This is a genomic window from Nocardia sp. NPDC051030, from assembly GCF_040683015.1.
GTDB lineage: Bacteria > Actinomycetota > Actinomycetes > Mycobacteriales > Mycobacteriaceae > Nocardia.
Genome location: NZ_JBFBCD010000009.1, coordinates 457578 through 500419, shown reverse-complemented (window position 1 = coordinate 500419; position 42842 = coordinate 457578). Strand labels below are relative to the sequence as shown.

General features: G+C 67.6%; 34 protein-coding genes (1 of these 34 only partly in view). 20 read left to right on the top strand and 14 right to left on the bottom strand.

The genetic code is table 11. The annotated features are described in order from the left end of the window. Nucleotides 1–80 precede the first annotated feature (80 nt). Nucleotides 81–2159, bottom strand: coding sequence for a neutral/alkaline ceramidase (locus tag AB0N05_RS30285; RefSeq protein ID WP_364700137.1), 2079 nt, complete (start codon nt 2157–2159; stop codon nt 81–83). 128 nt (nt 2160–2287) lie between these two features. On the opposite strand from AB0N05_RS30285, the gene AB0N05_RS30280 reads away from it, so the two are divergent. Beyond that, nucleotides 2288–2902 (top strand): TetR/AcrR family transcriptional regulator, encoded by a 615-nt coding sequence (locus AB0N05_RS30280; RefSeq protein ID WP_364700056.1) that lies wholly within the window; start codon nt 2288–2290, stop codon nt 2900–2902. A 193-nt stretch (nt 2903–3095) separates the two neighbouring features. Here AB0N05_RS30280 and AB0N05_RS30275 read toward each other — a convergent pair whose 3' ends face one another. Further along, entirely contained in the window at nt 3096–6113 is a 3018-nt protein-coding gene (locus AB0N05_RS30275) for an ATP-binding protein (protein ID WP_364700054.1), read from the bottom strand. 557 nt (nt 6114–6670) lie between these two features. Continuing rightward, nucleotides 6671–7774 (bottom strand): DUF3027 domain-containing protein, encoded by a 1104-nt coding sequence (locus AB0N05_RS30270; RefSeq protein WP_364700052.1) that lies wholly within the window; start codon nt 7772–7774, stop codon nt 6671–6673. 17 nt (nt 7775–7791) lie between these two features. On the opposite strand from AB0N05_RS30270, the gene AB0N05_RS30265 reads away from it, so the two are divergent. The 3 genes from AB0N05_RS30265 to AB0N05_RS30255 all read left to right on the top strand — a co-directional run bounded on the left by AB0N05_RS30265 (nt 7792) and on the right by AB0N05_RS30255 (nt 11346). Then, the gene (locus AB0N05_RS30265) at nt 7792–8586 is read left to right on the top strand and encodes a glutaminyl-peptide cyclotransferase (RefSeq protein ID WP_364700050.1); all 795 of its coding nucleotides are present in this window, start codon (nt 7792–7794) and stop codon (nt 8584–8586) included. 175 nt (nt 8587–8761) lie between these two features. Beyond that, complete coding sequence (locus AB0N05_RS30260; RefSeq protein WP_364700048.1) at nt 8762–10798, top strand: MFS transporter; 2037 nt, start codon at nt 8762–8764, stop codon at nt 10796–10798. 17 nt (nt 10799–10815) lie between these two features. Further along, on the top strand, nt 10816–11346 hold the full coding sequence (locus AB0N05_RS30255; RefSeq protein ID WP_364700045.1) for a DUF2771 domain-containing protein: 531 nt from the start codon (nt 10816–10818) through the stop codon (nt 11344–11346). A gap of 146 nt (nt 11347–11492) precedes the next feature. Here the strand turns inward: AB0N05_RS30255 and AB0N05_RS30250 are convergent, their stop codons facing one another. Then, the gene (locus AB0N05_RS30250) at nt 11493–11939 is read right to left on the bottom strand and encodes a cold-shock protein (RefSeq protein ID WP_364700135.1); all 447 of its coding nucleotides are present in this window, start codon (nt 11937–11939) and stop codon (nt 11493–11495) included. A gap of 184 nt (nt 11940–12123) precedes the next feature. On the opposite strand from AB0N05_RS30250, the gene AB0N05_RS30245 reads away from it, so the two are divergent. From AB0N05_RS30245 to AB0N05_RS30230, 4 genes are all read left to right on the top strand, one after another. Further along, on the top strand, nt 12124–12354 hold the full coding sequence (locus AB0N05_RS30245; RefSeq protein WP_364700043.1) for a hypothetical protein: 231 nt from the start codon (nt 12124–12126) through the stop codon (nt 12352–12354). A gap of 409 nt (nt 12355–12763) precedes the next feature. Continuing rightward, complete coding sequence (locus AB0N05_RS30240; RefSeq protein ID WP_364700041.1) at nt 12764–13387, top strand: resuscitation-promoting factor Rpf1 domain-containing protein; 624 nt, start codon at nt 12764–12766, stop codon at nt 13385–13387. Between the two features lie 136 nt (nt 13388–13523). Next, the gene (locus AB0N05_RS30235) at nt 13524–13712 is read left to right on the top strand and encodes a hypothetical protein (RefSeq protein WP_364700133.1); all 189 of its coding nucleotides are present in this window, start codon (nt 13524–13526) and stop codon (nt 13710–13712) included. 51 nt (nt 13713–13763) lie between these two features. Further along, nucleotides 13764–16106, top strand: a complete 2343-nt coding sequence (locus tag AB0N05_RS30230; RefSeq protein ID WP_364700039.1) for a helicase-associated domain-containing protein — start codon at nt 13764–13766, stop codon at nt 16104–16106. Between the two features lie 6 nt (nt 16107–16112). On the opposite strand, the gene AB0N05_RS30225 is transcribed toward AB0N05_RS30230, so the two are convergent. Further along, the gene (locus AB0N05_RS30225; protein ID WP_364700037.1) at nt 16113–16640 is read right to left on the bottom strand and encodes a hypothetical protein; all 528 of its coding nucleotides are present in this window, start codon (nt 16638–16640) and stop codon (nt 16113–16115) included. Nucleotides 16641–16932: 292 nt separating this feature from the next. Beyond that, nucleotides 16933–18447 carry a cellulase family glycosylhydrolase gene (locus AB0N05_RS30220; RefSeq protein WP_364700035.1) on the bottom strand — a complete coding sequence of 505 codons (1515 nt, stop codon included), beginning with the start codon at nt 18445–18447 and terminating at the stop codon, nt 16933–16935. A 281-nt stretch (nt 18448–18728) separates the two neighbouring features. On the opposite strand from AB0N05_RS30220, the gene AB0N05_RS30215 reads away from it, so the two are divergent. The 4 genes from AB0N05_RS30215 to AB0N05_RS30200 all read left to right on the top strand — a co-directional run bounded on the left by AB0N05_RS30215 (nt 18729) and on the right by AB0N05_RS30200 (nt 23294). Continuing rightward, nucleotides 18729–20387 carry a DNA repair helicase XPB gene (locus tag AB0N05_RS30215; protein WP_364700032.1) on the top strand — a complete coding sequence of 553 codons (1659 nt, stop codon included), beginning with the start codon at nt 18729–18731 and terminating at the stop codon, nt 20385–20387. Nucleotides 20388–20452: 65 nt separating this feature from the next. Continuing rightward, nucleotides 20453–21127: a DUF3239 domain-containing protein gene (locus AB0N05_RS30210; RefSeq protein WP_364700030.1), complete on the top strand. Its 675-nt coding sequence runs from the start codon at nt 20453–20455 to the stop codon at nt 21125–21127. Between the two features lie 60 nt (nt 21128–21187). Further along, nucleotides 21188–21826, top strand: coding sequence for a LysE family translocator (locus AB0N05_RS30205; protein WP_364700028.1), 639 nt, complete (start codon nt 21188–21190; stop codon nt 21824–21826). 61 nt (nt 21827–21887) lie between these two features. Further along, nucleotides 21888–23294 carry a M1 family metallopeptidase gene (locus AB0N05_RS30200; protein WP_364700026.1) on the top strand — a complete coding sequence of 469 codons (1407 nt, stop codon included), beginning with the start codon at nt 21888–21890 and terminating at the stop codon, nt 23292–23294. Nucleotides 23295–23296: 2 nt separating this feature from the next. On the opposite strand, the gene AB0N05_RS30195 is transcribed toward AB0N05_RS30200, so the two are convergent. Both AB0N05_RS30195 and AB0N05_RS30190 read right to left on the bottom strand, forming a co-directional pair. Continuing rightward, on the bottom strand, nt 23297–23941 hold the full coding sequence (locus AB0N05_RS30195) for a LysE family translocator (RefSeq protein ID WP_364700024.1): 645 nt from the start codon (nt 23939–23941) through the stop codon (nt 23297–23299). Between the two features lie 92 nt (nt 23942–24033). Beyond that, on the bottom strand, nt 24034–25215 hold the full coding sequence (locus tag AB0N05_RS30190; RefSeq protein ID WP_364700022.1) for a pyridoxal phosphate-dependent aminotransferase: 1182 nt from the start codon (nt 25213–25215) through the stop codon (nt 24034–24036). 190 nt (nt 25216–25405) lie between these two features. On the opposite strand from AB0N05_RS30190, the gene AB0N05_RS30185 reads away from it, so the two are divergent. After that, the gene (locus AB0N05_RS30185; RefSeq protein ID WP_364700020.1) at nt 25406–25654 is read left to right on the top strand and encodes a hypothetical protein; all 249 of its coding nucleotides are present in this window, start codon (nt 25406–25408) and stop codon (nt 25652–25654) included. A gap of 73 nt (nt 25655–25727) precedes the next feature. On the opposite strand, the gene sigJ is transcribed toward AB0N05_RS30185, so the two are convergent. Continuing rightward, the gene (gene sigJ / locus AB0N05_RS30180) at nt 25728–26651 is read right to left on the bottom strand and encodes an RNA polymerase sigma factor SigJ (RefSeq protein ID WP_364700018.1); all 924 of its coding nucleotides are present in this window, start codon (nt 26649–26651) and stop codon (nt 25728–25730) included. A 91-nt stretch (nt 26652–26742) separates the two neighbouring features. On the opposite strand from sigJ, the gene AB0N05_RS30175 reads away from it, so the two are divergent. After that, a complete protein-coding gene (locus AB0N05_RS30175; RefSeq protein WP_364700016.1) occupies nt 26743–27327 on the top strand; it encodes a GNAT family N-acetyltransferase in 585 nt (194 codons plus the stop codon). Between the two features lie 60 nt (nt 27328–27387). Here AB0N05_RS30175 and AB0N05_RS30170 read toward each other — a convergent pair whose 3' ends face one another. From AB0N05_RS30170 to AB0N05_RS30160, 3 genes are all read right to left on the bottom strand, one after another. Next, on the bottom strand, nt 27388–28473 hold the full coding sequence (locus tag AB0N05_RS30170) for a 3-deoxy-7-phosphoheptulonate synthase (RefSeq protein ID WP_364700014.1): 1086 nt from the start codon (nt 28471–28473) through the stop codon (nt 27388–27390). Nucleotides 28474–28715: 242 nt separating this feature from the next. Further along, nucleotides 28716–29078, bottom strand: a complete 363-nt coding sequence (locus AB0N05_RS30165) for a PH domain-containing protein (RefSeq protein WP_364700012.1) — start codon at nt 29076–29078, stop codon at nt 28716–28718. Nucleotides 29079–29100: 22 nt separating this feature from the next. Beyond that, nucleotides 29101–29982: an oxidoreductase gene (locus AB0N05_RS30160; protein WP_364700010.1), complete on the bottom strand. Its 882-nt coding sequence runs from the start codon at nt 29980–29982 to the stop codon at nt 29101–29103. A gap of 159 nt (nt 29983–30141) precedes the next feature. Here AB0N05_RS30160 and AB0N05_RS30155 point away from each other — a divergent pair, with 159 nt between their 5' ends. Both AB0N05_RS30155 and AB0N05_RS30150 read left to right on the top strand, forming a co-directional pair. Next, nucleotides 30142–30306, top strand: coding sequence for a DUF5993 family protein (locus tag AB0N05_RS30155; RefSeq protein WP_364700008.1), 165 nt, complete (start codon nt 30142–30144; stop codon nt 30304–30306). Further along, entirely contained in the window at nt 30300–30965 is a 666-nt protein-coding gene (locus tag AB0N05_RS30150) for a disulfide bond formation protein B (RefSeq protein WP_364700006.1), read from the top strand. The genes AB0N05_RS30155 and AB0N05_RS30150 overlap by 7 nt, the downstream gene beginning before the upstream one ends. A 61-nt stretch (nt 30966–31026) precedes the next feature. Here the strand turns inward: AB0N05_RS30150 and AB0N05_RS30145 are convergent, their stop codons facing one another. Further along, nucleotides 31027–34854, bottom strand: coding sequence for an amino acid adenylation domain-containing protein (locus AB0N05_RS30145; RefSeq protein WP_364700004.1), 3828 nt, complete (start codon nt 34852–34854; stop codon nt 31027–31029). Nucleotides 34855–34996: 142 nt separating this feature from the next. Between AB0N05_RS30145 and AB0N05_RS30140 the strand changes: the two genes are divergently transcribed. Both AB0N05_RS30140 and AB0N05_RS30135 read left to right on the top strand, forming a co-directional pair. Further along, a complete protein-coding gene (locus tag AB0N05_RS30140) occupies nt 34997–36625 on the top strand; it encodes an AMP-binding protein (protein ID WP_364700002.1) in 1629 nt (542 codons plus the stop codon). 223 nt (nt 36626–36848) lie between these two features. Then, nucleotides 36849–37727, top strand: coding sequence for an oxidoreductase (locus AB0N05_RS30135; protein WP_364700000.1), 879 nt, complete (start codon nt 36849–36851; stop codon nt 37725–37727). A gap of 31 nt (nt 37728–37758) precedes the next feature. Here AB0N05_RS30135 and AB0N05_RS30130 read toward each other — a convergent pair whose 3' ends face one another. Further along, entirely contained in the window at nt 37759–39093 is a 1335-nt protein-coding gene (locus tag AB0N05_RS30130) for a salicylate synthase (protein ID WP_364699998.1), read from the bottom strand. A 226-nt stretch (nt 39094–39319) separates the two neighbouring features. Between AB0N05_RS30130 and AB0N05_RS30125 the strand changes: the two genes are divergently transcribed. Both AB0N05_RS30125 and AB0N05_RS30120 read left to right on the top strand, forming a co-directional pair. Further along, entirely contained in the window at nt 39320–41728 is a 2409-nt protein-coding gene (locus AB0N05_RS30125) for a glycerol-3-phosphate 1-O-acyltransferase (RefSeq protein WP_364699996.1), read from the top strand. Further along, nucleotides 41725–42842 carry the 5' portion of an HAD-IB family hydrolase gene (locus AB0N05_RS30120; protein ID WP_364699994.1) on the top strand. 394 nt of this gene lie beyond the right edge of the window, so only the first 1118 of its 1512 coding nucleotides appear in the window; its start codon is at nt 41725–41727; its stop codon lies beyond the right edge, outside the window. The genes AB0N05_RS30125 and AB0N05_RS30120 overlap by 4 nt, the downstream gene beginning before the upstream one ends.

The following is a 42842-nucleotide window of genomic DNA, read 5'->3' as shown; positions in this document are numbered from 1 at the left end:
AGCGGGGGGGTCCCGGGGGGTGGCCCCCCCCCCACACCCCCCCCCCCCCCCACAGCTCCCTCACCGTTTATGAGACCTGTTTAGTGCACGTCGAATTCGTTGCTGAGGCCCGTGAAGGGGTGGAGTGAGCCGTCGGCGGCGAGTTGGTCGGCGAAGTGCTGGAAGCGGTAGCGGCCGGGGGTGGCGTCGGCGGGGATATCCCAGGTGAAGCGGGCAGCGGAGACGTCGGTGCCGCGGCGGCTCCAGAAGAATTTGACCGCCCACTCCCCCTCATTGGCGACCCGGGTCCAGCCGGAAGCGGTGACGCGCTGCACTTCCAGGAAGGTGCCATTGCGGCGGTTGTTGTGTTTGGGGTGGGCGGAGACGAATTCGACGGAGGCCTGATCGCCGCGCGCGTAGGAGGGGGCGGGCTGGGTCAGGACGTCACCGAAGCCGAGGCCGGGCGGGGTGGCGTCGGGGCCGGGGGCGGCCACGAAGTTGGGTTGCAGATTGGAGACGTCGCGCGGGGCGGGGCCGCGGCCGACCTGCTGCTGGGCCGCGAAAGCCGTTGCGAGACGGTCGAATTCCTGGAGGTAGGCGGGCAGGGTGTAGCGGCCGTACAGGGTGGAGCCGCCCTCGTACTGCTGGGCGTCGTATTCCTCGGGGGTGGCGACGTATTCGTGATAGCAGTTGGCGTAGCCCTGCATGAGCACCTGCTCCACCGGCACGCCCAGCGCGGCGGCCACGGTGCGGCGGATGCGCAGGCCGGACACGATGGTGAATTCCGCTCCGCCGCAGGCGAGGTAGAGCTCGCCGATGCGGACGATCTGGATCGGCACCACGCTCGGCACCCACGCCACCGGCGGCATGATGCCGAGCGGGGCGACAATCGCCTTAGGGGCCTGGGCATCCGCGAGCCAGTCGGGAATGGCGGGCATATCGCCGCCGATGAGGGCGTCGACGAACGGGTTCCGCACACCTTCGGGAATGGGGATGCCGGGCAGGCCGGGTCCATCCTCGGTGCTGCCCGCGATGAGCGAGACACCGGCGGCGGCCGTCGTGGTGTGGCGCGGCTGGCCGTTCGGGGTCCAGCGGCCATCCACGGCAATGTCGGAAATGTCGATATAACAGAGCATCGAGCCGATCGGCCCGCTGATCGCGCTCGCGGCGGCGAGAGCGGCCTTGCCCGCGCGATATTGGCGATCGCCGATAATTCGGGTGTTGTCGAATTCGTTCTTGGTGGGGCCGTCGGTGGGTTGCAGGTTCAGGTTCGGCGACATGTCACCGGAGTTGGTCTGCGGGAAGGCCGCCACGAAATCGCAGCCGTCCAGGTAGCGCACGCCATGCTCATCGTGTTCGAAGCTGTAGGACGCGTAACCCTTGTTGTCGGCGCTGATCAGCCGGTTCGTATTGCTCATCGACGTGTTGTGGGTGGCGAACCAGGTGATCGCGCCGACCTGGCGGCCGCCCTTGGTCAGCGACAGCACGGTGACGGTGGGGTCGATGGCATTCGGAAAGTGCTGTTTGTCGGCATCGGGATTGCGCTCGAACGCGATTCGCGAGCGATTCACGCTGGCGTCGTGCAGTTCGCCGCGGCCCAGCGACAGGCCGCCCGGGCCCAGATCGGCGTCCGCGGCGGCGATCGCCTCCACGATGCCGTTCACCTCGGCGTCGTACACCTGCTGCTGGAAACCGAAGATGGACAGGTTGTAGGCGTAGTCATTGGAGGACCCGCCACAGGTGGCATGCGAATGCGTCGAGGTGAGCAGAACGTTCTGTTCGGTGTAGCGGTCGCCGAAACGCCGGGCCAGTTCCTGCATGACACCCCGGTGCACGCTTTGGAAGATCATGCCGTTGTCGGCGACCACGTAGACCAGGCGTTGTTCACCGCTGCCGAGGATGAAGGCGCGGGCGCGGGGACGCAGGTGAATACCGGCGGTGGTTTGCTCGAACTGCGAGTAACCCATCATGCCGCATTCGGCCGCTGGGCCGGTTATGTCGGAAATGCCCACGCCGATGAGGTAATTGCCGGAATCAGCTCGCGCTTCGCTCTCGGGTAGCGCGAAAGTCGCCGACACGGCCAGTGCGGCCGACCCCGCGGTCGCTCCCGCCAGAACGGTTCTGCGCGAAACCTTCGCGGACCATTCCTGCTGGTCCGTTCCGTTGTCCGACACCGCCATTCGCGCCTCCTGTTTGTCTCGCATGGGAGTGAACCACGCAACTGGACGTTCGTCCAGGCGAGATTTTCCGAGCGTGCGAATTGACTGCACGCGTCGCGGACGCTTAACTCCCTGGAGTGTCCTCCCGATTGAGCGTCGAAGAACGACGGGCCCACCTTATCGAGGCGGCCATCGGCCTTGCCGAAAAAAAGGGCGTGGCAGGAGTTACCACGCGCGATGTTGCCCAGGCAGCCGGTGTTTCGCTCGGTGTGGTGCATTACTGTTTCGAAAACAAGGACCAACTCATGACCGAGCTGGTCAAGGCCCTCTCGATGGAATTGCGAGATTCCGTCGATGCCAACGAAGCAGTATGGCAAGACGTCGGAACCGGAAAAGAAGCGCTTCAGAAATTGGTGCGCGTTGCTCTGGAACTCATGTGGCTGAACGTCGAAGCAACTCCGGAACGCCAACTACTCACCTACGAAACAACCACCTACGCACTCCGCGAAGGTGAATCGACTCCGGCAAAACTCGCAATTGCCCGGGAGCAGTACACGTTCAACGACTCCACCCTCACCGATGTCATCGAACACGCCCGCGAGGCCACCAGTACCACCTGGACCGTCCCCGTCGGCACCCTGAGCCGCTTCGTGCTCAACACCATCGACGGCATCGTCCTGCGCTGGCTCGTCGACAATGACAGCGCCTCCGTCCGCGAACAGCTGGACCTCGTCGCCGCCATGGTCGTCTCGCACGCCGCCTGAGCAACCGGTTCAGGCGTTCACCCGGAGTAGCAAGCCTTCTCGACGGTTACATGCGCTGTAAACCCCGTAACCGTCGGCAAGGCCTGCAACTGTGGGTGAATGCTGACCGGGGCAGGGCAGCAGCTCACCACGCCCGATGAGTCCCCGTCGCCCCGACCGTAAGCGCGCGGGGACGACGGGTTTTCGCGCGGCGTCAGTCGGGCTGCGTGTTCCGGTGGGGTTGGGCCTGGACGTGGGTGACATCGCCCTCTCGCCACCAAGCGACCGCGGCGATGCCTTCGTATGCGCCCGAGAGGCGGACCCGGAGGTCGTCGTGGACCACGAGTTCGCCTGTGGGAGCGGGCAGGCCGAATTGCAGGCGGAGCAGGACACCGAGCGGATCGGCGGTCCAGGTGGTCGGGCGACCCTCGCCGAGGACCTCGGCGGTCACGGCCTCCGAGGCGAGCGGGATGTCCAGGAGGGTGGCCAAATCATGGGCGGTGTCGATATCGCCGACCACCAAGCGGTCCGCGGGCAGGGCGGGGCCGAACCAGGGCAAGTCGAGGACCAAGGCGTCTGCCGAGTCGATGATCACGCCCGAGAGGGCGCGCACTCGGTCGGGGAGCTCCAGGTCCTCCAGGTCCAGGCGACCGGTGGCGTAGGCCTCGGCCAGGCGGCGGTGGGTTTGTGAAATCGATTCGGGGCTGGGCATTCTCGCCGGGTCCGCGAGGGCGTCGAAGAGTTCCTCCGCCAGCACGGGGCTGATGACCTCCGGGTCGGCCAGGACACCGCGCAGCACCCGCAGGTCATGCGCCGAGAAGCCCGGCAGCTGTGGAAGCAGACCGGCGAAGAAGTTGTCCTCCGGATGCCGCATGAGACCCAGTGGGATGCCGTCGATATGCGCGTGCAGGCGCAGCCACCAGGCCGTGTAGCCGTCGCGGTCGGCGAGCAGGCGGCGGGTGGTCTCCTCGGACAGCAAGAGGCGCAAGGCTTCCGGCCACTCCGCCTCGTCCACCAGGTCCAGGTCACGCACCGCGAGGAGCTCCGGCGGATCCTCGGCCAGGCCCTCCCACCAGGATTCCTCGTCATCCAGATGATGGTCCGGACCGGTCGGATCGGATTCCGTCACCACGGTGAAACCCCAGCCGACACCGATGGCGCGCAAGGCTTCCGCACCGTACTGCTCCACCGCCTCGGCCGAGATGATGGCGAACGGCGAATCCTCCACCAGCACCCGGGCCAGGGGCGCGTCCGGCAGCAGCAGTTCGTCGGCGGGCATGAGTTCGCCGTCGGCGTCCGGCAATTCGAGCAGGCCGAGCCAGGACGGCAATGCGCCCGGCACCGAAAGGGTGTTCCGGGCCAGGCTGAGCACGGCGGCGACGGTATCGGGGTCGCCCGGATCATCCTCGAGCTGCGCCTGCAGGCCGGGATCATTCAGCAGATCCTCCGGCGTGGCCGCGCGAGCACCCAAGCGGCCCAGCAGTTCATGCGCGGCCTCGGGATGCGCCAGCCGCGCCCAATGCACCGGAATCGCGCTCTCCAGCTGATCATCCAGCACCACGGTGCGCGGCCCGGTCACCAGCCGTCCGTCGGCCAGGGGCACCGCCAGCGCGCCCAACTCCTCCACCGACAGCGGATCGGTAACAAAGCCTTCCAGGGCGTCGTACAGCGAATACCACCACTGCGGTTGCCGTTCCAGACTGTTCGACAATTCCGCAATGCGCGCCAGCCCGATCCGGTGCACATCCAGCACCGCCAGCGCATCCGAACTCATCCGGCCGGAAAGCTCCGGAATAACCAGCGGCCCAACCATATCCGCCAGCAAATCCGCCAATTCCGAAGTCACACCGGTGAACACACTGGCTCGACGCGGCGCGGCATCCACCCCACCCAATACCGGCAGCCAATTCTGCTCCCGCAGTTCGGCGACAATCGCCTCCCGCAGCAGCCCATCCACCTCACTGCGCGCAAACCCAGGCACCGGCACCAAAACGAGGCGGTCCCGCTCCGGCAGCGCCCGCGCGAAATCCGCATACCCCGCAACCAGATCCGTCACCCGCACCCCCGGCAACACCCGCCGCCGATCCGGCTGCATGGCGATATCCGCGATCAGCAAGGCGGGCAGCGAAAGCTCTTCATCCGACCGGGTGGGCGCGCGCAATACATCCGCATGCGCCGCCACCGCCCGCCCCTCCCGAACCGGCACCAGCCATCGCGCCCGCGCCGTCCGGTACTGCCACCACACCCGCTCATCCCCCTCCGGCCCGGAGATCCGAAGCTCCTGCACTCCGCCGTCGAGATTCGCACCGGCGCTGCCGATTTCCGCGTGCTCGACGCCCAGAGCGTCAAGGCTCGCAGACACCGATTCGGGGGTATCGGCCGCGACGCCATTGAGGCCGGCACTCCGAGGCTCGGACTGATCGGCCGCGCCGGGCATGGCGAAGACGTCCGTGCCGACGGCCTCGGGCATGGGGAAGATATCCGCGGTGGCAGCGTCCGGCTTGGCCGACCGCCGCTGCGCGAGACCAAAGTCGAGATCGCGTACGGTGCTGGAAATCTCGTCATTGCCGATCCGAATGCTTTGCAGCGCAGGCAATTCCACCAGCAAATCGACCGCCTCCGCCCGCATCCCCGCGAGCAGCCCGGTGGTTTCCATGTCCTGGCGCAGCTGGAGCACGATCTCACTGTCGAAACCGGTCACCGGCCGCGCCTCACTCGGCCACGCCAGCCGCAGCGCGGGCGGCGCGAAACCCGCTTCGGTCTCGGGTATCCCGATCCCCTGCGCCGTCAACTCCGCCCAGGTATCGGCCCGCGAAAACCGCACCGACCCACGCGTGGACCGAAACTCCACCTCATCGGAAACACTCAGCACCGCCGTGAAACCGACGCCGAACCGCCCCACCGAGACATCCGCCCCGGCCTTGGCGGAAGCGCGCAACGCAGTCAGCGCATGCACTCCCGAAACATCCAGCGCCACACCCGTGTTCGCGACATGCAGCGCCCGCCCCTCCAGCCACACCCCGATCCGCCCCGGCACCCCCGCCTTGGCCGCCGCATCGGCCGCATTCTGCGCCAACTCGGTCAGCACCCGATCCCGATACCCCGCCCGCACCAAATCAGCCTCGGTAGCCGCATCCTCCCGCAACCGAGTAGGCGAATCCCGCCAAGCCGCCAGCACCCCCGCCCGCAGCCCCGCCGTCCCGAACGGATCCCCCAACTCGCCACTACTCACGCCCCGCACCCCTTCCCGACCACGTCGCACCGTGCACCACGGCACCACTCGAATTCCCGAACCGTACCCACAACCCACCGGACCCACCCGGCCCCCAACCCGCGATAGAAAACCCCGCCCGCGCTCCGGCGTTCCCACACCACAGCACGAGGGCCCAGAGAGCCCGGCGGCCGATGACCTCTGAATGAAAACCCACATCCAGCGCCAACAGCCGCCTTCGCGCCACGAAGTTCACCGACCGAAGAAGTCTGGATGAAGGCCCGCACCCCGGCGGCCGCAACTGCCTTCGCGCCGACGACGGAGACCGCCGAACGTGTCGCGCGCCGAAGGAGTCGCAGGCTCGGCCTATCGCAGCGAACTCGGCTCCCCTGCGGGGCCGCCCAGTTCGCGCGGACGACAAGGTCGCCATCTCGATCCCGTCCATTCGATCGATCACCGCAGATGTGTGGGCCGCGGCCACATGCGGCCGCCTCGTCGATGCTCGCCGCGCGGCGGCGCTCATCTCCAGCCCGGGTCGGCGAAAATGCCTCCGCCGCCTGGGAATTGGGCCGCGAGGCTCAGTGCTGGTCCGTCGCCCCGAAATCGCCCGGTGTGGCGGTCTCGGGTTCCACGGCGACCGCGGTGGTCCCCCAGCCGTCGTCGTAGACGGCGTCCGGGTCGACGTCGAACAGGGTGATCACGCCGTTCTCTGACGTATCGGAATTCGTAACGGGCGCTTCGGGTTCCGGGTCTTCGACCGTCGAATCCTCCTCGGCGACAGTCGAGTTCACCACGTCATCGGTGGTGGATTCGGCTTCCGCGGCGGCGAGATCGACCGGGTCTGCCTCGGCGGTGGCCGCGTCGACCGACTCGGCCTCGGCGGCGGGAGTCTCGGCTTCGGTAGTGGCCGTAGCCGTTTCGGTGGCGGGACGGAGTTCGGCGGTGGGGATGAGGTCGAAGGCGGCATCGTCGTAGGCCTCGTAGGCGGGGGAACCGCCGCCGGTGGGAAGTTCCACGTCGGAGTGGGCTCCGCAGCCGTAGCGGACGTGGACGACGTGGCCGTCCGCGCCCAGGGCGTTGGCGCAGATGCCGAAGGCGGCGGAGAGAGAGCCCGCGAGGGGGGTGAAGAAGCCGCAGAGGCCGCAGGTGGAGGGCGCGGAGCGGGCCATTTCGGTGTCGGGGCCGAATTCGGAGTACCAGCGGTCGGCGGCCTCGAGGCGGCCTTCCAGGCTGAGGACCCGGGTGCGGCCGAGGCCGATGTCGAGGGCCACGTCGTCCACGGCCGGATCGCCGGTGGCGAGGTAGCCGGGGACCAGGCGGGGGTCATTGGCGGGCGGCGCGAGCAGATCGCCGGGGGCGAGATCGCCGGGGCGGATGCGCTGTTCCCAGGGCAGGAAGTCGGGGGCGACGAGCGCGTCGGGGCCGGGCAGGAGCGCGGACTCGCTGACCGTGGCCCGGGTGGCCTCCGGAGGGGCCGCCACCACGACCGCCCACTGCCAGCCGCGATAGCCGGGCAGGGTGCATTCGAAGTGGTGCGTGGCCGCTGATTCGTCCTCGGCCTTGACGCCTAGATGTGGGCCGACGCCGAACGGCTCCAAGTCCATGAGCGCACGCCGAGCCAGCTCGACCGCCTCCGCCAGGATCGGCCGTACTACGGACTCCGAAACTCCAACCGCGCTCACGCCCTACATTTTGCCGTATGGAGCGCAAACGTCGTGCACCGGTAGCGACCGTCCCGATCGTGCTGACCACAGCCCTGGCCCTGGCGGCGACCATGACCGCCTGCGGCCACACCGACGACACGCCGAGACTGCGCGTCGAGGTCATCGCAACTCGCCCGCACGACGCGGCCGCCTTCACCGAAGGCCTGGAGGTGGACGACGGCATCCTCTACGAAAGCACCGGCCTGTCCGGCCGCTCCTCCGTCCGCGCCATCGACCTCACAACGGGTACCGGACTCGCGCGCGCCGACCTCCCCGCGCCCCTGTTCGGCGAGGGCATCACCCGCGCCGGTGACATGCTCTGGCAGCTCACCTACCGCGACGGCATCGCCATCGCCCGAGACCCCCACACCCTCACCGAACTCCGCCGCACCACCTACGACGGCGAAGGCTGGGGCCTGTGCACCCGCGACAACCGCATAGTCATGAGCAATGGCACCGCCACCCTCACCTACCGCGACCCCCAAACCTTCGCCGTAACCGGCACCGTCACCCTCACCTCCCGCACCGACACCAAACTCAATGAACTCGATTGCGCCCCCGACGGATCGATCTACGCCAATGCCTGGCCCACCGACCGAATCCTGCGAATCAACCCGGATTCCGGCGAGGTCATCGACGTCATAGACGCCTCAGGTCTCCTCCCGAAGGCTTCCCGCACCCCCGACACCGACGTCCTCAACGGCATAGCCCACCTCCCCGGCACCGACCACTTCCTCCTCACCGGCAAAAACTGGCCCACCACCTACGAAGTCCGCTTCGTCCCGAATTGATCGGCGAGCATGCAACGGCTGAGGCGTTTCCCGACGTTTGCCCTCAGCCATTGCATGTTCACCGCCCGACTTGGGGGGGGAATCCGGGGGAATTTGGGGCTTTTGGGCGGATTTTGGGGGGCGCACACCTGCCGTGGTGGCACCGGGGTGGCGCTGCACTGCAACAATTGGGTGCGTGACTGCTCCCCGTGAACCCGGCGCCGATTCCGATCGGTGGGGCGACGAGGAGACCCCGCTCATCGATCGGCATCCCGGATTCGACCGGTATCCGCCTGCGAATACGCCGAATCCGCGCCCGAATCCGCCGCGCCCGAACGAGCCCGAGGTGCCGGATTTCCTGGCCCGCCGCAATCCGACCCGTCCGTATGACGCTCAGGGGATCCGCCCGCAGGACGCGGCGCCGATGCGCCCGGGGGACGAGCAGTCGATCCGCCCGCAGGACGCGGCGCGCGGGCAGCGGCCCGGCGAGGAACCCACGCGAGCCCACACCTCCCGGTGGTCCCGGCGACGCCGTTCGGAACCCCCGGCGCAGCCCGAGAGCCCGCCCACACGGCCGCTCGAATCCCAGTCGTATCCCCCCGCGCAACCCCCGGCCGATTCGCGGCAGCCCCGGCGGCGCGGTCCCGAACCGCAGCCCCCGGTCCGCCCCGGCGACCACTTCCTGACACGCCCGGACCCGGCACGCAGCGAGCGCCCGGACCCGGCCACCCGCGAACTGCCGGAAGCGGCTCACCCGCAACCGCATTCACAGGACCCCCATCCAGGTGACGAATACGCGGCCGGATTGAAGAAGCCACCCCGCAAGCTGACCGTGACGCGAGTCGCGGTGCGGCGCAGCAAGGAACTCACCGAACGCGGGTTCGCGACCTTCCAGCGCGCCGCGAAGGCGGATGGCGCGGAGGAGTCCGGGCTGACCGCTCTGGTCTACGCCACCATGGCCAACTTCGCGACCGATGCCGCGGTCGCGGTCGCCTTGGCCAATACGCTGTTCTTCGCCAGTGCCACGGCCGAATCCAAGACCAAAGTGGCGCTGTACCTGCTGATCACGATCGCCCCCTTCGCGGTGATCGCACCGCTGATCGGCCCCGCGCTGGACCGTTTGCAGCGTGGTCGCCGGCTGGCGCTGGCGGGCTCGTTCGCCGCGCGTGTGCTGATCGCCGGAATCCTGATCTTCAATGTCGATACCTGGGCGCTGTATCCCCTCGCCCTGTGCATGATGATTCTCAGCAAATCGTTCGCGGTGCTGAAATCCGCGGTCACGCCGCGCGTGCTGCCCCCGGGAATCGACCTGGTGCGCACCAATTCCCGGCTCACCGTGTTCGGCCTGGTGGGCGGCACGCTGGGAGCGGGCGCGGTGGCGGGCCTGATCGCCTCGGTGGCGCATTCGGCGGGTGCGCTGCTGTTCGCGGCCGCACTGGCCGCGGCGGGCGCGTACCTGAGCTTGCAGATCCCGTCCTGGGTGGAGGTCACCGAGGGCGAGGTCCCGGCGACCCTGACCTATCACGGCGCCGATTCCCACACCGAGGTGCTGGAACCCGGCCAAGCCGCCAGGGTGCAACCGGACAAGCGCCGCCAGCCGCTGGGCCGCGCGGTGGTGACCGGCCTGTGGGGCAATGGCACGATCCGCGTCCTGACCGGCTTCCTGACCTTCTATGTCGCGTTCGTCGCGAAGGCCACCGAGCATCGCCCCACGCAGCAGGCGGCCATGCTGGCCGTGGTCGGCGTGTGCGCGGCGGTCGGCAACTTCGCGGGCAATGCGAGCGGTGCGCGCATGAAGCTGGGCCGCCCGACGCTGCTGGTGCTGGTCTGCACCATCGCGTGCGTGGTCGCGGCGGTCAGCGCGGCCGTCTTCGACAATCTGCTCGGCGCGGCCGCGGCCACGCTGATCGCCGCGGGTGCGAGCGCACTGGCCAAGGTGTCCCTGGACGCCGCCATTCAGGACGATCTGCCGGAGGAGTCCATCGCCTCCGGTTTCGGCCGCTCGGAGACGGTTCTGCAGCTGTCCTGGGTGATCGGCGGCTCGATGGGCGTGCTGCTGCCGACGGACTGGTGGAAAGGTTTCGCTGCGGTCTCGGCGGTCATGGCGCTCGGCTTGGTACAAACGGTGGTCAGTTACCGTGGGCATTCGCTACTGCCTGGTTTGGGCGGTAATCGACCGCAGCACGCGAAGCAGGAGATCCCCGGCGCGCACGGCGCCGGCGAGCCCACCTAGGACAGGAATTCGAGCCGGTGAACACACCCAAAGCCCGCACGATCGTCGCTCTACTGGCGGCCCTGCTCGTGGTGGCCGTGGCTTATTTCGCCGTCATCGTCGTGGTGGCCCGCCATGCGGACAAGCCGGAGCCGGAGATCACCGCGTACGCGCACGGCAAGTCGGTGGTGGTGAAGCCGTTCATGTACTGCACCGTGCACATCGAGAACAACACCCTGGACCTGCGCGACTGCGATAACAGCCAGTCCATCTCCACCGTGTCCGTGCCCGCCGGATATCCGCTGCAGCTCTCGCTGCCCAGCGAGATCGTCGATGCGCCTTGGCAGATGGTGCTCGTCTACCAGCTGCCCGACGGCACCGCCGTGCAGCGCATGCAGACGCACCGCGAATACCCGGACAAGGCCCGCGCCATCACCATCGACACGCCCTCGGACCCGCGCCTGCAATTGGCCGGTGTGGAGATCCAGCTGCCCGTCCCGGCCAAGGACGAGAACGGCAATGAGGGTTTCATCCCGCACGCCATCTGGTCGATCCGCACCGCTGCGTAGCGCCCCGCACTCGAATTCACGGCCCCCGGTGACCATGTCACCGAGGGCCGTTGTCGTCGATCCTGGAAGCGCTTGGGACCCAATGGCAACGGGCCCCGGTGAGCGTGTGGCTCACCGGGGCCCGTTGGGCTTGAAAGCGTTTCGGCCTAGTGGTCGAGTTCGCGGGCCACGCCGCGCACGACCTCGGCAATGCGCTGGGCCATCTTGCGATCCGGATGCTTGCCGCGGCGCAGGTCCGGCTGCACCTTGGTTTCCAGCAGCGTGATCATGTCCTCGATGAGGCCGTGCAGCTCATCGGGTTCCTTGCGGGTGATCGGAGCATCGTTGCGGCCCCGGCGATCTCCGCGCTCCCCGCGTTCGGGACGGTCACCGCGCTCAGTGCGCAGGGTCGGCGTCTCGAGCAGCTTGAGGCTGAGCGCCTGCGGGCCGCGACGGCCGGCCGCCATACCGAATTCCACACGCTGGCCGGGCTTGAGCGCCTCGACACCTTCGGGCAGCGCCGACGATCGAACGTAGACGTCCTCACCCTCATCCTGGGAAAGGAAACCGAAGCCCTTTTCGACGTCGTACCACTTCACCTTGCCGGTCGGCACTGCGCTCACCCGTTCGTTATTCGATGCCCGGACGCGCCGGGCACAGTCGTGGTTGACGGACCAATCGTCCGCAACCTTTCCGTTTGCGAAAAGAACGCGCCCCACACAGCGATGGCAGGACGCGATTGCGTTCGAGTCTACCCCGGTGTGAATAGCCCGAGCACATCAGTTTTACGGTTCTGAGGTGTCCGACACTTCTTCCAAGCAGGCGCCGCGCAGGTCCGGGAGTTGGCTGCTCTATGTGGCTTCCGCGCTGTTCGCGGTCGGATTGCTGGCCATTGTGGCGATCTTCGGCATCGGTCTGCTGACCGATTCGGCCCCGGGATTGTGGCTGTATCTGCTAGCCATGGCCGCGCCGCTCGGTTTCCTTCTGGGGATCGTCTTCGCGTTGTGGTCCGGCCGACGTTCCCGGTAGGCGTCCGCGACACGTGTAATGCCCCATTCGTTACCTCGCCAACCCTGTGACCTTCGTCACATAACGGGATGGTCACGGACGGGTGACAGACCCCTATCGGCCGGGACTCGCCGTGACCACCAGCGCAGACGCGAAGTGGAACCCCTTGCGCCGGTTCGGGACCCGGACAGACACGGCGGTTACCAAATGGTGATTTTTCCCGGCGGTCGTCGTAATGTCTCTCACCAGCCGGGTCAGCCCGGCGCCACCGGCCCGCCGCACCGAACTTCGCCCCGCGGGAACCGGACCCCCAACTGGAATCAGGGGCGAAGACGAGGAATAGCGCGCACCAGCGCGCCGGGCCGGACGACCTCTCAGTTCGACCCCGGTAGTCACTCCTCGCAGGGGCGTCGAGAGGAACGACCCGAATATGAGTGGACGCCATCGCAAGCCGAGTAATACCGGCCGCACGGTCGCCAAGGTTGCCCTGACGGGCATCGCCCTCGGCGGCGCCGGAGTGGCCATGGCTGGTAACGCCAGCGCGGCACCCGACTCCGACTGGGATCGACTCGCGCAGTGTGAGGCCGGCGGCAACTGGGGCATCAATACCGGCAACGGTTTCCAGGGCGGGTTGCAGTTCTCGCCCAGCACCTGGAATGCCCACGGCGGCGGCGAGTACGCCGCGACCGCCAATCAGGCCACCCGCGAACAGCAGATCGCTGTCGCCGAGAAGGTGCTCGCCTCGCAGGGCTGGGGCGCATGGCCCTCCTGCTCCTCGAGCCTCGGCCTCAGCAGCGCTCCCACGCAGCGCACCGCCCCCACCACCACCGACGCACCGCGCTGGAACCCCAACCCGGGCACCGTGACCGCCGCGGACGACACGCAGAAGGTCTTCCAGGCCGTCGACCGTGCCGTACAGGTCGCTCAGGACCAGGGTGTGAATCTTCCGCAGCCGGTACTGGACTTCATCAATGCCACCAAGTCCAGTGGCGTGAAGCTCGATCCGGGCATCACCAATTTCTTCGAAGCGAACAAGGCCCTGCTCCCCAGCTGATCAGTTGAAGGTTCACAGCCTCTGAACGTTCGCAACAGGCAAACGCCCCGCATCAATGACGATGCGGGGCGTTTGCTGTATGCAATCCGGGTGCCGGATCAGGCGGTTCGCCGGGGTGCATGCCAGAATGAGCGACGTGGTGAACAAATCGAAGAAACCCTACGTTGACAACGGCTGGCCGACGATGGAGAACGGCGATCACGCCGTCACCGAGCTCTCGTCCGCCCGCTCCGGCGGCCTCTCGCCGTACGGTGAGGATGTTGAGTTCCCGCTTCCGGTCGATCAGCTGCCCTACGTGCACCCGCACACGGTCATCAACCGCTGATTCGACGTACGACCGAGACATATGCCAGGCGCGGGGAGGCGGACGGGTGAAGTGACCGATACCGCCACCTCCGCCGGTCCCGGCGATGCCGCCAAGACCAAGACCGCCGCCGGAGCCGATACGTCCCTGGCGGAGTGGCTGGCCGCGCGCGGCGACGCCGAACTGGTCACCCTCTTACAGCTGCGGCCGGATCTGGCCGTCCCCCTGCCCGCCTCCATGGCGGTGCTGGCGGCCCGCACCGAACAGCGTGCTTCGGTGCTGCGCGCCACCGATGAACTCGACACACTCGACTTCGCGGTCATCGAAACCCTTGTGGTGCAAGGCGCGGCCGACGGCCGGCACGGTCGGCCCGTGCCGCGCACCCGGCTGCGTGGCCTGCTCGGCGATCGAGTGCCCGCCAAAACCATTGCGGCGGCCGTGGATCGCCTGCGCGCCCGTGCCATCGTCTGGGGACCCAACGACGCCCTGCGCCTGACACCGGCCGCACCGGAGGCCCTGCCGTGGCCGCTGGGCAGCACCACCGAGCTGCCGGACGCGCTCACCGAGCCCGAGATCACCGCGGCCCTGGCCGAACTCGCGCCGCCCGAACGCGGCCTCCTCGACAAGCTGGCCACCACCGGCCCGCGCGGCCGCACCCGCGATGCCGCGCCCGGGACACCGGAGGACCGGCCGATTCAGCGCCTGCTGGCGCGGCGACTGCTGAACTGGATCGATGACGAGACCGTGGAATTGCCGGTCTCGGTCGGGCAGCTGCTGCGCGGGGAACCCGTCACCGATCCGCATGCCCTCAGCGCCCCGCAGGCGACTCAGCGCAAGCAGTCCCCCGCCGACGTGAATGCCGCCGCCGCGGGCGAGGTCGGAGAACTGCTGCGGCACAGCGCGTCCATCCTGGATGTGCTCGGCCAAGCTCCCGCGCCTTCGCTGCGTTCCGGCGGTCTCGGCGTGCGGGAACTGCGCAAGGTGGCCAAGCAGACCGGCATCGACGAGACCCGGCTCGGCCTGCTGGCCGAAATCCTCAGCGCGGCACGCCTGCTCGACAAGGGCGTCCCCGAACCGCCGCCGGAACCCGATACCACCGACGACTACTGGGCCCCCACCACCACCGCCGACGCCTGGCTGGCCGTGATCCCGCCGCGCCGCTGGGTGGTGCTGGCCCAGGCCTGGCTGGAACTGGACCGGTTCCCGTGGATGATCGGCATGCGCGACGCCAATGACAAGCCGCTCGCGGCCCTGTCGGCGGAACTGCGCAATGTGCACGCCGTGCGCGATCGCCGCACCGTGCTGGACCTGCTGGCCGAATATCCGACCGGCACCGAGGTTTCGGCCGCCGATCTGGGCCGCGTGCTGGCGTGGCGGCAGCCGCGCTGGCGGCGGCACTATCGCCTGGAGGCGGTGCAAAGCACCCTGGCCGAGGCGCAGACGCTGGGCCTGGTGGCGCGCGGCGCGGTCACCTCCGCGGGCCGGGCGCTGCTGCACGGCTCGCCGGAGGACGCCGAGAAGGAGATGGCGGCCGCGCTGCCGGATCCGGTGGATCACGTGCTGGTGCAGGCGGATCTGACGGTGATCGCCCCCGGCCCGCTCACGCCCGAATTGCAGGACCGGATCTCACTGGTCGCCGATGTCGAATCCGCCGGGGCCGCAACGGTCTACCGGATCAGCGATATCTCGGTGCGGCGCGCCCTGGACGCGGGCGCGACGGCCACCGAACTGCACAATCTGTTCACCACTCATTCCCGCACCCCGGTGCCGCAGTCGCTGACCTATCTCATCGACGATGTGGCGCGCCGGCACGGCCGCCTGCGCGCGGGGATGGCGCAATCCTTTGTCCGCAGCGAGGATCCGCGATTGCTGGCGGAGGTGCTGGCCGCCCCGGTGGCCGGTGTGCTCGCGCTGCGGGCGGTCGCGCCGACGGTCGCGATCTCGCAGGCATCGCTCGGTGAGGTATTGGAGCACTTGCGGGCGGCCGGATTCAGTCCGGCGGGCGAGGATTCCTCGGGCGCGATCGTGGACCTGCGCCCGCGCGGCGCGCGCTTGGCGGCGCGCGCCAATCAACGCCAGAATTGGCGGCCGAATCCGCCGAACTCCGAGCAATTGCAGGCCCTGGTGGCGGAATTGCGTGCCGGGGAACGGGCCGCGAACTCCCGCCCGGGCCAGACCGTGCGCTCGGACGGTAGCCGCACCAGCACCGCCGCGACATTGAACCTGCTGCAACTGGCGGTGCGCACGCGACGGCCGATCCATATCGGCTACGTCGACGCCTCCGGTGTGGCGACGCAGCGCGTGGTCGAACCATTGAAGGTCGGCGGCGGCCAATTGGACGCCCTCGACCCGGTGACCGGCGCGGTCCGGCACTTCACGCTGCACCGGATCGCGTCGGTCGCTCTCGTCGAATAGTCGAGATTATTTCGGGTTACCGAGGCAGAAAGTGGTCTTCGGATCCGGCACGATGCGGAAGCCGATGGCCGAGCTGGTGTCACAGAGGAATTCGTCGGCCTGCCCGTCGATGCGCTTGGTCACCTTGAAGGAGGCTTCCGGCGCGGTGCACTGGACGTACTTGTAGCCGGTGGTCTTGCTCTCGTTGTAGCAGGCGCCCTCCTTGAAGTTGGGCGTCAGGCACAGGAAGGCCGTGGTGCCACCGTTCAAGGCTTCCTCGTAGGAGGTCTGCTCTTCCTTGCATTCGGTCTTCTTGTCGAAGATCTGGGCGACCTTGTAGACGGCCTTCTCCGAGGAGCAAGCGACCGGCTCGGTCTTGGAGTCGGTCGCGGAGCCTTCGAGGACATTGATGCAGTCCCCTACCTTGGCCTTCGCCGTATCGGACTTACTGGCGTCCTTGAGCATCGAGCACCCGGTCACGGCAAACGCGGCAATGGCCACCGCCACAAGGGCGAGCACGAGGCGGAGGATCGGCCTCGTTCCTGCGAACTTCACTAGCGAAAACCTTTCTCACCGAACAATTCACGGCTGCCGTGAACGCGGTGAGAATAACCCGTGAGCTGCCCGGACCGCATCAGCCCGCCGAGGGATCTAGATCATCGAGAGGCCGCGCATGCCCATCAGCGAGAGGTTGAGGATGGTGGGCAGCAGGCTTTGGAGGAGTTGCAGGCCGAAAACGTTCACGAGTGTTCCCTCTCGATTTGGGCGCTCGTCCAGAAAGTTGCGCCATGGGTGGTGTCGTACCCGATCCGTGACTCGTTACACATGCGAATCAGGGAATAGTTGATCATCTCGACGAGCCGTTGTCCACGGAACCCGTTCCGGCAGAACCGGTTCCGCTCGAACCGCTGCTGCCCGAGCCCGAATCCGATGAGCCCGAGGACCCCGAATCCGCCGAACCCGTACCGATCGATCCGGTAGGCACCGTCGCGCCCTTCGAACCCGGACGGTTGATGTACACCGTGACCGGAGTCGTCGCGTTCGCCTCGATGGTCACCACCCGCGCCCCGGCCGCCGAGGTCACCGTGCCGCCGTCGACCCGCACCTCATACCCATTCGGGTAGTGCAGATCGGACACGTAGATCTCGGTCGGTTTCGTTCCGGCCCGCGGCGTGTACCGGTAGGCGAAATCGCCATTGTCCGCATCGAAGATCATTCGTCCCGGCGTGCCCGCGGTGGCCTGCGGATAGGTCCGCACCAGTTGCCGCCCGACATCGCCGAGGAACGGATCCGGCTTCGGCCCGCCCGCACCGAAGCGCGAGGCGTAATGCCAGTACTGCCAGCCGATGAACCGCTCGTCCGCGCGCTTCAAGGTATTGGCCAGCACCGTGGCATCGCCGTCGCCGAATTCGGTGACCAGGGTCGGAATGTGCGTGCGATTGGTGAAGGAATCGATATTCCCCCACGTCTTGTCCTGTTGCACCGGGCACAGCGCGCGCAGGAAGACAGGCAGGCCAAGATAGATGGCCAGCTGGCTCGGAATGCAGTAGTCGTGCGGTGCGAACGCGATATCCGGCGAGCTGATCGGCGGATTCTTGCCCAGGTTCGACGGCATGGTCTCGTTCCAGGTCACATTGGGTTCCCAGAAGACGTTCACCTCGCTGCGCGCCCGCACCGCGTTCGTCAGCTTCTGCATGGCCGCTTGGTATTTCACGTCGAACCCGGGACAGCCGTCGGGATAGCAGGACAGGAATGCCGAGCCGGGCCACGGCTCGTTCAGCAGCTCGATCCCGAGGACTCCCGGCCGATTCCCGACCTTCGCGGCGAGCGCCCCGAGCGCGTCACCCAGGTGGTCGAGGACGCCATTGTTGTTGTTCCACACCTCATCCCAGCCCTGATTCATGCTGGGCATGAGGTAGTACAGCGGGAAGCCGAGGTTCGGTTCGAGCGCGCCGGGTCGCGATTGCAGCGCCCATTCCGGAAAGCCATTGCCGCCCCAGATCTTCGACAGGCCGTCCTGGTGATTGTCGAGCAGGGTGTGAATCCCGTACTGCGCCAACGTATCCACGACGGAGGCGACACGATCAAGATAGGCCGTGTCGACCACGCCCCGGGTAGGCATGAGTCCGTCGAAGGAGACGCCGAGCCGCACGGTGTTGAATCCGTGCCGGGCGAGCAGGGCCGCATCGTCGGCGGTGAGGGTGAATCCGTCGCCGGGTTCGATGTACGGAGCGTCCTTGTCGACATTGTTGACCCCGTGCAGCAGCACGACCCGCCCGTACTCGTCGGTGAATCGGGAGCCGTCGATCCGGATCCGCCCGGCCCCCGCCGGATCGGCGTGCACAGGCGTCGCCGTCATCATGAGCGCACTTGCGAGCACTGCCGCCGCGCTCGCCAACCACCGTCTGCCTCGTCTCGACATCGGCACCTCTATTCAGCTAAATCAAACGTCCAAATGGACAACCGTCCAACTTTTGGAGTGATCGTAGCCACAGAAACTCGGGTCTTGACCGCTTTCACGGAATTGACATCGCGTTCCGCCGGTTCCATTACCGACCCCCGTCCCTTCCCACGGCGACCACTGTCGGTCCCATCAGGAACAATGGACGACGGCCCGTTCGGGTCGGACAACCAGGAGGTGTCGTGACCGACGGTCCGCTCATCGTTCAAAGTGACAAGACGCTGCTGCTCGAGATCGACCACGAGGCGTCCGGCGCGGCGCGGCAGGCCATCGCGCCATTCGCCGAGCTGGAACGCGCGCCCGAGCACGTGCACACCTACCGGATCACGCCGCTGGCGCTATGGAATGCCCGCGCGGCCGGTCACGACGCCGAGCAGGTGGTCGACGCCCTGGTCAACTTCTCCCGCTATGCCGTGCCGCAGCCGCTGCTGGTCGACATCGTGGACACCATGGCCCGCTACGGGCGGCTACAGCTGGTGAAGCATCCGGCGCACGGCCTCACCCTGGTCAGCCTGGACCGGGCGGTGCTGGAGGAAGTGCTCCGGCACAAGAAGATCAGCCCCATGCTCGGCGAGCGCCTCGATAACGACACCGTGGTCGTGCACCCGTCCGAGCGAGGCCGGATCAAGCAGATGCTGCTCAAGATCGGCTGGCCCGCCGAGGACCTTGCGGGGTACGTGGACGGCGAGGCGCATCCCATCGAACTCGACTACACCGCCGGTAAATGGCATCTGCGCGACTATCAGGAGATGGCCGCCGATTCCTTCTGGGCGGGCGGCTCCGGTGTGGTGGTGCTGCCGTGTGGCGCGGGCAAGACCATGGTGGGCGCGGCGGCCATGGCCAAGGCCAAGGCGACCACGCTGATCCTGGTCACCAATACCGTGGCCGGGCGGCAGTGGCGGCGCGAGCTGCTGGCGCGCACCTCGCTCACCGAGGAGGAGATCGGCGAATACTCCGGCGAGCGCAAGGAGATCCGGCCGGTCACCATTGCCACCTATCAGGTCGTCACCCGCAAGACCAAGGGCGAGTACCGCCATCTCGAGCTGTTCGACAGCCGCGACTGGGGTCTGGTCATCTACGACGAGGTGCATCTGCTGCCCGCACCGGTCTTCCGCATGACCGCCGATCTGCAGTCCCGCCGCCGCCTGGGCCTGACCGCCACGCTGGTGCGTGAGGACGGCCGCGAGGGCGATGTGTTCTCGCTGATCGGCCCGAAGCGCTATGACGCGCCCTGGAAGGACATCGAGGCGCAGGGCTGGATCGCTCCGGCGGACTGCGTCGAGGTCCGGGTGACGCTCACCGATGCCGAGCGCATGGCCTACGCGGTCGCCGAGCCGGAGGAGCGCTACAAGCTGTGCTCCACCGCGCGCACCAAACTGCCTGTGGTGGAATCGATTCTGGCGCAGCACAAGGGTTCGCCGAGCCTGGTGATCGGTGCGTACCTGGATCAGCTGGAGGAGCTGGGCGCGCATCTGAACGCGCCGATCATCCAGGGTTCCACCCGCACCAAGGAGCGCGAGGAGCTCTTCGAGGCGTTCCGCCAGGGCGAAATTCCCGTGCTCGTCGTCTCCAAGGTTGCTAACTTCTCCATCGACCTACCGGAAGCGTCTGTGGCCGTCCAGGTTTCGGGCACGTTCGGTTCGCGGCAGGAGGAGGCCCAGCGGCTGGGCCGGCTGCTGCGGCCGAAACAGGATGGCGGTCAAGCTCACTTCTATTCCGTGGTCGCACGTGACACGCTGGACGCCGAATACGCCGCACATCGGCAGCGTTTCCTCGCGGAACAGGGGTATGCCTATCGCATCACCGATGCGGACGACCTGCTGGGGCCGACGATAGGATAAGCGGAGGACTGTTCTCCAATTCATGGCATTGGTGAACCGGCCTCCAGAGGCGGGAGGGAACGAAGGTGCGACGCTTCGAATTCGCGGTGGACCGTGAGCATGCCAGGGCGGTCAACGAAGTCGTCGCGGACCTGCGGCGATTGCGCGTGCTGGCGATCAGCGCGGCAGTCGGGCTGGGGCTGGGCAGCGGATTCCTGATCTGGCTGAACCATCCGTGGTCGTATCTGCTCGCGGTGGCCTTCGTACTGGGCGCGGCCACGGCCCTGTTCATCGGGCTCTACACCCCGCACCGCGGCCGGGTCGACAAGCTGTATGCCGCGGGCGAACTGGTGCCCGCGGTGGTGTCGGAGACCAATGGCAAGGGCGCGACCCTGCTCGCCCTGGTGAATCTGGCCAAGCCCAGCGCCGACGGTCCGCGCTACGCCTTGGTCACCCGGACCGTGCGCACCCTGCCGGGCCATCGCCCGCGCACCGGCGAACGCGTCCCCGCGGTCACCGTCCGCATCGACCGCGCCCCCACCTCGGTCGGGGTCAGCGATCTGTGGCAGTCGGTGAGCGCCATGCCGATCGCCTGGGGCACCCGCGATCTGAACATCATCGAACGCGCCCGCGGTGCCATTCGCGAGGTGGAGTGGCAGCTGCTCACCGACAATCTGGATCTGGCCGCCAAGGTCCGGCACGCGGATGCCAAACGCCTGCTGCTGGACCCCCGGCAGCTTCCCGAGGAGCTCCGCCGATAGCTCCCGGGTCGCCGGAATAACAACAGGAAAACGCCTTGTCAAGGTACGTAGAATGATCCGATGATCCCCGTGGGAAACCTGGTGGCATTTCTGGTCGCCGCCGTTGTCATCATCATAATCCCCGGCCCCGGTGTGCTTTTCGTGATCGGGCGGGCGCTGTCCTACGGTCGCCGGGCGGCCTTCCTGTCGGTCCTCGGACATTCTGCCGGGGTCTTCGTGGTGCTGTGCCTGGTGGCGGCGGGACTGGGGACGATCCTCGCGGCGTCGGCCATAGCGCTGGTGGTGGTGAAGTTCGCGGGCGCGATGTACCTGATCTATCTCGGGATCCAGGCGATCCGGGAGCGGCGCTCGCTGCGAGAAGCCTTGCAGTCCAAGGTGGAACCGGTGGGCACCAGCCGGGCGCTGCGCCAAGCCGTGCTGGTCGGCCTGACCAACCCCAAGGCCATCATCTTCTTCTCGGCGGTGCTGCCGCAGTTCATCGAGCCGTCGGCCGGGCCGGTGCCGGTGCAGCTGCTGATCCTGGGGGCGATCTTCCTGGCCGTGGCGCTGGTGTCCGACACCGTGTGGGCGCTGGCGGCCGGATCGGCGCGGGACTGGTTCGCCAAGTCACCCAAGCGCCTGGAGGCGGTCGGCGGCGCGGGTGGGGTGATGATCATCGGGTTGGGTGCCAGCGTGGCCGTGTCGGGCAGCACCAACTGAACAATCGGGCGACTAGCATCGCCCCGGAAATGAATCTTCCGGAAAAGGGGCGGTTTTGCGGATGAAGGACAGCTGGTGGCGGTTCACCGCGGCGGGGGCGGCGCTGCTGGCGATCACGAGTGCGGCTCCCGCACAAGCGGATACGGCCGATCCATTCACCGGATCGCCCGGTCTCGGCGACCCCTACTATCCGTTGGACGGCAATGGCGGCTACGACGCCAAGCATTACGACGTCACCATCGGCTACGACCCGCCGTCCCATCAGCTCACCGGCTCGACCCGGATCGAGGCCGTCGCCACCCAGGCGCTGCGGGTCTTCGACCTGGACTACAGCGGCCCGCAGATCTCCAAGGTGACGGTGAACAACCTCCCCGCCTGGTTCGATCGCGGTGACGAGCACGAACTGGTGATCACCCCGATGATCCCGCTGCTGCCCGGCCTGCCGTTCACGGTGCAGGTGGAGTACGCGGGCGAGGTCGCCAATACCGACGGCGAGGGCTGGGTGCTCTCGCCCAGCGGCGGGGCTTTCGTTGCGGGCGAACCACATTCGGCCACCAGCTGGTATCCGCTCAATGACACGCCCTTGGACAAGGCCACTTTCACGCTGCACGCCACCGTCCCGCAGGAGTGGGAGGTGATGTCCAATGGCGCGAAGGTCCGCGATGTGGTGCAGGGCGGCAATCGGACCGTGGACTGGGAGATGCGGCAGCCGGTGATCGGCTACCTCACCACCATCGCCATCGACAAGTTCGAATTCCTGGAGCAGCGGCGCGGCAATGGCACCCCACTGCTGAGCGCCTTCGCACCGGATGCGCTGGCGGCCAAGGATATCGAGGCACGACTGCCGGAGATCCTCGATTTCCAGGAGCAGCTGTACGGCCCGTACCCGTTCGACACGGCCGGTGGCATCTATGTGGACACCGACCTGCAATTCTCCCTGGAAACCCAGTCACGGCCCATCTACGCGCCCTGGACGGACCTGAATACGGCGGTGCACGAGATCACCCACCAGTGGTGGGGTGATTCCATGTCGGTGCAGCAGTGGTCCGACGTCTGCCTGAACGAATGCTTCGCCAGCTACACCGCCGACTACCTGTGGGCGGAACGCAAGGAGGGCAAGGACGTCGACGCCCAGTACCGGGAGACCGTCGCGAAATACCGTGACACTCCGAAGTACTGGGAGATCGCGCTCCAGAACCCCGGCGCGGGCTATGAATTCACGACCGTCTACACGCGCGGACCGCTGTTCCTGCACGCCCTGCGCCGGACCATCGGCGATGAGGTCTTCTTCCCCGCCATCGGCGAGTTCGTCATGGCGCACAAGTACGGGAACGCGTCCATGCCGGAGTTCCGCAAGTTCATGCAGTCCAAGACGCCACACGAGCTGACCGGCTTCTTCGAGGCCTGGCTGGACCGGACCGACCGGCCTTCGGACGAATTCCTGTTCCCGGGTTCCCTGCGTTCGTGAGATCAGGCGGGCAGCGGCCTGGCCCGATCGCTCGCGACCATGACGGCCATCGCACCCAGCACCGAGCCGGTGACATAACGCTGGGCGCGCAGCCACAGGGGACGTCCGGCCAGGAATCCGGCGATCCCGCCCGCGGTCAGCACGATCAGCCCGTTCACGCTGAGCGCGATGATGATCTGCACCGTGCCGAGACCGAGACTCTGCAACCAGACGTGACCCAGCTCCGGGACGATGAACTGCGGGATCAGCGCCATGTACAGGATGGCGATCTTGGGGTTGAGGAGGTTGGTCACCAGGCCCATGGTGAACAGCCGGCGGGTCGGGTCGGCGGGGAGCTCGCTGGGCGCGAAGGCCGAAAGGCCGCCCGGGCGCAAGGTTTTCCAGGCCAGCCAGACCAGATAGGCCGCGCCGGCCAGCTTCACGGCCAGATACAGGGCGGGAACCACCGCGAAGACTGCGGTGAGTCCCGCGGTGGCGGCGACCAGGTATACGGCGAATCCGACGGCTACGCCGCTGAGTGAAATGAATCCGGCTCGGCGGCCCTGGGAGACCGTGCGCGACACGAGATACATCATGTTCGGGCCTGGCGTCAGCACCAGTCCCAGTTCGATGGCCGCAACTCCAAGTACCGCACTTGTCCCACTCACGCCTTCGATCTTGGCCGATCGTCCGGCCGCGTGTCGCGGTCCAATTACGAGCTACTGGCCTTGAAGAGTGCCATCCACTTCGGCGCGTCGGGTCAGCGTGTTGTGGAGGGCTGGGCGGCGCGGAGGCGGCGGACGCCCTCGGCGATGGTTTCTTCCTTTTTGCAGAAGGTGAAGCGGACGAGGTGACTCCAGGAGTCCTTGTCGTCGGCGAAGACGCTGACGGGGACGGCCGCCACGCCGAGGCGTTCGGGGAGTTCGCGGCAGAAGGCGTAGGCGTCGGTCGCGCCGAGGGGGGTGATGTCGGCGCAGACGAAATAGGTTCCGTCGCTGCGCTTCACATCGAATCCGGCCTCCTTCAGCGCGGAGGAGAGGCGAAGTCGCTTCTCGGACAGGGTGTCTCGCAGGGCCGCGACCCACTGCTGTTCATTGTTCAGCGCGTGGGCGACGGCGGGCTGGAAGGGGCCGCCGCCCACGAAGGTGAGGAATTGTTTGGCGGCCAGCACGGCGTCCAGAAGCGGTGCGGGGGCGCAGGCCCAGCCGATCTTCCAGCCGGTGACGCTGAAGGTCTTGGCGGCGCTGGAAACGATCACGGTGCGCTCGAACATGCCGGGCAGGGTGGCGAGGCTGATGTGCTCGTGGCCGTCGAAGGCGAGGTGCTCGTAGGCCTCGTCGGACATGACGTACAGGTCGTGTTCGATGGCGATCTCGGCAATGGCGGTGAGGTCGGCGCGGGACAGCACGGTGCCGGTGGGGTTGTGCGGCGAATTCACCAGCAGCATGCGGGTTTTCGGGGTGATGGCGGCGCGCAGGCTGTCCAGGTCGAGGGCGAAGCCGTCGCCGTCCGGGACCAGGCGGGCGGTGCGGCGCTGGGCCCCGGCGAGGGCGATGGCTGCGGCGTAGGAGTCGTAGTACGGCTCGATGAGCACCACTTCGTCGCCGGGCTCGACCAGGCCCAGGATGGTGGCGGCAATGGCCTCGGTCGCACCGACGGTGACGAGCACCTGGCTGTCCGGGTCGTAGTGGGTGCCGTAGCGGCGCGCGCGGTCGGCGGCGACGGCCTGGCGCAGGACGGGCATGCCGCGTCCGGGCGGGTACTGGTTGAGGCCGTCGGCAATGGCCTGTCGCGCCACTTCGAGCATGCCCGCGGGGCCGTCGGAGTCCGGGAAGCCCTGCCCGAGATTGACGGCTCCGTGACGGACGGCGAGTTCGGTCATCTCGGCGAAGATCGTCGACGCGAAGGGACGCAGGCGCGCGACCGTCGGATTCTTGGGCATGACCGGAGGATAGTCGACGCGCGGTGCCGGTCTCCGGAACGACGGAATGGTTGCGAAGCAATAGCGAACAGCTATGTTTCACATTTCATTCGAGCCCTCTACCTGGCTCGTTGTGCATTGCCCCGAGGGCAGCTAGCCTGCCCGTGTTTTATCTCACACCGCTACCGCGGTTTCTTGAAAGGGGCGAAACGTGCCCTCATATATCGATCTTCTTCTACATCCGGCCGCTGCAGTCGATTTCGTGCATCATCTCGCGGCCCAGCTCATCGGCGGCTGGTCCAATGGTTCGTCCACCCCGGATGTGGGCCTGGGCTCCAGCATTCCGGGTTCCGGATCGGGCACCGGATCCGGCATCGGCCAGTGCACGCCGACCGGTTCGGTCAGCCTGTCCGGTGGCATGGATTGCGGCACCAGCGCCGGTTCGGCCACCCCCAACTGACGACTTCCGGTGTGCGGCAAGCCGTGTCGGGGGTGTGCCGCCCACCGGGCCCAGTTCGGGGAACGTGAATATCTCAGTGCGGAACGTGAATACCCTTGAGCTTGGCCGGGTTCGCGAGATCATATGCGCCCCAGACCTTCCCGTCCTTGACGGTGAATCCGTAGACACGAGTCGGCGTCCCGGAGCGCCCGTCCACAAAGGCGCGCTCGTGCACCAGCACCCCCAATTGCCCGTTCACCAGCACCAATTCGAGCGATTCCCGGAACGCTTCCGGATCGCCGAGACCATGCATGCGCCGCAGGCCCAGCCACAGGCGCGCCACCTTGTCCACGCCCGAGACCACATTGATCGCGGTGGAGGTGGTGCCGCCCGCATCGCCGATGGTGCGCACGTCCGGATGCAGCAGCGCCACAACGGCATCCATATCGGCGCGACCGAGCGCGGCCAGCAGCTGTTGCACCACGACCTCATGCTCTTCGTCCGGTACCGGATCCGGGGTGCGCGCCGCCGCCTTGCGAGCCCGGACGGCCAGCTGCCGCGCGGCTTCGACGGAGACGCCCAGAATGTCGGCGATCTCATCGAACGGCACCGAGAATCCTTCGTGCAGCACGAATGCCACCCGCTGCGGCGGGGTCAGCGTGTCCAGCACCACGAGGGCGGCGAAACGGTAATCCTGTTTGCGCACCACGACCGCGAGCGGATCGGGCGCGGTGGAGGGCCCGGTCGCCGTGACGATGGGCTCCGGAAGCCATTGCCCCACATACTTTTCCCGGCGGGCCGACGCGCTGCGCAGCCGGTCCAGGCAGATGCGGCTGACGACGGTGGTGAGCCAGGCGCGCAGATCCTCGATCTCGTACTGGTGTGCCACCGCGAGCCGTAACCAGCTCTCCTGCACCGCGTCCTCGGCGTCGCTCACGCTGCCGGTCAATCGGTATCCCACCGAGAGCAGATGCGACCGATGTGATTCGAACAAGTCGGCGAGAAGAGCGGCAACCATCGAGCCGATCCTACGGCGGTGTTCCGGGCCGTCCGTCACCGGTCCAGGAAACGTTGTGCGCCCGTGCACGGTTCCGTGTCAGCATGGCGCTGTGGACGCGCAGAAGCTCTCGAATGGGACGGTGTGGCTGTCGCCGCCGACGGTGCACGATATCGACGCCATCACCGCCTGCTGTCAGGAACCGTCGGTCGGGGAATGGACCACCATGCCGGTCCCCTACACCCGTGCCGACGCCGAGAAGTTCGTCTATGACACGGTCACGCCCGGCTGGGCCACCCGCTCCCCCACCTGGGCGATACGCCTGGGCGAGTATGGCCCCGTGGTCGGCATGATCGGCCTGAGCCCGATCTACCTGACGAACCGCGATCCCGAGACCGCCGAGATCGGCTTCTGGATGTCGGAGACCGTCCGCGGCCGCGGTCTGATGACGCAGGCCGCGAACCTGGTGTGCGAGGTCGGTTTCAACGTGACCGGGTTCGCCTTCGAACGCCTGGAGTGGCGCGCCATCGTCGGCAATAACGCGTCGGCCGCCGTGGCCCGCCGCAATGGCTTCCACTACGAGGGTCTCTTGCGCGGCGGTGGCGTGCAGCGCGGCACACGCCGCGATGTCTGGATCGCGAGCCGCCTGTTCACCGACCCACCCGGCCCGGCCGAGGATTGGCCGGCCGGGGTGTGAGCCGATTGCTTCAGCCGCGGTGCGCGGCTGTTCATCAGCCGCGACGCGCGACCGTATTGATCAGCCGCGGCGCGCGGCGACGGCGTCGGCCAGCGCGTCCAGCTGGGCGGCCGTCGTATCCCAATCCAGGCAGGCGTCGGTGATGGACTGTCCGTAGGTGAGGTCCTCGGCGTGGCCGAGGGTCAGGTCCTGGCGGCCCGCGACCAGGAAGCTCTCCAGCATGACGCCGACGACGGTGCGCTCACCGGCGGCGATCCGGCCCGCGATATCCGTGACGACATCGACCTGCTTGTTGTGGTCCTTATTGCTGTTGCCGTGGCTGGCGTCCACGACCAGGCGCTGATCCAGGGACGACTTCTCCAGGCGCAGTAGGGCTTCCGCGCAGGAGGCGGCGTCGTAGTTGGTGCCATTGGTGCCGCCGCGCAGGATGACGTGGCAGTCCGGGTTGCCCGCGGTGCGGATCAGCGCGGAGCGGCCGTCGAGGTCGGTGCCGGGGAAGACGTGGCTGGCGGCCGCGGCGCGCACCCCGTCGACCGCGACCTGCACATCACCGTCGGTGCCGTTCTTGATGCCGACCGGCATGGACAGTGCCGAGGACAGCTGCCGGTGCACCTGGCTGGCGGCGGTACGCGCGCCGATCGCGCCGTAGGACACCAGGTCCGAAATGTACTGCGGGGTGATCGGATCCAGGAACTCGCACGCGACCGGCAGGCCGAGCCCGGTGATATCGACCAGCAGGCGACGGCCCAGGTCGAGTCCGGTATTGATATCGAAGCTGCCGTCCAGGTGCGGATCGTTGATCAGGCCCTTCCACCCGAGCGTGGTGCGCGGCTTCTCGAAGTAGACGCGCATGACCACGTGCAGCCGATCCCCGAGTTCCTCGGCCTTGGCGGCCAGGCGGCGGGCGTAGTCGATGGCGGCGTCGGGATCGTGCACCGAGCACGGGCCGACAATGACCATCAGGCGGTCGTCATCGCCATTGAGCACATCGACGGTGGTCTTACGGCCGGCCCGCACGGTGTCGGCGAGCGAGTCGTCGATCGGGTGCGCGGAGCGGATCTCGCGAGGCGAGCGCAGCGGGCTCACACTGAGCGTGCGCTGGTCGTCGAGATCCGAATGCACGTCGAGATCGGCGGCGAGAGTCATGATCGTGGGTTCCTTTTCTCAGGCCGGCCCACGGGAGAGTGCTATCTGAAACCCCTTTGAGCCGGTCTGGTTCGTCCGGCTCGGGGTGGAAGAGGTCAGCGCAGGTTCACGCCGCTCGACCCACCCGGGGCCGGCTGGCTAAACCAGAAATACACGCGCTGCATGGCGGCGACTGTACCAGAGAAGTCGAATCACGCGTGTGGCGTGCGACACTCTCGCAACTCGCTGACCTGCCCACTCACTCAATGCGCGATGTAATGCAGGACTATGTCGTGCACGTGGCGGGTCTTCTCGTCGCCGCGGAATTCCACCTCGTAGTTATTGTGGCCGGTGCTGATCACCAGGTGCCCCGAGGAGAAGAACTGGCCCGCGAAGGACTTGTTGGTGATCACGCTGACGCTGCTGATCCGGGAGTACGGGATGCTGGTGATGGCGATCTTCTTACCCACGAACGAGTTGTCCTGGATGATCACGCGTCGATCGGTGAGCCCGAGGAATCCGGTGCCCACGCCGATGGCGTCGTAGACGGCCAGGATCTGCTCCCCGGGCAGCAAGCCCTGTTGAATCTTCTCGAGTTGGTCGCGACGGTCATACGGAATGCTCATGTCCCCCAGCCTCTGAAGCTTCTTACCGGCGAGCGAACGAGTAACCGACCTTGGTCAGCTGCTCGGAGAGTTCCCACAGCCGTCGCGCCATAACCTCATCGCGCGAGGCGGAGGACGACGGGCTGAGCCCCGGATGTCCACGCAGGCCGCGCAGTCCGGTCGGGCCGTAGAAAGCGCCCGGTTCCACCTCGGCGGTGGCGGCGAACAAGGTTGGCAGCGCACCCATTTCGGCGCTCTGCGCGATCAGCCGGTTGCCGATCGACAGGAAGAAGTCCTGGATGGACTCGGTATGGCCTTGGAGATCGGTGGCGGCCCAGCCAGGGTGCGCGGCGAGCGACAGTTTCGCCGAACCGCTGGCGGTGAGGCGGCGCTGGAGCTCGTAGGCGAACTGGAGATTGGCCAGTTTGGACTGCCCGTAGGCGGCCCACCGCTGATAACGGCGGCGCTCCCAGTTCAGGTCCGCCACATCGATGCGGCCGATGGCGTGCGCGCCACTGGAGAGCGTCACCACGCGGTCGCGAATCTTGTCCAGTAGCAACCCGGTCAGCGCGAAATGGCCGAGATGGTTTGTGCCCATCTGCATTTCGAAGCCGTCCGCGGTGCGCTTCAGCGGCACCGCCATGACACCCGCGTTATTGATCAGCACATCGGCGGATTCGATCGAGTCGGCGAAGTCGCGCACCGAGGCCAGATCGGCCAGATCGAGGCGGCGCACCTGGACATTCGCGCCGATGGCGTCGGCCACGCCGCGGGCCTTCACCTCATTGCGGCAGGCCATGATCACCTGCGCACCGGCCCCCGCGAGGGCTCGCGTGGTCGCCGCACCCAGCCCGCTATTGGCGCCGGTGACGATGAACGTCCGGCCGCTCTGATCAGGGATGTCCGAGATGTCCCAACCGCTCACGTGATCGAGTCTAGGGGCGGACGGCCGGGGCCGCCGTGTGTCGACGCGAAGCAGCAAATGCCAGAAATTTGCCAACGTAGGCGAAAGGGCCCTCGACGCGCGGCGTGTCCGGATCGCATTCAATGGCGATGAACTGGTCAAGCGGTAGCGTCCGCGACCATGGACACGATCATATGGGCCGGTTTGCTGGCTGCATTGGTGTTGATCTATCAACAACGATCCCGTCGTATCGTGCTGGCGGCCTGGTGGATCATGCTCATTGCGACCGCCCTGCTGCTGCGTCACCACGTCACCAGCGGACTCGGATTGGGGTTGACATGGTGACCCAGCCGATCGCCGACACACCGGCCACCGAGGATCGCGGCGGCCCGCTCGGGCAGGTGCAGTACTGGCTCGCGGTCATTTTCGTGGCCGGCTGGACCGGTGTGGTCTGCGGCGGCCTCGGCGTGCAGTTCGGCACCTGGGACTACCCGTGCCCGCTGTGCATGGTGCAGCGCAATTTCATGATCCTGGCCGCGCTCGGCGGTGCGTTCATCGTCCGAAAGGGCTTGAACGGCAGTCTTTCACGCCGCGATTACATGACCGGCTGGGGCCTGTGCATCGTCGCCAGCTTCGGCGGCGGCTTCGCCTCCTGGCGGCAGACCATGCTGCACATTCTGCCCGGCGACAAGGGTTACGGCGGTGCAGTGCTGGGCCTGCACCTTTACGTGTGGGCGTGGATTCTGTTCATCGCCGCCATCACCACGATCGGTGTGGTGCTGGCCTTCGCGAACGAGACTGCGGCCCGGGTCATCCCGACCGGTGGTGTGCACGCGCTGCTCGGCAAGCTGGCGCTGGGATTCCTGGGCCTCGTCATCGTGATCAACCTGGTGGCGGTGTTCTGCCTGGCAGGGTTCCACTGGTACCTACCCGACAACCCGTCCTGCTACCAGCTGTTCCACGATATCGGCATCATCGACGGTGACTGCCCCGTGATCGAGTAGCTCGGCCAGAACCCACGAAATACCGGCCCCCGCATCGGATTCGGATGCGGGGGTTCGCTTTTCAGGACAGGGCGAGCACCTCGTCGTCGGACATGTTCGCTACCTCGAGGTAGAGGGTGGCCACCGTGTCCAGGCGGCCCGAAGCGCCGGAACGCGCTTCCCGGTCCAGCAGGCGCTGGGCCAGGCCCGCCACGGTGCGGGCGGCGAAGAAGTCCGACACCACCGCGTCCGGGGAGTCCAGCCAGTCCCGGACGCGGGCGATGACGGCGGTGGCGAGCACCGAATCACCGCCCAGCGCGAAGAAGTCGTCGGTCACGCCGACCACCGGGCGCTCCAGCACGACGGCCACGATATCGGCGACCGCACGCTCCAAATCCGATCTGGGCGCGACGAACTCACCCGCCTGATCGTCTTCCACGAGCAGTGCGACGACGGCCTTGCGATCGGGCTTCCCGTTCGAGGTGAACGGGAGTTCTTCCAGCAGTTCGACACGGGTCGGGATCATGTAGCCCGGCAGCAGCTCGGCAGCCGCGGCACACAGCGCCTCGGCCTCCAGGGCCACCCCCTCGTTCGCCACCACGACGGCGCTCAATTTCGGTGCCACCGAACCGATCACGGCCGCGATGGCGTGACGCACACCCGGCAGGGCGCGCAGGGCGCTCTCCACCTCGCCGAGCTCCACGCGGTAGCCGCGAATCTTGACCTGATGGTCGGCGCGGCCCAGGAATTCCAGGGTGCCGTCGGGCAGATAGCGGGCGAGATCGCCGGTGCGGTACCAGTTCAGGCCCTCGTGCCCGACGAAGCGGTCGGCGGTGCGCTCGGCATCGCCCCGATAGCCCGCGGCCACGCCCGCGCCGCCGATCCACAGTTCACCGGTGACCCAGTCCGGGCAGTCCTGCCCCGACGGGCCGACCACCCGGCAGCGCACATTGCGCAGCGGCGTGCCGTACGGCACCGCCGACCACTCCTGCGGCACTTGGGCATTCACCACTTCACAGATGGTCGAATGGATGGCGGTCTCGGTGGCTCCGCCCAGTCCGGCGAATCGGCAGTGCGGTGCGACCGCGGCGAGCCGCCCCGGCAGCGCCACATCCACCCAGTCGCCGCCCAGAATCACCATGCGCAGGCTGTCCATGGCCTGCCCGGCCGCGGCCTCCAGCAGCATATCGAGCAGGCTCGGCACACAGTTGACCACCGAAATACGGTGCCGCCGGACCATTTCCACCCACAGTGCGGGTTCGCTGCGCTGCCTCTCATCCAGCGCGACGATCGCACCTCCGGTGCTGAGCAGCCCGAAGATGTCGTACACCGACAGGTCGAATTCCAGCGCCGACAAGGCGAGAGCCCGGTCCGCCGCGCCGATCCCGAATCGCTCGTTCAGGTCGTCGATGGTGTTCATCGCCGCTCGATGCGGCACCTCCACACCCTTCGGCTTACCCGTCGACCCCGACGTGAACAGCACGTAGGCAATGGCTTCCGGATCCGGGAAGACGGCTTCGTCCAGGGGTTCCGGATACACCCGGGCGTCAGCCAGGGCGAGCGCCCGGACCTCCGGCACGTCTCCCCCGGTGGTCAGCGCGGCCACCACCGCACCGGTGCGCAGGATCTCCGCCCGCCGCGTGTCCGGCTGATCGAATCCGATCGGCACGTACACCGCACCCGCCGCGAGCACACCGGCTGAGGCAACGATCTGATCCGGCCCCTTCGGCAGCTGCACCGCCACGGCCTCCCCCGGCTGCACTCCAGCTGCCCGCAGCGCACCGGCGACAGCCAGTGCCTCTGCCGCCAACTGCCCGTACGTGAGCACCTGGACCGCCGAATCTCCGGTGCTACCACCCACGGGAGACTCGGCACCGCCATCGATCACGCTCGCCGTGTCATGCGGGGACGCCCCGGTGTCATGGTCGTCGCGTTCCCAGATGATCGCGGGCGCGTCGGGGTTTGCGGCGGCGTGGGTGAACAACCCGGTGTGCAGCAGGTCTCCGCTGAGCGGTCCGTCGGTGGCATTGACGCGGGCGCGAATCACGGCCTGTTCCACCGGGATTCGCACGGCCGCTTCGGCATCCCAGCCCGCGTCGGCGCGGGTGCCGTGCTGGCCGCGGTCGGCATGATCCTTATCGGTGCCCGCCAGCCGCAGGACGGCGTCGATGTAGCGGGCGAACATGGTCTCGACCATGGTCGCGGGGAAGGCGTTCGCGCGGACGTCCCAATTCAGCAGGAGGCCGCCGCGAACCTCGGTGACCTGGGCATCCAGGAGCACCTGCGGGCCTTGGGAAATGATCCAGACCGGATCGCCGAAGGTGTCGGTGACCTGGTCGGAGAAGAGTTCGCCGAGGTTGATGGCGCTGGTGTAGACGATCGGCGCGAGCACCGGCTCGCCGCGCTGACGGCCGAGATCACGCAGTACCTCCAGTCCGGAGTACGCGGAATGCGCTCCGGCGGCATGCAATTCACGTTGCAGTGCCTGGGCGCGCTCGGTGACGGTGGCGGGAGCGGTGACATCGACCTCCAGCAATACCGAGGAGGTGAAGTCGCCGACCACGCCGTCCACCTGCGGATGCACCGGTTCGCGATGGAACAGCGGCAGATTGAGCAGAAAGCGCCGCTGCGCCGACCAGCCGCCGATGGTCTCGGCGAATACCGAGGCGAGGGCCATGGCGGGCGTCACGCCACGCGAGTGCGCGGCGGCGAACACCCGGGCCTTGGCCTCCGGTGACAGCCAGCGATGCAAGCGCACGGTACGAGCGCTCGCCTCGGCGGTCTCGGCGGCACGCGGAAGTTCCGGTGCGCCAGGCATTTCCGGCATCCGCGCCTGCCACCATGCGCGATCCGCATCACGTTCGGGCGCGGCTCCGGAGTGCTCGGCCAGGTACTGCCGGAAGGTGTAGTCCTGCGGCGGCAGCTCTTCACCGTGGTACAGCCGCGCCAGGTCCGCGATGAGGATCCGGTAGCTCATGGCATCGGCGGCGAGCATGTCCACGTCCACGTGCAGCCGGGTCCGCCCGTCCGGCAACAGGGTCAGCGCGATATCGACGACCTGCCCGTCCTCGACCGCCATCAGCTGATGAGTCCGCTTGTCGCGCAGCTCCTCCAGCACCCACTCGGACTCCGCACCCGAGTCACGCAGATCGGTGACGCTCCACACCGACCGCCCCGGCCGCTGCAGGGTCTGCTGCGTCCCATCCGGCAGGAACCGCGTCCGCAACATGGGATGCCGCCGAACCAGGGCCTCGACAGCCCGTCCCAGTCGCTCCGGATCCACGTCCGCCCCATCGAATTCCACATACAGGTGCGCAGCGACGGCCCCGAGCTGCTGCCCGTCGGACCGCCCGATCCAATAGGCGTGCTGCATCGGCGCAAGTCCGAACGGACTTCCATCATCGACGGCGATTGCCACCCCCGCCGAGTCACCCACCGGTCCAATCGAATTGCCGATGCCATCGGGCTCAGCTCCGGCCGACCGTTCGCCACTGATGCCGGTGACCGCAGTTGGCGTGTCGCCAACCGCATGCGCCGCGTCCTCGTGTGCCAGGGAATTCGCCAGATCGGTTGCCGCGCCCGGCCGGTCGGCGTCGAATTCGGCGACCGAGCCGTGCGCGACGGTGCCGGAGGTGGTCTTCGCGGCGGCCGCGGCGTCGGCGTCCGTCCCGCCGAGGAGGAGGTGCCACGCGGCGATGGTGGGTTCGGCGGCCAGTTGGGCGAAGTTGACGGCAAGGCCGCGTTTGCGCCAGCTGCCCGCGAGTTTCATGGTGCGGATGGAGTCCAGACCGAGCTGGATGAGGTCGTCGTGGTCGGCGATCTCGGCGGGGGTGAGGCCGAGGTGGGTGGCGACCGCGGCGCGGATCTCATCCCGGGCGATGGTGGCGCCGTTGGCCTGCGCTGACTCCATTTCCGCTGGTACTCCTTGTGCTCTCGCGCGGGCGCGCCGCGACCGGACCGGGTGTTCCGGACTGTTCGGCAGCAGCCTAACGCATTGAGATAGGGTTGCCTAACCTTTGTAACTACACCCTTACTTGCTAGAGGCCAGAGCTGTGACATCGATATCGACCGACGCCCGGGACCATCGCGACGGCTTCGTCCCCTTCCCCGCCGACCTCGCCGAGCACTACCGGCGGGCCGGATACTGGGCCGGGAACCCGCTCGGTGACCTCCTGCGCGACGCCGCCCGGCAGTGGCCGGAGCGCCCGGCGCTGCTGACCGAAAACCCCGACGCCACGGTCGATTACGCGGAACTGGATGCGTCGGCCGATCGCATGGCACACGGTTTCCTGGCACTCGGCATCGAGCCCGGCGACCGGGTCGTCATGCAGCTGCCGAACACCCCCGAATTCGTGCCCGTGCTGTTCGGCCTGCTGCGGGCGGGCATCATTCCGGTGCTCACCCTGCCCGCGCATCGGCGCGCCGAGATCGAGCACCTCACCCGGCTGTCCGGTGCGGTCGCCTACGTGATCGCCGACCGGTTCGGCGATTTCGATTACCGCGTCCTGGCCGCCGAGGTCGCCGCCGCCGTCCCGAGCCTGCGGCACGTGCTGGTGCTCGGCGATCCGGGATCGTTCACGGGCCTTAATTCGATTCCTGCCGAGGGTGATTCGCTGCCGCAGGTCGACGCCTCCGATATCGCCCTCATGCTGGTGTCGGGCGGCACCACCGGCCTGCCGAAGCTGATCGCCCGCACCCACGACGACTACACCTATAACGCGAAGGCCAGCGCCGAGATCTGCGAGCTCGGACCCGAGGACGTGTATCTCGCCACACTGCCTGTCGCGCACAACTTCCCGCTCGCCTGCCCCGGCGTGCTCGGCACGGTCGCCACCGGCGGAGCCATGGCCTTCGTCACCGACCCCAGCCCGGAGAACGCCTTCGCCGCCATCGAGCGGCACCGGGTGACGGTCACGGCCGTGGTTCCGCCGCTGGCCCAACTATGGTGTGCCGCAACCGAATGGGAGGATGCCGACCTATCCTCGCTGCGACTGCTACAGGTGGGTGGCGCGCGCCTGGCCGAGGTCAATGCCCGCGAGGTCGTCCCCGCGCTGGGCGTGCGGCTCCAGCAGGTCTTCGGCATGGCGGAGGGCCTGCTCAACTACACCCGCGCCGAGGATTCCGACGACCTCGTCTGCACCACCCAGGGCCGTCCCCTGTCCCCCGCCGACGAGGTGCGGGTGGTCGACGCCGACGGCAATGAGGTCCCGCCCGGCGAGGAGGGCGAGCTCCTCACCCGCGGCCCATACACCCTGCGCGGCTATTACCGTGCCCCCGAACACAATTCCCGCGCCTTCACCCCCGACGGCTACTACCGCAGCGGCGACCTGGTCCGCCGCCTGCCCAGCGGCCACCTCATGGTCTCCGGCCGGATCAAGGACGTGATCAATCGCGGCGGCGAGAACATCTCCTGCGATGAGCTCGAGGAACACCTCCTCGCCTACCCGTCCGTCCGGCACGCCGCCGCGATCGGCCTGCCCGATGCGGTGCTCGGCGAGAAGGCCTGCGCGGTACTGGTGATCGACGGCGATATGCCCACCCTCGCCGAGATCAAGACCTTCCTCACCGCCCGCGGCCTGGCCACCTACAAGCTCCCCGACCTACTCCGCCGCGCCGACACCCTCCCGATCACCGCGGTCGGCAAGATCGACAAGAAAGCCCTCGCCGCCCACTACTCCTAACGGGATGGGTTCACACCCGATCCGTGTGGCACACACCAGCTATCGGTCGCCCGCATGGGGTGCGAACCAAAGGATCGGGTGCGAACCGTACCGTCGACGACCGTCAGCACAGGTGCGGGCGGCGCGCATCCCGGAGGCCGGTCACCGGACCCATTGCGGCGGTGTGTATTTGATCACCGCGTTTCAGGAGGCCCCGGAGGCGCGGGCATCATAGAGTTCTTCTATGGGTGGGTGGACTACAGCGAATATCCCTGACCAGACCGGGCGGACGTACATCGTCACCGGTGCCACCAGCGGGCTGGGCGCGGCCACCGCACGCGCCCTGGCCGAGGCGGGCGCGCAGGTGATCATGGCCTGCCGCAATCAGGTCAAGGGGCTGGCCGTCGCCAAGACCATGCCCGGGCGACCGCAGGTGCGGGCCCTGGACCTGGCCGATCTGGCCTCGGTGCGCGCCTTCGCCGCCACCGTCGAGGGCGCGGATGTGCTGATCAACAATGCCGGTGTCATGGCGGTGCCCAAGAGCACCACCCTGGACGGCTTCGAAATGCAGATCGGCACGAACTACCTCGGCCACTTCGCGCTGACGGCGCTACTGCTGGACCGGATTTCCGACCGCGTGGTGAGCCTGTCCAGCCTCACGCATCTGATCGGCCGCATCGACCTGGACGACCTGAACTGGGAACGCCGCGCCTACTCGCGCTTCGGCGCCTACGCCCAGTCGAAACTGGCCATGCTGCTGTTCACGTACGAACTCCAGCGGCGGCTGCTCGCCGCCGGGTCCCGGAAACTGGCGCTGGCCGCGCATCCGGGATACGCGGCCACCGAGATCTCCTCCAAGACGCAGAACCGCCTGGAACAGCTGATCGGCCTGGGCAATCGACTGATCGCGCAGAGCGCCGACATGGGCGCGCTGTCGACCCTGTACGCCGCGACGGCCGAGGTCGAACCGGGCGGCTTCTACGGCCCGGAGTGGTTGAACTGGCGCGGGTATCCGACCCGGGTCGAGTCGAATGCCGCGTCGAAGGACGAAAAGACCGCCCAACTGCTCTGGGAATTGTCCGAACGCCTCACCGGCACCGACTTCCCGGTCCACGCGGGCTGATTCCGAAAACTCAGGCCCGCACCGCGTTCATTCAGGCCCGGACGACGTACGGCGCGACGCTGCCGAGCTTCTCGCAGGTCTCCTCGAATTCACGCTCGGGCCGGGACTGCCCGACCACACCCGCGCCCGCGCGCAGCCACGCGCCCGCACCGGTCTGATAGACCGCGCGCAGCACGAGCGTGGCCTCCAGCGCGCCCTCCGGCGAAACCGTCACCACGGCACCGGAATACAGCCCGCGCGGATCATGGTCGAGCCGGAACACCGCATCGACTCCGGCGGCCTTCGGAATACCCGAGGCGGTCACCGACGGGAACAGGGTCTCCAGGGCGTCCCAGGGGCTGCGGTCGGCCGCCAGCCGTCCCTTCACCGTGGAGGCGAGATGCTGCACGCTGCCGCGCTCACGCACCGCCATGAAGTCCGAGACCGCGGTGGTGTCGGGTTCGGCCACGGCCGCGATCTCGGCGAAGGAGGTCTGCACCGAAATGGCGTGCTCCACGATCTCTTTCGGATCGCTGATCAGATCGTCGCGGGCGGCGGTGTCGATGTCGCTGCCGCGCCCGAAGGCCCGGGTACCGGCCAGGGGTTCGGTGGTGACCACGCGATCATTGTCGACCGAGGCCACCAGTTCCGGACTGAACCCGGCAGCCTCGAGGCCGCCCAGCCGCAGCAGGAACGAGCGCGCGGGCGTGTTGTTGACCCGGCCCAGCCGGTAGGTGGCCGGAATGTTCACGGGGAAGGGCAGTTCCACCTTCCGCGACAGGATCACCTTCTGATACCGCCCGCCGTGGATCTCGGCCACACCGGTGGCGACGCGATCCCGGTAGCCGGTCGGATCCACGCTCACGTCCACCGGATGGGCGATCGGCAGCGGCGCGGTCTGCGAGGCGGCGATGAGTGCGTGGATATCCCCGGTCTCGGCGGGGGTGGCTCCCGAGACGCGCACCCCGGAGGCGTCGATGCGCACCTCGATGCGCGGAATCATCAAGTGCGCCAGAGTAGCTCGCGGGTGGACGTGCGCGGTCGAGCCGAGCGACCAGGCGCAGAACTCGAATCCGATCCAGCCGTAGGCATTGCGCCCGTCCACGGGCAGTCCGGCGAGTGCGCGGTCGACGGCCTGCGCGGGGCTGCCCGCCCACGGTCCGGTGTCGGTGCGGCCGTCCCAGTGCACGCGCAGTTCGTGCGCGTCGAGTTCGACGCCGCCGATCGGGTCGGCGGCGAAGACCCATTCGCCGGGCTTCTCGTACATGACGTATTCGCCGAAGCGATCTGCCGCCGCCAGTGCGGAGACCGCCGCGACCGGATCGGTGACGTATGCCCCCCACTGCTGCTCGGTTTCGAGCCGTACCCGTTCGTCAGTGGCCGACACCAGACCTCCAAGGTTATGCTTACCTTACTTACTCTCGGCGAGGTTAGCATTACCTTGCTTTGAATGGCGAAGGGGAGACGAGGGTAACGATCACCACCCCGCGCACATGGCGACGCCACGCCTGCCCGTACCCGACGCGCGCGGCCACGCAGCGAGTTCCGGCAACAGGCGCCCGATTTTCGGCTTGAATGGACTTCGCTAGTAGGTGCAGGCGGAGGGACAGGCCATGCTCGATCACGACAGTCGACTCCCGGCGGCAAAGGTCGCGCCGGGCTCGGTCGTCGCCCTCGTCGACGCCGCGGGAAATGTCGAACGCGAACTCATCGGCAATTGGCTCGCCGAGGGCGGCATCGCCCAGGAGTTCGGAACCGGCGCTCCCGTCACCCAATTGGACCTCGACGCCGAGGCCGTCACCACCCGCCTGGTCGGCCGCAGCGATGACCCGCTGGTCGTGCCGGTCCGCGTGCTGTGGTTGCCACCCGAGCGAGACGGCGTGCGGCGCACCACCTTCAGCGATCTGCTGACCCTGTCCAATCCGCGCAAACCCCATCGGCTCATGCAGCGGCGGCTGCTCGCCAAGGCTCCGGACCGGCACCTCGTGCTGACCGGAGCGCCCGCGCGGCTGAGCGAGCTGCGGGCCAATAATCCGGGCGCGGCCGGAGCGCCGGACGCCTTCGGCCGGGCCATCGTGCGCGCGGGCATCGTCGCCCTCGAGCGCGCCGAACGTGCCGTCATCGGCGACCGCTACAAGGTGCCGCGCCTGGTGGTCGAGGAGATCCTCGACTCCCCCGAATTCCTGCGCCGCCTCGACACCATCGCCGAGGAGCAGGGCACCCCGGCCCGCGAGGTGTATCGGCGGGCCGAGAAGGGGCTGCGCGAACTCGTCGCCGCCCAGAGCCGCCTGGTCTCGGACCTGTTCACCCAGGCCATGCGGCCCGTGCACGCCTCCACCTGGAATGTGGACAGCGATGAGACCGGCCTCGATCGGCTGCGCGCGCTCAACCGGCGGTATCCGCTGGTGTTCCTGCCGTCGCACAAGTCCTATGTCGACGCGTTCGTGCTCGGAGACATCCTGGCGCGCAATGACTTTCCGCCCAATCACGTGGTCGGTGGGGCGAATCTGAAGTTCTGGCCGATCGGTCCCATCGCACGCCGCACCGGAACCGTCTTCATCCGAAGGAGTTTCGGCGACGACGAGGTGTACAAGGCCGTCGTCGAGGAGTACTTCGCCTACCTGCTGGCCAAACGCTTCAACCTGGAGTGGTACTTCGAGGGCGGGCGCACCCGCACCGGCAAGCTGCGACCGCCGCGCTACGGATTGCTGAACTACCTTGCGGCAGCGCTGCGTTCGTCCCGCATCGACGATGTCATGCTGGTGCCGGTCTCCATCACCTACGAGCGGCTCAATGAGATCGGGGCCATCGCCGACGAACAGACCGGTGGCCGTAAGCAACCCGAGGGACTGGCCTGGCTGGCCCGGTACGTACGCAATCAGCAGCATTCGGCCGGACACGTCTATGTGCGCTTCGGCGAACCGCTCTCGGCGCGCGACCGGCTCGCCGTGCACGGCGACCCGCTCCGACCGAACTCCTCCGGCCATGCAGCGGACGAGAGCACGGAAACCATTGACGCCGAAGGTAATCCGATAGTGCATCAGGAGGACCTCGAACACCGGGCCGTGCAGCGGCTCGCCTTCGAGGTCGCCGTCGGCATCAATGCCGTCACCCCGATCACCGTCAACGCCCTCACCACCCTGGTCCTGCTGGGCGTGCACGAACGCGCCCTCACCCGGGTGGAACTGCGCACCGCCATCGCCCCCGTGCTCGACTACATCGAGGGCCGCGACCTGCCCAGTGGCGAACTCGCCACGCTGCGTGACGATCACGGCCTCGCCGTCGTCCTGGAACAGCTGGCCATTGCCAAGGTGGTGACCGTGTACCGCGGCGGCCTGGAACCGGTGTACTCCATCGGCGCGGGCGCGCACCTGGAGGCGGCGTTCTACCGCAATAGCGCCGTGCATTGGTTCGTCAATCGCGCCATTCTCGAACTGGCCATCCTCACCGCCGTCGAAGCCCCCGAAGGCGATCAGCTGCGGGTCGGCTGGGAGGCCGCCTACCGGCTGCGGGACCTGCTCAAATTCGAGTTCTTCTTCCCCGAGCGGGCCGAATTCACCAGCCAGCTCACTGCCGAGATGCTGCTGGTGGACCCCGAATGGCATCGCCGCACCGCGGCCGGAACCGTCGGCTCCGAAGTCCTGGCCAAACTGGCCGACACCGGCTTCATGATGGCGCACCGCGTGCTGCGCTCCTTCTTCGACGCCCAACTGGTGGTCGCCGAACGCCTGGCCGCCCGCGATCCGGCCCTGCCGGTGGACAAGAAGACGTTCATCGACGAATGCCTGCAGATCGGCAAACAGATGCTGCTGCAACAACGCCTGCACAGTCCCGAATCGGTCTCGTCCGAATTGTTCGGCAGCGCACTCAAACTCGCCGACAATCACGCGCTGCTGAGTGGTGACGACCCGGACGAGCTGGCCGCCCGCCGCACCCGCTTCGCCGCCGAACTGCGCGCCATCGGCGGCCGCATCTCGCGCGCCGCCACCCTGGACCCCTCCAACCGGCTGGACGCGCTGTGACGCACCGCGCGGCCGGCCCCGCGGAGGGTGCGCTACCGGTGCCGCCCGGCGTCGGCGTCACCCAATTGCCCATCGGCGCGGTCGAACTCGACGACGCCATCGCCGATATCCGCTCCGGGTCGCAGGGACCGCGCGTCGCCGCCGTCTTCGACTTCGGCGGCACCGTGCTGAGCGGTTTCAACCCGCCCGCCGTGGCGCGCCGAATCCTGCGCCGCGGTAATCGGAGTGAGCTGGCCGCCACCCTGCTCGGCAGCATTCGCGGGGCCCGCAGCGAGGGCGAGTACGAACGATTCCTGCAACACGCCATGCACACCTGGGCGGGCGTGCCGGAAGCGGAACTCGAGGATGTCGGCACGGAACTGTTCCGCAAGACCGTGCACGGGCACCTCTATCCGGAAGCCTGGCGGCTGATCCGCGAGCACGAGACCGCCGGGCACACCCTCATCCTGGTCAGCTCGCTCACCCGCTATCAGGTGCGGCCGGTCGCCGAGGAGCTCGGCATCCCGAATGTGCTGTGCACCAGCATGAGCGTCCAGGACGGGGTACTCACCGGGCATGTGGACGGAAAACCGCTGTGGCGCAATGGCAAGGCCGAGGCAGTGCGGCGGTTCGCGAATGCGCACGGCATCGACCTGACCCAGAGCTGGGCCTACGCCGACAGCGCAGCGGATCTGCCGCTACTGCAAATCGCCGGTCGCCCGACCGCCGTCAATCCGGACCCGCGCGTCGTACTGGAGGCGGCCGAAAGGGATTGGCCGGTATTGCATTTCCGCCCCCGGCAATCACCCGGACCTATTGATTACGCGCGCACCGTCGCCGGACTCAGCGCGCTACTGGGCGGTGCGATATTCGGCGTCGCCACCAAAGCGCATACGAAAGAACGCCGCCAGATGGCGGATTCGATGTTGACGCACGCCGCGGATTCCACACTCCGCGGAACGGGCGTTCGAGTTCGGGTGACCGGGGCCGAAAACACCCGCGCGCCAAGGCCCGCCGTATTCATCTTCAATCATCAGAGTCAATTCGACATCGTGGTGCTCGCCGAGGTACTCGGCACCGGATTCACCGGGATCGCGAAGAAAGAAGTCACCAAGAATCCGATCTTCGGACCGCT

Bases quoted from the DNA above. Each gene is read 5' to 3' on its own strand.
- AB0N05_RS30240 (WP_364700041.1), top strand. From the start codon at position 12,764: ATGAGTGGACGCCATCGCAAGCCGAGTAATACCGGCCGCACGGTCGCC.
- AB0N05_RS30170 (WP_364700014.1), bottom strand. From the start codon at position 28,473: ATGACTCTCGCCGCCGATCTCGACGTGCATTCGGATCTCGACGACCAG.
- AB0N05_RS30265 (WP_364700050.1), top strand. From the start codon at position 7,792: ATGGAGCGCAAACGTCGTGCACCGGTAGCGACCGTCCCGATCGTGCTG.
- AB0N05_RS30200 (WP_364700026.1), top strand. From the start codon at position 21,888: ATGAAGGACAGCTGGTGGCGGTTCACCGCGGCGGGGGCGGCGCTGCTG.
- AB0N05_RS30135 (WP_364700000.1), top strand. From the start codon at position 36,849: ATGGGTGGGTGGACTACAGCGAATATCCCTGACCAGACCGGGCGGACG.
- sigJ (WP_364700018.1), bottom strand. From the start codon at position 26,651: ATGGTTGCCGCTCTTCTCGCCGACTTGTTCGAATCACATCGGTCGCAT.
- AB0N05_RS30150 (WP_364700006.1), top strand. From the start codon at position 30,300: ATGGTGACCCAGCCGATCGCCGACACACCGGCCACCGAGGATCGCGGC.
- AB0N05_RS30220 (WP_364700035.1), bottom strand. From the start codon at position 18,447: ATGATGACGGCGACGCCTGTGCACGCCGATCCGGCGGGGGCCGGGCGG.
- AB0N05_RS30205 (WP_364700028.1), top strand. From the start codon at position 21,188: ATGATCCCCGTGGGAAACCTGGTGGCATTTCTGGTCGCCGCCGTTGTC.
- AB0N05_RS30155 (WP_364700008.1), top strand. From the start codon at position 30,142: ATGGACACGATCATATGGGCCGGTTTGCTGGCTGCATTGGTGTTGATC.
- AB0N05_RS30145 (WP_364700004.1), bottom strand. From the start codon at position 34,854: ATGGAGTCAGCGCAGGCCAACGGCGCCACCATCGCCCGGGATGAGATC.
- AB0N05_RS30285 (WP_364700137.1), bottom strand. From the start codon at position 2,159: ATGGCGGTGTCGGACAACGGAACGGACCAGCAGGAATGGTCCGCGAAG.
- AB0N05_RS30125 (WP_364699996.1), top strand. From the start codon at position 39,320: ATGCTCGATCACGACAGTCGACTCCCGGCGGCAAAGGTCGCGCCGGGC.
- AB0N05_RS30165 (WP_364700012.1), bottom strand. From the start codon at position 29,078: ATGAGCATTCCGTATGACCGTCGCGACCAACTCGAGAAGATTCAACAG.
- AB0N05_RS30190 (WP_364700022.1), bottom strand. From the start codon at position 25,215: ATGCCCAAGAATCCGACGGTCGCGCGCCTGCGTCCCTTCGCGTCGACG.